We start from the raw sequence: 56464 nt of genomic DNA on the forward strand, positions 1-56464 counted from the left end.
GGCTACATGACCTGGGCCTCCACTGAGCCGCCTATGGGATTCGAACCCATGACCTACGCATTACGAGCCCGAGAGTGATCATGCTGGCTGCTGCCAGCATCGACCACTTGGCGATGAACCCGCAGGTCAGGACGTTGCGCCGTGACCCGCAATCCCGCCCGAACCGGCACGTGCTGCCCCGTCCGCTCACGCATCGCTCACGCAGAGAACGCTCACGCGAAAGGGCATCTGCAGAGCGTTAGCTGGGGGTCTCTGCTGTCTCGTCACCCTCGGCAAGTTCGTCTGGATCCGCGCCCAGGGCCTCGGCGATGGCAACGAACTCGGCCAGAGCAGCCTTCAAGTCCTCGACGATCTCCTGGGCAATCACACCCGGCGGCAGCTCGCTGTCAGCATCCTCCAGGGCTGGATCCTTCATCCAAGCAATGTCGAGGTTGATCTTGTCGCGCGCCATCAGCTCGTCGTAGCTGAAAGGCTTGAAGCGTCCCGACTCTAGCTCGACGCGCTCGCTATGGGGCTTACCGGGCAGGTAAGCGTCCACGAACTCCTGAAGGTCCGCCTGGCGGAGGGGACGTGTCTTAAGAGTGAAGTGCTTCGCCGTACGCAGGTCGTACACCCAGGTCGTGGACGTGTGCGGCCTTCCATCAGCCCGCGGAGCCTTCTTGTCGAAGAACAAGACGTTGGCCTTTACGCCGCCAGCGTAGAAGATGCCGGTGGGCAACCTCAGGATGGTGTGGAGGTCGAAATCCTGTAGCAGGCGACGTCGAACCTTCTCGCCAGCCCCGCCTTCGAAGAGGACGTTGTCCGGCAAGACGACAGCAGCACGGCCGTTGATCGCCATCAGCGACATGATGTGCTGAAGAAAGTTCAGCTGCTTGTTGGTGGTGCTCGCACGGAAGTCGTCGCGATCGTACGAGATGTCTTCTCGCTCGGACTTCCCGTCAGTACCGATCACGGTGATCGCGGACTTCTTGCCGAACGGCGGGTTCGCCAGGACCAACGAGGCGTGGCGGGACGGCTTCTTTGCGAGGGCATCCTCCACCTTGATGAGGGAAGGGCCGTCGCTTCGGCCGATGCCGTGAAGCAGCATGTTCATCGCGGCCAGGCGGGCAGTTCCGGGCACCAGCTCAGTGCCAAAGATGTTCGTCTCCAAGGCGAGCCGCTGCTCCCGGGACATGCTGCTGCCGTAGTGCTTGCGGATGTACTGCCGAGCTGCGATGAGGAAGCCACCGGTGCCACAAGCGGGATCGGTGATCGTGTCCTCCAGCGTGGGCTGGGTCACCTCAACCATGGCGTCGATCAGCACACGGGGCGTGAAGTACTGGCCGGCGCCAGTCTTGGTGTCCTCCGCTCCCTTGGCAAGGAGGCCCTCGTACGCGTCGCCCTTGAGGTCCGTCCCCGTGCCAGTCCAGTCTTGGGCGCCGATCAGGTCAACGGCGAGCTTCTGCAAAAGTGCGGGCTCGGTGATCCGGTTCTGCGCCTTGGCAAAGATCGTTCCGAGGGTGGTGCCGGGGTGCTTCGCGAGCTCCGTGAGGGTGTTGCGGTACTGCTCCTCCAGGGCAGTTCCGGTCTTGGAGACGAGGGTCCGCCAGTCGTAGTCAGCGGGGACGATCTTCGCAGCGGAGGGGTCATCCGCGAAGGGGTCGTTAGCGATCTCGTCGGCCATCTTGAGGAACAGCAGGTACGAGAGCTGCTCGACGTACTCGATGGTGGACAGGCCGTTGTCGCGCAGGACGTTGCAGTAGTTCCAGAGCTTGGCGACTAGAGCGCCGGTCTGAGGGGAAGCAGCGGTGGTCATACGTCAAGCTCCTGCTGGGCAGTAGTGGTGCGAGTGCGCTGTGTGGTGCGGCGACGGGCAGGCTTCGATACTGCCGCCCGGCGCTGAGCCTCGGCACGGGCGAACAGGGCGGAGGCAGGTTCGTCGTTGGGGTCTTGGGGAACGAGCTTGCCGGAGAAAGCCCGTTGCAAGAGAGCACGGCGGAGGGAAGCAGAGCGCAGTTGAGAACGAGCGATGATTTCCAGCGCATTCTCCATAACGGAAAGATCATCCTCCACACGCTCAACAATTAGCGACTGCTCGGCCGCGGGAGGGATCGGCAGAGGAAATTTCTTGATCTTCGAGAGGCTAATAGAGGCGAGATTCACACTCTGCTTACCGTTGCTCTCAAACCAGCGGCCACAGCTGTTGGCGTACCAGGACAGAAGCTTGGGATCGATCTCGCCATCGCGCACCCGCGCCCGAAAGACGTGGTTCTGGTGGATAGCTCCGGGGACCTGGCCCTCCCAGACCCAGCCGCGGCCAAGCTTGTCACGATCCCCACCTTCATTCATGAGCACGTCACCCGGCTGAAGAGCCAGCGCTGTAGCCTTGCCCTCCGGAACCCTGATCAGGGAAATCTCGTCCAGGTCAAGTCGTCCACGTTGAACGTTAGCGACCCGCAGGTAGGGAACCTCGCGCAGATCAGGGTCGCTCTGCTTCTTGCTATCTTTGGTGACGCCACCGGCGACGTCAGCCACATCCTCAAGGCGACGCCACCGCCATCCGCGCGGAACTCGCGGAAGCTCACCGTCAATGGTGCCCGCAGGTACGGGAAGAGAAGCTGCTTCCGAGTCGGAGTTCACGGCATATCCGAAGGTCGGATTCGACACCTCATCGCGGAGCCTAAGGAGACGGGCAAGGCACCGCCTGACCAGTGCCTGAGCAGCGTCGAGGCGAGAGATGTAATCCTCAAGGGAATCAACAATTCGCCCCTGCTCCGCAAGTGGAGGGATGGGAATCTCCCAGGCCTTCAGAATTCCCTGACTGATGTTTTGCTGCGCCCCCCCCTTCCCCGCAGAAATCAGAGCGCTTCGCTGCGACCACAGGTACCAAAACAGGTATCGCGCACTAACAATTTCAATGTTTGGCTGCGCAAAAGCGATGGCTTGATTTGTGGCCATGGGAACCGAGCTGAGACCAAGTTTGCCAATAGACCCGTACATGGCAATGAGTACGGAACCGGCGGGGATGACCTTGGCCGAACTATTCGCCAGACCTTCTTCAGTAATGAACCGCCCAGTGCGGGAAACCCTCCCGTCCGTCAGGTCGCCGATTACAGCCCAAGGAATATCCCCACCGTAATACTGGGGAACCGATGCCTTTGGCGTTCCCCCACTTCCCCAGGTGGCGATCTCCGCGAGAGTCGACATCTGCCATCCCACTGGGAGGAGATTTTCATCTTTGGTCATGCCAGTTCCTGGTTCAGTTCCGTCAGAAGTTTCCGCGCTGCGCCGGCATCCCCGCCAAATGCAGCGATGAAGCCGCGGCTGCCACCGCGTTCAGTGAAGGGCTCTTCCCGGAGCGCCTCCACCTCAACGCCAATGTCGCTGGCGACCCGGTCACAGATCCGCTCCAGCCACCACAGCTGGTCACTACTGTAGGTGGCTCCAGCCTGCTGCTGCCGCAGGATCCACCCCGCGAAGCGCTCCTCGACCGAGGACCTGTAGGGCCGGAGCTCACCCTCTGCCCCGAGTTCGTAACGGATGAGCGAGATCAGGTCAGGGATTCCTGCCCTCTTGCCGTGCTGAGCCGTCGCGCGTCCTAGGTCCTCATACGCCTGCCACAGTATCTGTGGGGTCCAGTCGTACTGGGGTCGCTTGATGTAGGCCGCGAGCTCTCGTAGCGCTGCGTAAGCCGCGTTTGGTGCCACCCGCGTCTGTCCAAGGGCAATCTCGATGGCGGTGAGTTCATCGCGTCGAGTGTCCAGGAGGCTATGCCAATCCGTAATGTACTTCCGCGCCCGTTCCTCCCGCGGAACCTCACGGAAGGTGGTGATCGTGGCGACCGTCACTTCATCGATCGTGAGATCTTCGTCGCGCCGGATCCCGGTGATCACCTTCCGAAGCTCGGCATCCGCAAGCGGCACGACCGCATCACGGATCAGCTTGCGCGCGGCCTCAGGCCCCTCGGCTAGGGTGGTTTCCTCCTGCTTGAAGGGGTCACAGGCCTCGCTCAGCCACCGGGTGATCATCGCCAGAGTGACCCCGCCAGCCGCATGCGTAATGATCTCGTGCTGCTCGTTTGTTAGCTGCTTGCCAAGGCGGCCCAACTTCCTGGCGAGCACCTCTGTCTCTTCCGCCGTGATCGCTCCGGAACCTGCCCTGTCCAGCAGTTTCTGAAGAGACATCCCCGGTGTCGTCGGGAGAGGCGCCGCGTCGACCAACTGGGAGCGAGTAACGCCTGCGGCGTCGATCAGCAGGAAGCGGTCCTTGACCACCGGCGGTACCGACTCATCGGCCCCCGGGGTAACCTCTCTCAGCTCGGTCTCGTCGATAGACCGCGCCCCACGCCCCTTCATTTGCTCAAAAAGCACCGCGCTCTTAACTGAGCGCATGAAGATGACGCACTCGAGGGCACGTACGTCGGTTCCCGTGGCGATCATATCCACGGTCACCGCAATACGAAGCTGGGGCGAGTTACGGAGTTCGTTGATCAGCTCGTCGGGGTTCTGCCCGTTCTGCCGGCTCTTGTAGGTGATCTTCGCAGCGAAATCGTCGCCACGGCCGAAGACCTCCTTAGCTTGCTTGAGTACCTCCTCCGCATGTGCCTCGCTGACCGCGAAGATCAGGGTCTTCGGGACCTCTTTACGGCCCGGGAACCAGCGCTGCCAGTTGTCGCGATAGGTCTGCAAGACCGTACGGATGTCGTCTTCAGCGATGACGTTGCGGCCGAGCTGCTTGCCGGAGTAGGAGAAGTCGTCCTCCAGCTCCTCAAGCCGTCGACGCCGCGATGCCCGTTCGAGTATGGGAACCGTAGTCCCCGCCTCGATCGTGGCGCCCTCATCATGGATGTCCGTGAACAGCTCCACCACGTCGAAGTCGACGTTGACGCCATCGGCCACGGCCTTGGCGAAGGAGTAGCTGGAGACCAGATTCTGGCCGAAGAAGCCCTTGGTCTGCGGCGTGGGTGTGGCGGTGAGCCCAACTAGGTGCGCGTCGAAGTACTCAAGGACGCCACGCCACAACCCATAGATCGAGCGGTGGCACTCATCAACCACGATCAGGTCGAACGACTCGATCGGCACCGCCGGGTTGTAAGCGACCTCGACTGGACGCCCGCTCTCAAAGGCGTCGTCTACCGCGTCCTCAAGGTCGTCGGATACGTCGTCGTCGATCAACGGCTGCCCGCGCAGCAGCGAGTACATCTTCTGGATGGTGCAGATGACCACCGAGGAGGTCTCCTGCAGGCCGGCTGCACCCAGCCGATCGACTCCGTAGAGCTCGGAGAACTTTCGGCCGTCATCCGGCGTGGTGTAGTTGCGGAACTCAGCGAGAGCCTGCTTGGCCAGGTTGTTCCGATCCACAAGAAACAGCACGCGCTTGGCCTGCGCGTACTTCAGCAGCCGGTAGGTCTCCGTCACCGCTGTGACGGTCTTGCCGGCACCAGTGGCCATCTGGATCAGCGCCCGGGGGCGATCCTCTGCGAGCGAGCCCTCAAGTCCCTCGATCGCCTCGATTTGTGCCGGTCGCAGACCCCCGGTCTCCAGCGGCGGCAGGGAGCGCAAGCCAGCACGCAGCGTCGGTGTCTCCGGCAGGTCCTCCGCGCGACGCATCCAGGCTGCGACGGTCTCCGGTCGGTGGAAGGCGAAGACTTGCCTGGAGCGCGAGTCCGGATCAAGGCGGTTGACGAAGTACGTTTCCGAGCCGGTAGTCGCATATCGGAACGCAAACGGTTCGTCCTCGCGCCACACCGCGAGGCGGAACTCCTTGAGCACACCGCGGGCGTAGCGGTCATTCTGAGCCAGGGCCCGGCTCAGTACCTCGCCTTCGCGCTTGGCCTCGATCACGCCGACGATCGCGCCGTCGACGTACAACACGTAGTCAGCGCGGCCGGTAGCCAGTGTGAACTCTCGGACAGCCACGCCTCGGTCAGCTCGCGGATTGAGGTCTTCGCGGTCCTGGATCAGCCAGCCGGCCTCGACGAGCATCTGGTCGATGACCTCGCGGGCTTGGATCTCGCTCAGCGGCTTGGGCCGCTGAGCCCGCTCCACAATCGCCTCACGAGCGGCCCGAGCGACGGACGTCGGCTGGCGCCGCGCTCGATCGTAGTCCTGTCGCTGAGCCGCTCGGAGCGCGATGATCTCGGCTTCAAGCTGTTCAATCCGCGAGGCCATCTCGGCCTGGTGAGCAGCAGAGCTCGCAACAAGCTGGGCGGCCTCATCCTGTGCCCGCCGCCCAGCCTCGGCCTGTTGCTGACGGGTCTCTGCCAGTTTCGTCCGGGACAGTGCCAGGGCCTGTCGGTGGTGCTCCAGTGCTTCTCGAAGCTCGGCGATCTCTGCCGGATTCGAAACGCCTTGGCCGGCCACGGGCGGCGCCGGGGGCACGAAGGCCCGAACGGTGCGCTTGCCGGAGATCGCCAGGTGGAACCAGTTGCCCAACTCGTAAGAGGTCTCAACAGCTTTGAGGGCTCGGACGGTGTCGAACAAGTGCCGATGCGCGGCACTGTTCCGCGCTGTACGCAGAGCATCGAATGCAGCACGCACCTCGGGCGTCAGCGCCCCGACGCGGGTGAGTGCGTCCAGCCGATCTACTTGCCGATCACCGTCGACCCTCAGCCCCACCCGGGTGACGAGCTCCTCCGCCAACACCTCGCCGAATTGCCCGGCCTGGACCAGAGCTGCGTTCGGGTTGGTGAAGACGTTCGCCTCTGCCAGTGCTCCATAGAGTGCCAGCAGCGGCTGATACTGAAAGAGCACACCGAAGTTCGGGGACCGCCTGGCGAGGTCCCGAAGCCGCTCGTCCATATACCCCGCCCGTCCGTCGCACGCATGGGTGCGTGCGTGTCCAATGATCCGATCCAGGTGTAACGCCTTAGGTTACGCAATGCTCAGGCCGTCCCGGGCCCGAACGGACGGCAGCCCGGAAGCCCAGCCCCTTCCAAGCGCGGCAAGGGCGCGAGTCCTAAGGTGACGATCCAGTCACGCAAGGACGCGTCGCACAGCGCCCGCGCCGAACTCGGCCAGATACAGGTCGCCGGTGTCTGCGACCGCCAGCTGGCTCGGATTCTTGAGTCCTGAGGCAAGTGTCTCAAGTCGCTTGTCTCGAAGCAGAAGTAGTCTGCCGGACTCGAAGTCGCTGAGCACAATCCCTGAGGTCGTGGCGGCCACCCCGCTGAGGCCAGTAAGCACCTGGCCGGCCAGCAGGTCCAAGGGCGCGGACTCTGACTCGTCGAGCGGGACCTGCCACAGCCGATTCCGGCGTGGCCCATGTGGATCTCCGGCCTCTGGTGAGCAGAGCACATACAACGACGTCGGTGTGAGGGCAAGAGCAATGGGGCGTCCCGGGACGGACCCAAACGATGTGGCGGAGCCGTCCGTACTCACGCGCTGCAGTGCGCCGGTGTACGTGGCCACGATCAGGTCATCGTTAAGCCATGCGAAGGCCATGGGTGTTCCCGCAGGGCCGCCCTGAAGCTTAATCAGCTTGCTGCTGTGGTAGTCACTCGTATGGTGGAGCACCAGGATCCAGGGGCGATCCAGGAGTCGGACGGCCAGCTCACCATCGTCCCGGGAGGCCATTGAATCCGTACCCAGGCCGGGCAGCAGGCGGGTGGGCACCATGGCAAGTAGACGGTAGACGCCATCCGTGCCAGCCCTCCACAGTTGCTGACCTCGTGTGCTCACCACCAAGCCCTTGGGTGTCCAGGCGAGGCCCGCAACGGGCGGCAAGCCAGAAAGATAGGCGGTGATCGTGTCGCTCGGGTGGGCCGCGGTCTCCACGCTAGCCTCGGCAGTGCACCCGTCATGCAGGCACCGAAGCAGGCTGATGCCTGGGCCCTTGGCAATGACAGCACCACCCTTGAAGATCGCGACCTTCTCGTTGGCCGATGTCACTTGTGGGTCGTCGATCGGCGCAGTCCAGGTAGCAGTGCCATCCGTGTAGTGGCCCAGCACGCGGAGCGGGGCCTTGTTTCCGCCGCGCAGCAGTAGGTGTGACGGCTCGATGCTGATCTTCATGAGGCGATCGGGGTGGGCAGGGGCAACCGGCTGGCCATCGAACATGCCGCTGTCATCCCAGATTTTGCTCAGCTGGTCGCCCGGGCGATTGCGCACCCAGGCCGCTCCTATGCCGGAGCCAGATGCATCCCAGTGCCAGGCGACGTAATGGCCAACCTGGTAGGTCTCGCTGGTCGGCACGATCCGCTCCCCTGGCACTCCTGCTTCAAGGGTCGCCAAGCGCACCCCGGGCACGTCGAGTTGCCGCTGGCCGTCGGAGTCTGCGAAGAGGGGGATATTAACCTCGACGACCCGGTACCAGTTCGTCTGACCCGGCGCGAGCGTGAGCCAAACGACGTGGGCCGGCCCCTGGCGAGTTCCGTCCACCAAATGAATGCGGTGCTCGCCTGGGGGGACGCCACCCACATCGACGGTCAGGGTACCCGTCTGGTAGCTGATCTTGTCGAGCTTGTGCTTCTCGTCAAGCCACACCTCGACCTGGCTCCCGGACCGCTCAACCCAGAGAGTCAGCGCTGTGCCTTGATCATGGCGGAATCCGCGCACGGCGGGGGCCCGGTCGATGTCGCGGTCTAGCAGGTCAAGCAGCGAACTGGCATGTGCAAGGAGGCGCAGGCACTCTCGGCGTGACCGGCAGGGCAACAACGGTCGATCCTTGTGTGAGCGGTCCCCCTTGAACAGCCCGATCGCCCCGGCGAACAGCTCGACCATGCGGTCAGCGTCTTGATTCCTGTCGGAGATGCGGATCAGATTACCCGTCCCCTTGAATGCCGACGTGATCAACCCATTGCCGATGGCGACGCTGCCAACACGTTGCTGCACCTCGTGCTCGAGTCGTCGGAACGCCGCAAAGATGGCGTCGTCGAATCGGTCAGCCCGTAGCAAACCCTCGCACGCATCAACGACCTCCGGACGCAGAAGCGTCATGTGGACAGCCAGCTCCCCATCCACAGCGGGAGAAACTGGACGATCGTCCGTGGCGATCTCCAGGCTCACCTGGGGTGCAGACGCCGAAGGTGCCTGGGTCCGACGTAGGTTCTGTTCATCGACGAGGTCGAGCAGGTCCTCGACGCCGTGAACTCGACGGTATGGGCGCGTGCCGCGCCGATCAACGTTGAACTGCCACTGCCACGGACTATTCGTCTGGCGACCACTACCTCTCCACAGCCGGGGGAGCTGATCCGCTAGGGCGAACAGCCGGTTCATCAAGTCGCGAGCGTGAAGGACATCCTCCGCTGGTTCGACTGATTCGCCGCCAGGCGAGCTCAAGGACAGGCCCAGGTGCGCCGCGAAGTCCAAACTCGATGCGACCAGTTCCTTCTCTGGATCATCAGACCCCTGCTGTTCCAGCGCCACCGTCCACTCGACGAAGTCACTCAAACGGGAGAGGTCAGACAGCCCTCCGTCGCAGACAGCCACACCCCGGAGGGTGATCCGCACCTCGTCGTTGTCGGAGTACCCATGCGCGTGCCATGGCTTTGCGATATATCGCGAGCTGATCGCAACCAAGGCGGCCTGGGCGTCTTCGATGCCAAGCTCGCGATCCGCCCTCAGGTCGACAGCGGTGAAGGTCGGCCAGGAACCTCGCTGACTCATCAGCCCGTAGACAGTCTGCAGGAGGAGCCGATCCTGAGAATCCAGCGCTTCGTCGTTCACAGAGTGATTCTTGCGTCTACCCCGGGGTCAGCGCAGGGAGATTACGTGCAAGTCATAAGAGTCACAGGCGAACTCAACGGTTCGACATAGCACCCACAGCCATCACGTTGGCCAGCGCTCTCCTGTCTGTGATCCACTCCGTGTCACCGACCGCGACCGAGCACCGCACGGCCTCGATGACGGCTTCGTCGGCTCTTGCCGGGCGGGCCAGATGCGCCCGCATGTAGTGCTTGAAGACCGCGGGAAGCTGGTCAGACCGAGTCGCACTCTTGGTCTTCAGGGAGAAGAGCGGGAGAAACCACTGCTCGAAGTCGTCCTTGAGCACCTGGGTGGCTCGGTACGCCTCGTGCAGCGGCTGGAGGCTTGCCACGTGATCGTACGGGAGGTGCCCATGGAGGGCGTACTGGAGGCGGGTTCCGTCGTGTTCGCGGAAGTGCTGGCCGTGGGCGGCGATGTGGTTGGCCGCGTTCTCGGTGATGGTCATGACGGCCGTGTCCGCTTCGTGCCGGTGCGCTGCGGCGAGGACGGTGGCGTGGATACCGACGCGTGGGTCGAGGACGAGGCCGCTGAGCCCGAGAGGCGAGAGGCCGATGCCATGGTCGCGGGTTCGGGAGAGGATCAGCCGCTCGGCAACGTTGCCGGCGGTGTGCTGGAGGTGCTTGGGCTGCTGGCGGTGGCTGGCGTGGATGTCGGAGCGGTTGAGGACGGGGCGGTCCTTCGCGAGTTCGGCGACGAGGTGAAGGCCAGTGCGTTCTCGGGTGTCGGTGCTGCCGCAGGCGTTGCAGGGGTGGCCGCCGGTGCCGGTCATGTGACCGCAGGCCCGGCATGTGGGGACCGTCTCGCGGCTGATGGTGAAGGTGCGGGCGCGGAGGTTGTTCTCGATCATCTCCAGCGCGAGGCTGGCGACCTCAGCGTCGGTGTCGGTCATGATGCCGCCCGCCGGGGACTGTCCGGGCGGGTACTTGTCGGCTATCAGGTCGACCTCAAAGCGCTGGCGGGGGATCGTCGGGCCGGCGGCCTCGCGGTGGCGGAGGTCTCCGGCGAGGGTGACGGTGTTCCACAGGTGCGGAGCGGGCGGTAAGCAGAGGATGGCGTTGAGGGCGGCGGCAAGGCGGATGCCGACGGCCTTGCCGGGCCGGGTGGCGAAGGTGAAGGGCCCGTTCTGGACGGGCCCGTTGAGGAACAGACATCGCACGGGCTTCTCCTAGATCGGCGGGGTGGTGGTTCCCGTCCGGGTGAACCGGCCGTCGTGCAGCTCGTAGTGGAGGATCGCGGCGTTGGGCATCTTGCCCTTCCGCTCCTCGGCGAGGATCTCGGGCAGGGTTCGGAGTTCGAGCAGGGATCGCAGCGCCACCGCGGCGGTCTGGTGGGTGAGGGCGACGACGGTGCGCGCTCCCTGGAGTTCGGCCTGAGCGAGGGCGGCGAACTCAGCGGCCCGGTTGAGCACGCCCTCGGCGAGCGACTCGCCGCCGCCTGGCGCGGTCCAGACGTGCTTGCGCAGGCGGCGGTCCTCGGCGAGTTCGGGGTAGCTGTCGTACAGCTCGCGCTTGGTCATGTAGGTGGCGTCGCCGTAGTGCTGCTCGTCCAGGAGCGTCGTCTGCTGGGGCCAGCCGTCGGGGAGGGCGGGCAGGGCGATCGCAGCGGTGTCGATCGCCCTGCGGTAGGTCGAGGTATAGACGTGCGGCTCGGGGCCCGCGAGTTGCGGGAGGATCTCCGCGAGCCACTGGGCCTGCTGGAAGCCGCGCGGGGTCAGGCCGACGATGGTGCGGGAGATGGCGTACGCGGCGTGTCCGCTGTAAGGGCGGGGGTCCTGGTAGAAGCCGTTGTACTTGTCGGCGTTCTCGACGGACTCGGCGTGTCGGATGACGAGCAGGGGCAAGACAGGGCTCCTACCCGGCGAGGTTGGCGACGTAGGAGCCGCTGACGGTCCAGGGGGTGAGTTCGATGCCGAAGCCGCTGTGTTCGCCGTCCTGGGTGTGGACGAGCTTGCCGGAAAGGTGCACGGTGTCGCCGGACCTGAAGGCGCCCGTGTAGGCGCCGAGGTACGAGCGCATGTGGGTGATCCGGCGGGCGAAGGAGTCGGCCTCGTCGATGGTCGAGTTGAGGATGGTCTTGACCTTGATCCCGTAGACGGCCGGGGTGGTGAGGCCCTCGGCGTGGTCGGTGATCTTGGCGAGGAGGGAGATCTCGCCGATCTCCTTGGAGGAGATCCGGGCGAAGGTCTTGTCGCGGTCGGAGCGGATGGGTTCGCAGTTGATGTGCGCACCGGCGTTGGCGGTGAGTCCTTGGAGTTTGCGGCGTTCCTGCTTGATGAGGGCGTCGAATGAGCTGCCCTCCATGTACTTGGCCCGGCGGATGTACAGCCGAGTGAGGTCGTCTCCGTCGTACGGCCGGATCAGGTCGGTCTGCTGGAAGAGCTCTTGTGCGGCCTGGTAGCCCTCTGGCCCGTAGCAGACGAGGTCGATGTCGGAGCGTTCGTTGAAGCAGCCGACGAGGAAGGAGCCGGTGACGCCGATCAGGCCCTGGGCGTCGTTCGCGGTGATCCACTCGGTGATCGCCAGGAGGTCCTTGCCTGCCGGGTTGTCGGCGACCGCGCCGGGGTCCTCGTGGATGGCGGCGAGGGCTTGGCGGCAGGAGTAGTGGACGGCGACGTCCTCGCGCGGGATGCCGGTGATGACGCAGCCGAGGGTGTCGGAGTAGACGTAGCACTCCGGCCTGCCGGCGAGGATGCCGAAAGACTTCGACACGACGCTGTTCTGCCGGTAGGTCCGGTCGAAGAGCCGCCGGTCGCCTTTCTCGTCGGGGTGGTACTTGACGTAGCCGAGGTAGTGGCTGCCGGGGTGGCTGTCGCCGATGACCTTGAAGACGACGCCGTGGTGGTCCATCAGGTAGTCGCGGTCGCGGACGGTGGGGACCGGCCTACCGGTGTTCAGCGGTGAACCGTTCCAGAGTGGGGAAGGTGCCGGTGTCGATCGTGTTGGACGACTCATACTGATCAAGTCCCATCGTGAAGAGGGTGCGGCGGTACTGCCACTTGATGTGCTTGTCGTGCCGTGTGGGGTCGGTGGGCCGCATGAGGGCGAGGAAGAAGAAGCACTTGACGAGCAGGAAGTCGCCCAGGTGCTCGCTCACCCGCTGCCCGATCAGGGATGCGGTGGTCTCGTCGAGTGCGCCGGTGTAGGCGGTGCGCTGTTCCGGGGTGATGCTGTAGCCCTTGCCGCCGCCCTTGAAGGCCACGATGTCGAGCGCAGGGTAGACGTCGTAGCCGAGCGGGACCGGTCCATGGTGCTGCCAGTCGATGACGCCGGCCTGGAGGACGTTGGGCAGGCCGTAGTCCAGGTGCCCGTGCACCATCGGGAGCTGGGCCAGCCGGTCGAGAGCGTGCTTGACCACCTCGTGGACGCGCGGGGTATCGAAGTCCGGGTTCTCCTCGAAGACCTCGGCCGCAAAGGCCGCCTTCTCGAACCACGGCGTGGCGGGGAGGGGGTGTCTTGCCTGAGCTCGCAGGAGCTTCGACGCAACGGTGGCAGCCGTACTGATGACCTGGTAGCTGACTTGGCCGTCCCGGCCGGCGTCGGCCAGGGCCTCCTCGTGCAGCGAGGTGTCACCGATGGCACGCTCGACGACGAAGTAGCGGCCGTCCTCCGAGCCGCTGTCGACGATCTGCGGCACCGGGTAGCCCAGGCCGGCAACCAGTTGCTGGAACTCGCCCTCCGCCTGCAGATCTTCGCCACCGGTCCGCTTGTAGAGCAAGCCATCGGTCGACCTCCACACCGCGCCTTCGGTAGCGGTCCTGTTCTTCACGAACTCCCAGTCACTCATCCATCCATCCTTTCGTAGCGCCGAGTTGACCTGGGGCAAACGCGACTGTGGGCGGGTTGCGCGGGATCGGGCCAGCCGTTCCTGAGGGGGCCACCAGTGCTGTCGCGGCCCGGTCGGTGTACCTGCATCGGTACGGCCAAGATCAGACGGACAATGCTGCATTCGACCTCTTGTGCGCCCGGCCGTGCCCGGTCGCGGAAGTCGGGTCTTCGGAGAGGTGGACCTACTGGGGAGGGAATGATCAACCGCCACGACGGTGGCGCCCCAGTCGCCCGCCCAGCGGCTTGAAGCTCTGATCGGGCTGGGGAGGCAGCGCAAGCTGAGACGGCTCGTCGCTGAGCAGGATCGAGTGCCAGACCCGCTCCTGGAGTTCCCGGATGCACGGGCCGCAGGCGTACATGGGCGCCTGGGCTCCCGCCACGCTCACGGGACCGATCCACAGCACTCGGGTCCACTGCTGACCGCAGTAGAGCCAGCAGAAGCCGTCCACCCACTGGTTTCCATCGTCGGTGGCCGCTGGGGCAGGCCGACCGCCCCGGGCGAAGTCGGTGATTCCCGGGATCACCCGGTGTGGCACGGCCAGTTCCGTCAGCACAGCTCAACTCCCGACTCAGTGGCTCTCGGCCGCCGTGGGCACCGATCCGGTCTTGTCCGTGTCGGCGAACAGGAGGGTGGGCTCGGCGAGGATGTCGCGGCCGGCCTCGCTCTTGTAGATCTCGTCCACGCTGCCGAACCGGGCCTTGGAGTAGTCGAGCTCGAGCAGGGCCGCGGCCTGGCGGACCGACGCCTCGTCGGGTCCCTCGATCTCGACGAAGGTCGGCAGGTCGGGCCAGGTGTCGAAGTCGAAGACGACCTCGCCCAGACGCCACTCCTCGCGGTAGTTCTCCTGGTAGCGGACCTCACGCAGGCCGACGCGGCGGAGGATCTCGGCGGTGGCGTGGAGGTCGGCGACCTCGGTGTCGATCTCCGTGGTGCCGTCGATCGTGGTCGCGTCGGTGACCTGCTTGAGCGTGAGGGTCGAGCGGGTGCCCTCGTCGCGCAGCCGGACCCACTGGTTGCTGTCGAGGGCGTCGTTCTCGAAGATCTTGCGGGTGAGGAGGGTGCATGGGAACACCCGAACGGCACCCAGAGCCGTCAGTTTCGCCTGGAGGGCGGCGACATCGACGGACAGGAACTTGGCCTCGTACTCGTGCCTCATGATTCCCTTTCTCTGATTGCTGGTCGGCTACCTGGGAGTGCGGGCCGCCAGCAGGAGGCCCATGCGGTGGGTGTGGTCCTGAAGCCGGCCGACGTGGGCCCGCTCGGTGAACTCGCCGGTCCTCAGCGTCAGCAGGATGGTCCAGGCGCTGGTGAAGTGGCGGCTGAGCCTCTCCGGAGAGGTGTAGTGCTCGATGAGATGGTGGCGCTGGTCGACGGGCATCATGAACTCCGCACCGAACAGGCCGTTGGGACGTACGAGGAGCTGCATGCGGGCGATGAACTCGGCGAGCGGGCGATGGTGGTTGGCGCTGTAGTGCCACGAGCAGCTCGTCCAGACCGCGTCGCAGAGGGTGCCGAGGGGCTCGGCGTCGAGGAAGTCCTGGTCGACCACTCGCACCCGGTCGTAGAGCTCTTCGAGCTTGAGGCGGTCGATCAGCCCCATCGCGTGAGCGTCGACCCCACCCGGAAGTCGGACCTCGCCGCCGTGAAGGGCCTGCGGGTCGCGTTCGAAGGCGACGACCCGGTAGCCGGCGGCGGCCAGCGGCAGGACCAATCTGCCGTCGGCGGCCCCGATGACCGCGACCGTGCCCTCAGGTGCGACCCGTTCCTTGAGCGCGGCGAGGAACTGGGGGAAGAACGTGAGCGTGTGCTCCCACAGGCTCTGTGTCTGCACGGTTCTGGGCTCCTTGAGGGGCGGTGGCGAGAATGGCTCGGACGACCTGCTCGGGTTCGAGCCCGGTGGTGTCGACCTGGTGCATCGGGAACCGGGCGTAGGCGGCGGTGATTCGTTCGGCGACGTCCTCGCTGAGCGTGTCCCAGGGAGACACGGGCTTCTGCCGGCCGGCCAGGCGGCGTTGACGTTCGTTCTCGGCGCAGACCAACTGGTAGGTGACCGGCTGAGGCAGGTCGGGCGGCAGGGCGATGCCCAGGCGGGCTCCGAATGCCTGGTGATTGGCCAGGCATCGGGCGAAGTAGCTCTCCACCACGACGGGGATGCCCGCGTCCAGGCAGCTCTGGATCTCGTCGATGGCCGTGAACAGTGCGGAGAGGTAGAAGCACAGCCGGGCCTCGGTGTTCTCCCGGCGGTCGATCTCCGGTCGGAGCTGCTGGTAGAGGAGCGGGACGGTAGGGACCAGGACGGCACCCCGGGCTGCGGCAAGCAGTGGTGCGATGGTCGACTTGCCGGTGCCGCGCAGCCCTTCGAGGCATTCGAAGAGGGGACCGTCAGGCACGGCCGTACACCACGTCGGGTACGGCGAGCGTGAGTTCGTCCGTGGTGGACGGCCGATGGTGGATGCGGTCCGTGAGCTTGTCGTACCAGAAGGCGTGGAAGTCCTTGCCGACCGCCTTGCAGGACATGGTGAGTGCTCCGCGCGGGTCGACCTCGATCCGCTCGATCTCACGCGGGCCGGCGGCGGGAGCGCAGGTCTCCGGGGCACCGTCTGCGGACAGGTCTTCGTCGAGGACGATCTCGATGGCCAGGTCGGCGGCCTGGAGCTGTTCGCGCAGGCGGGTGTAGGCCGTGGGGTCGGTGACGAGGAGCTCGGGGTGGTCAGCGGCATTGCCGACCGACCGCAGGCAGTGCAGCTTCAACTGCCGTGCGCCGAAGTCCTGGAGGGTGCGGGCCAGCGGCAGCACCTCGTGGATGTTGCGGGAGGTGACCGTCAGGGTGGCTCCGGTATGGACCCCGAGTTCCCGCGCCCGGCTGAGCGCGCTGAGCGCGCCCTGGTAACTGCCGACCTTGCGGATCTGGTCGTTGGTCGCGCCGATCCCCTCCAGCGAAACCCGCAGGAAGTCGAGGTACGGAGTGATCTCGGTGAGGCGGCGCTCGATGCGGTAGCCGTTGGTGCAGATCTCGACCTGCAGGCCCAGCTGCTGCTTGGCGTAGCGGACCGCCTGCGGCAGGTCCTTGTGGAGGAACGGCTCCCCACCGAGCAGGGTGACCGCCTCGGTGCCGTAGCGGTGGTGCATGAGGGTGAGGAGGTTGATCACCTCCTGGAGGCTGAACGCATCGGCGCGTTGCAGCCGCTCACCGTGGAAACAGTGCAGGCAGGTGAAGTTGCAGCGGTACAGCAGCTGTAGGTACAGCATCCGGATCCTGCGGACGCCGGTGACTTCCTCGATCACGTGGACCCCCTCGGCCGATTGGCTGTTGGAGACCCGATGGTTGCGCAGTGCGCGAGGACCGCGTCACCGCGTACTTGGACGATTCAGGGACGTCCTGGGACGTTTTCCAGTAGTTCGAGGAGACCGGCCGTGTCCGACAGGTCCGGCAACACCACCGGAGCACCTGCCGCCTCCAGTTCGGTCCGGCTGTGGATGCCGGAGGCGACCGCGATGATCCCGGAGCCTGTGGTGAGGGCTGCCTCGACGTCCCGCGGCGTGTCACCCACCAGGACGACCGGAACGTCACCGGGCAGCCCGCGGTAGCGCTGGGCGCGCCGGCGGGCGACGGCGACCAGGTCGGGACGCTGTTCTGCGTCAGCGCCGTAGGCCCCGACAACAAGATCCAGCAGCGGATCGAGGCCGAAAGCCGACAGCTTCACGCGCGCGTTCGCCGCGATGTTGCCGGTCAGCACCGAGGAGACCCAACCGGCCCGGGACGAAGCGGCTTCGAGGGCATCGAGCACACCCGGGAGCGCTGTCCCGCGCTGGCGCAGTTCGCCCAGACGTTCCTCGCCGGATCGGGTGAGGGCGGCCTCGACGATCGACCAATCAGGTTCCGGGAGACCGTGTCGGTGGAACATGTCGCGCATGATCAGACGGTCGGTACGGCCCTCCGTTGACGCTCCCACGGTCGGTGGGATGCCGGACAGCGTGGTGAACGCGGCGGCGTAGATTTCCTTGCTCACCCCGGCGTTCTCGATGAGCGTGTGGTCGATGTCCCACAGGACGATGAGCTGCATGCCGCCAGCGTAGGCATTTTGTCGGTCCGGCAGCTCCGACAGAGCGCCTCCCACGTCCTTGCACGACCGCGCTCCACTCAGCTTGTATGGCCTCCGTGAACGAGCGACTTCACTCCGTACTCGCCCAGCGAGGCATCGAGCCCGAGGCGGTCGCCGAAGCTTGCGAAGTGGACCCCAAGACCGTCGGTCGCTGGCTCGGCGGGCGCGTGCCCCACCCGAGGCACCGCTTCCGCGTCGCTCGGTTCCTGCGGGTGGAGGAGACCTTCCTCTGGCCGGACCCGCAGCCCCGTACAGGCAGGCGGCCGGGCGGATCAGGCACTGAACTCGTCGGCACCTACCAGAACCGGGCCAGTGTGCCCCGCGAGACCTGGCTGACCCTGTTGCAGGAGGCTCGGCAGCAGATCGACGTACTCGTCTTCTCCGGGACGTTCTTCGCACAGTCCAACCCACACGTCGCCAAGATGCTCGTCGAGCGAGCTGCCGACGGCGTTCGGGTTCGGTTGTGCTTCGGCGACCCGAGCGGGCACACCGCTGCCGTCCGGGGCCGGGAGGAAGGCATCGGCGACACCCTCGCCGCCAAGATCCGCGCCTCCCTGACTTACTACCGCTCCCTGCTCCCGGAGGAGGGGTGCGAGGTGCGGCTCCACGACACCACGCTGTACAACTCCCTCTTCCGCTATGACGAGAACCTGCTGGTCAACCCCCACATCTACGGCCAGCCGGCCAGCGCCAACCCCCTGCTCCACCTCAAGCGGGTGGACACCACCGGCTGGTTCGACAACTACGTTCAGAGCTTCGAAGCAGTCTGGGCCCAAGCGCGGCCCTGGATGCCCGACCAGGAGGGGATTGCCACACATGGGCAGGACTGAGTACTACAACGACCCGAACGCGCCCAAGGCCAACACCCTCATCCCGGCCAGCAACCTGCTCGTCGTCGACGACTCCGGCGCCGTCCTGCTGCAGCGCCGCCGCGACACGGGCCAATGGGCACTGCCCGGCGGAGCCCAGGACATCGGGGAGACCGCCGCCCAGTGCGCGGTCCGCGAATGCCTGGAGGAGACCGGCATCGTCGCCGAGATCACCGGCTTCCTCGGCGTCTACACCAACCCCGACCACATCGTCGCCTACACCGACGGCGAGATCCGCCAGCAGTACGAGAACACCTACATCGGCCGCCCCGTCGGCGGCGAACCCACGATCAACGACGAGGCCGACGGCGTCCGCTTCGTCCGGCCCGCCGACCTCGACCAGTACGACATCCACCCCAGCATGCGCCAGCAGATCGGCGACTACCTCGCGGGCACCTACCCCTACCTGGGCTGAACCGCCACCGCCGCCTCCACCCGCGCCACGGCCGCGAAGATCTCCGACGACGCCCGGCGGATGAATCGCCCCACCACGCTCTCCGCCCCGTAGCGGCCGAGGATCTCCGCCACGCGCGCCTCGGCCGTGGTCGGGAGGCCGTCGGGCGTCGTCGTCATGTCGCACCACACCAGGGCGTCGACCAGGCGCTGGTCCTCCACCAACGGGAACTCGGCCTCCAGCACCTCCCGAAGGCCACGCTTCTCAGCTTCGAGCAGCGCGAACGAGTGGTTCGCCACCAGCCGCGTGAGCTGATCGTCCGCCCCATGGGCGTCACGCAGGAACCGTGCGCCGTCGAGCGGGTGGAACCCCGTGGCCGCCAGCCTCGGCGCGTAGCCGACATCGTGCAGCAGAGCCGCGCGGACGAGGAGCCCGGCTTGCTGGCCGAGAATCCCTTCGAGGCGGCCGGCTCGCTCTGCCACGCCTTGCGTGTGCGCCCAGCGGCGGGGCAGTGGCTCGGCGAGTTCGTTCCTCGCCACCGTCCTGGCCCAGGAAGTCGGTTCTTCGCTCATGCCTCGATGGCTTCCCCTACCGACCACCGCTACGCATGGGACCGGACGATCTACGGCCAACCTTGAGGAGGTGCTGCGCGAGCTCCGTACGGCAAGCCGGGCCAGTGACAACGTCGTTGAGCACGTACAGACGATGGGGATCCTCCGAAACTCGGCGAGCCGCTTCGCTCACGTCGCTACGATCCTCCTCACCCATCTGGCCACTTGAAGGAGCAGACGTGGCACAGCAGACTACGGAAGAACGCCCCGGCATTGCCGCCGCGATCGTGGTCCACGAAGGCCGGGTTCTGATGGTGAGACGGCGAGTGAGCGAGGGCCAGCTCTCCTGGCAGTTCCCGGCCGGTGAGATCGAGGCTGGGGAGTCGCCCGAGGAGGCGGCCGTGCGCGAGAGCGCGGAGGAGACCGGGCTCGATGTGACGGCGATCAAGCTGCTGGGTGAGCGCGTGCATCCGAAGACCGGCCGCCTGATGTCGTACACGGCCTGCGAAGTCGTCAACGGCACCGCTGACGTAGTAGATACGGACGAGTTGGACGCCCTCGCCTGGGTAACCCTCGCCCAGATCCCCGAGTACGTGCCATACGGGCTCTTCGAACCAGTGCAGGCTTACCTGGATGTCGTGCTTGACGCCTGAGCAAGGCTCTACGGGCAGCCGCTCAAGGGGGTGCCCTCCAGTAGGGCTCACGGTGGCGCGCTTGCATCGTGGTAGGGCTGTCGGCCACTGGTCGAGCATCGGAACCGATGGCCAGTGGTCATCGGCGTCGGGCCTGGGCCCCGGGCTGCTCGAGGGTGACTGCGGTGGCCGGGTTGATGGTCTGGTGGCGGACGGGCAGGACGGCAGGCGAACGCAGGAGGGCAGCCTCAACGGCTCGGTTGGATGCGGGGTTGTAGCTGGTGTGCTGGATACGGGAGATAAGGACCTTCGCAGGCAGGCGGGCGCTACCGAGTTCGCGGCGGGCGGCGGCCTCGGTAAGGAGTTGGTGGGGTACGTGGCCGCTGGCCTCGGCGTCGGCGAGCACGGTGGCGAGAGCGGGCCAGTTGGGGTCGGCGAGGATCCGTGTCGCGTGGTCGGGGATGGCGGCGCGGACATCGCTGGCAAGGGTGTTGCGGGTCTGCTCCTTGGGTTGGCGCTGGACGAGGAACGCGAGCTGGTCGGCGGCGGCCCGGTCGTAGGCGGCCTGGAGGTGCTGGACGGTTCGACGCGCGGCTTCGGCCTGCTGGGCATGACCCTTGGCGGTGTGCCAGCGCTGGGAGAGGACCGCGGCCCAGGTGAGAGCCGCGACGAAGACGGCGAGGGTGCTGCCGTCCTTGCCGCTGCTGGCGTGCACAAGGTCGCGGGCCGCCCGCCGCAGACCGGCTGCCGCCGTGTGATCGGCACGAATCTGGGAGCGCTGGGCGCGGGCGAAATTCTTTGCTGCTGCTCGGAGTTCGGCACGCAGGTCCTGGGGCGCAGTCTGGGCGGTGGCCTCGATCAGTTCACCGAGGGCGGTGATGTGCGCCTGCGCACGCGCATCACCACTGTCGTCGGTGGTGAATGTGTCGAGGGCATTGGTGGCGTGCTGCCAGCGGGTGGCGGGCTTGTTGCGGCGGGCGGTGGGGTGCTCCTCCGGCTTGCCGGCCGCAAGGAGCGCCTGGAGCTTGGGCAGGGACAGGTCGGGGGCGATCTTCCCGCCGGGGATGTAGTTCGGCTGCCCGTTGGCCTTCAGGTCGCCGGAGCGAGCGACGGAGTAGCCCCGAAGGTCGCCGGACGGGAAACGGAGGATCTTGACCTCGACACCATCGGCCTGGAGGTAGGCGAGAAGCTCCTCAGCGTTGCTCGCGTGGGGGATGGCGGCGCGGATGCGGTCCTGGAGCCACTCGCGGCTGGTCTGTTCCCAGCCGAGGCGCTTGGCCTTGTGCATCTCGGCCTGGGTGGGGCGGCGTTCGGCGGTCCGGTCGCCGGTTCCGAGCTGACGCAGGCCGTAGTCCTTCTCGATCTCGCGGCACTGGGCGCCGACGCGCTGGCCGCTGTTGTGGAGCTTGGGGCGGCGGCCGTCCTCGCGGACAGTGGTGGCGAGGATGTGAATGTGGTCATCCGCGTGGCGCACAGCGATCCAGCGGCAGGCGAGGTCGTCGTCCTTGGGGGCGATGCCGGCGGCCTGGACAATGCGTTCGGCGATCTCGCCCCATTCGGCGTCGGAGAGGTAGCGGTCCTCGGGTGCGGCGCGTACGGGGCAGTGCCAGACGTGGTCGGTGAGCTTCTTGCCGGGCTCGCTGTTGCGCAGGCGGACGGGCTCGTCGAGGTAGCGGGCGAGCTGGGTGAGGGTGGCGTTCTCGTCGCGGCTGGGGTCGGGCATGGCGATCATGGCGAAGCCAGCGACGATGTGCGGGTCGCGGTGCTCGTCGTGGCGGCCGGGTCCGTAGAGGTAGGCGAGCAGGCCGCGGGTGTTGGAGCCGGGGTTCTTGATGGGGGCGATCACGGCGGTGTTCAGTCTTCCTGGTTGGCGGGCTGGCGAAGGGCCTCCGCGATCTCGGTGAGCAGGCCATGCAGTTCGTCGAGGGTGCGGCGGATGTCGAACGGAGGCTCGTATCCGCCGTTGAGGGCTCGGGCGATCTGGTTGACGTTGCTGGCGATACCGCTGATCTGGCGAAGGACGCGGGCGCGGAACTCGTGGATGAGTCGGCGCTCTTCCGCCAGGGACAGGTCGATGAAGAACCGGCCGGCTATGAAGGCCAGGACCACGTCGGCGGCGAACCCGGACAGACCGCGGTAACCATTGGCGGTGGCAGCCGCACGCAGTCGAGGTTCTTCCTCGGGTTCGAACCGCAGAGGGCCGACGCGCTCTTCGCGCTTGGTGCCGGTGTAGCGGCGGTTCTTCGGCGCGGCATCATCGGCGGTGCTGTGGTCGGAGAACTCGTCGTCGGTCTCGATCGGGCGGACGTCGGCAAGGATCTGCTGCTGGACGGCAAGGAGCTTGTCCGAGTCGGGGCTACCCTCGGCCCCGACCTCCTGGCCTGGCGCGCCCTCGCGCTGGGCCGCCTCGGCCACCCCTGGGGCGGAGATCCCGCGAGTCCGGCCACGAGTCGGACTCGCGGTACTACTGGCTCCGCCAGGGGCCCGGTTGCCGAACGCCCACTGCCAAAGACCCTTTACGGTATGGGATTTACTCCTCTCCTTCGCGCTCTCGCCGGTGGTGCCGTCGGGGTGATGGGTGTCGGTCACGGGTTGATCTCCTGTAGCAGGGGGTCAAGGTGATGTGATGCGAGCAAGCTGCGAACGCGGCGCACGAACCTATTCGGGCGGCAAGCGGTTCGGCGGAAGAGCGATCCGGTTCATTGGCGGATTTCGCTGAACACCAGGTGGACATCCGCCAGACCCTTGGCGGTGACGTGGCCGCCCGCCAACGCCGTACGGATCATTGGCGGGCAGCCGCCCCGGATCGGTGGCGTGTCAGGCGGGCAGCGGATGCTCGAGTGCCTGCTCAGGCGTGCGTTCGACGTTCTTGAGCGGAGGCCCAGCTTGCTCGTCCCGCAGGAGCGCCATCAGCTCCGTCCGGCGCTTGCTGCTGATCGGAACCTTGGCGTCGCTGAGAGCCTGCTCGACCACGGCAACGCTGAGGCCGTGCTCGGCGACGATCGGCCGCATCATCTCCACGAGTTGGTCCATGGTCTTCGCCGGTGGACGTCCGGTGCGCCTGCGAAGGACGACTGGCTCTTCGTCTGGGGTCAGGTCGTCTTCCCTGCGCTCTGTGATCGGCACGGGGCTGGGCGGGGTGGGCTGGACCACCAGGGTGGGATTGGGGTTTTCGTGGAGCGGGAGTTCGTCCTCGACAGGCTTCGGTTCGGTGGCGCTGGTGCCGTGGGTGAGGAGGGTACCGCCGAGGAAGGCGAGGGCGGGCCATCCGGCGACCAGGATCCGCAGCCAGGCGGGAACGCGGTCGAGGTCGAGGAGCCCGGCGGTGGCGACGTTCGCGCCGAGGGAGGCGGTCAGGGCGATGGCGAACCAGGTCCAGGCGGTGCCGGCCGGGCGGCCGGTGGTGCGCAGGGTCCGCATCCGGTTCCAGGCGGCGACGAGCAGCAGGTCGACCGAGACGGGGTAGGCCCAGGCTTTCCAGCCGTGCTGCCCGGCGGCGTCGGCGATGTCGTGGAGGTGGGCGAAGGACAGGGCGCCCGCGATGGCGGCCTGAACGAGGACGGCGTCCGGGCGGAACGTGCGGCGTAGGCGGGTGACGGGCATGCGGAAGGTGGTCCTCGCAGGTGGGGTGGGTGGTGTGCGGAAGTGCCGTCTTTGCCGTCTTGCCGTCTCGGAGCCCCTCCCCGAGGCTGCTGGCGGGTGCGGCTTCGGGGAGGGATGTTCAGTTTCGGGACGGTCGCGTCATCCGTCTCGGGACGCTTATCCGTCCCGGGCGGATGGCCTTTGACCTGTGGTTTTACGGCAGGGACGGCTGGGACGGCACAAGACGGGTGTGGTTGCCGTCCCGGCCAGGGCCCGCCGCTCGCGCCCCGGATGGGGGCGGCGGCGGGCGGGGACGTCTGCCGTCCCAACAGCGGCTCGATCCGTCTCGGTACGGATGCCGGTGCCGTCTTGGCGTCGTGTTCCGTCTCGGCGGTAGGTGCGGTGACCTGCGCTGTTACGGCTGGGACGGCAGGGACGGCAATACGGGGGTGGTCAGCCTCTGCTGACCATGGCGCTGGTCGTGCTCGTGGCAGTGCTGCTGCCGGTGGTGGGGTGGACGGTGGGGCAGTAGCGGCGCCAGGCGTCGAGGAACTTGTTGTGCAGGTAGCCCTTGCGCTGGGTCCCGTCGGGCATGCGGACGTTGCCGGAGGAGATGCCGAACTCACGCAGCATCGCGCCGAGGCCGCGCGGGGTCAGCCCGCCCCGGCCCGTCTCGGCCCAGGGGGCCTCGGGGTCGCCGTTGAGGGTGAACAGCAGTTGGTCGGTGGCGATGCTCTCCGGCTCCTTGGCGGCGTGGAAGACGCGGCGGATGTCGGCGAGGATCCGCGCGCCGCCGGGGTTGTCCTCCTCGGTCTGCACCTCGGAGGCGACCATCCGCCGGCACGCCTGCCGTGCCAGGCGCGGCCAGGGACCTCCGGCGAGGTCCGCGACGATCACCAGGGGCTCCCAGGTGTCGGCCGCGCGGTCCTCCACCGGCATGCGCGGCTCCCAGTTCAGGGCCCGGTCGGCGAGCGGCGCGCTCCAGCGGGCGAGCCGGTCGCGCACGGCGTGCAGGGCGGGGCTGTCCCGCTTGGTGCGGTACGGCGCAACGGACTCGCCTTCGGCGCGGCGGCGCATGCGGACCACGATCGAGCGGTCCATGATCGTGTCGGGCAGGTCGCCGATCCCGGCGATGGCCGCCATGGCGAAGGTGTGGAACTTGCGCGGGGTGTGGTCGTTGCCGACCACCCGCAGCACGTAGCGGTCGCGCTGGTGACCGGCGTTCAGCAGGCCGCGCATCTCCTCGTTCTTCTCCGCCATCTTCGGACTGCCGAAGATCGTGTCCGCCTCGTCGACCAGCAGGGTCGGCGGCTCCTCGGTGATCGAGCGGAACACCGCCGCCGGGGTCGAGTTCACCGTCAGCACCGGCTGGTGGACCGTCTCGGTCAGCACGTCCAGCAGCCGCGACTTGCCGCACCGCTTCGCCGGGCCGACCACCGCCAGCCGCGGGGCGTGCTGCCACGAGCCCTGCAGGTGGGTCGCCGCCACCCACAGCGTCACGGCGTCCAGGGCCTGCTCGGACGGCAGGATCACGAACCTGGCGATCAGGCCCTTCAGTTGCCCGAGCACCTCCGAGCCCTCGCCGGCCTCGGCGTCCGGCATCGCGTCGACCCAGTCCCCGGCGGCGGGCACGACGCTCTCCGCCTCGGCGGAGTCCTGTCCACAGCCTGTGGACGGAGTAACGCGAGGGTCGTCGTGGTGGGCTCCGGGCTTGGCGACAGGCGGCCAGCCGGGCGTGGAAGGGGCTGCCCTGTCGGGCTGGGGAGACGTAGAGTTCATGCTGAAGCTCCAGACTGGGGCGCGGGACCTGATCCGTCGCGCGCCGCCGATGAAGGTCGTGGATAGGGACTTCGCCCGGCCCTCGGTGTTCGCAGCACCGGGGGCCTTCGTGCGTCCGGAGCAGGTGGGCGCAGAAGGCCGCTCCCACCCAACTCGAAGGATCTGCAAGCACGTTGGCGGTGGCACCCGGCGGCCTGTGTCGCCGGGGAAGCACGAACCTACGCAGACGCGCCGGGAAGATCCACTGCTGGCGGGCAAGTCCGCCCACGGCAGACAGGCTTGTCGAACGGGCTCTCGCCAAGTCAAGCTGCATCTGCCGCCACCCCCTCCCCCACCGCCGCGTCGATGCCGAGCAGGCGCAGGAGGTCCGCCGTGATCACGCGGTACTTCTTGCCCAGCCGGAGCACCCGGCAGGGGTAGTCGCCGAGGCGGGCCAGCTCGTAGCCCTTGCTCCGGCCCAGCCCGATGGCGCGGTTGGCGGTGTCGAGGTCGATGGCCGCCGGCAGCGCGAGCAGCTCGGCCCGACCCATCCCCCGAACCGCCACCGACGTCATGTCAGTTCGCACATGAACTCCAAATTCGAGACTTCCCCACCACTGTGGGGCGCGGCCCAATGCCGCAACGGAGAGAAGCTTTCCAGTGGCTAATGTGTCGATATGACACAACGCCGCGAGGAACACTGGTCCACCGACGACGAGGAAGCGCCCGAGTGGCACGAACGGATCACCAAGGACGTGATCCGAGCAATCACCCGCAGGAGGAAGGACCTTGGACTGTCCGCACAGGACGTGGCCGACGCAACGGACGAATTGGGCTGCGAGATCCCCCGGAACGTCATCGCCAACTGGGAGTCCGGCAGGCGAAAGACGATCACGATTCCCGAGCTGATCGTCGTGGCCGAGGCCCTGGACATCGCACCGGTCGAGCTGCTCTTCTCCCCCGCCCTGGGCGGCAGGTTCGACTACCTGCCGGAGATGCTCAGCGACCGCTGGTCGGCACTCACCCACTTCACCGGCGAGGCCCGCCACTCACTCGGAATGTATCGGCTCCACCTCTACCGGGAGCACGAACGGATCTGGCAGGAGCTCCGAGAGGAGCACCACGACGCGTTCCAGCTGGAATTCCAACCGTTCCGGGAGAACTGGCCTCCCGGCTCACAGGACAAACTCGACGCCTTCGTCGCGGCCATCCGCGAACGACTTCAACCCGTCAGGGCACACCTGCGCGAGATCGGCCTGGAAGTCCCGCACCTCGCGTCGCATCTCGACTTCCTCGACGCCGACCTCCCCCCGCTGAACACCGATACCGACCCGGAGGACGAATGAAGGGTTCCACCTACCACCGCTGCTACTGCCGCGACGCCGCCACCGGCAAGCCGCTCGGCAAATCCTGCCCGAAGCTCGGCAGCCGCAAGCACGGCGCATACTCCATCCGTCAGGAGCTGCCCAACGCCGAGGACGGAACCCGCCGTTCGTTCAACCGCTCCGGCTACGGAACGCTCAAGGAGGCCCAAGCCGACCTCGACCACGTCCGCGGTCTGCTCGCCCTCGGCAAGGACGACGCCGAAGACCTGTCCCTGGTCGCGGAGCTCCTGGTGAAGGTCGCCGACGAGAAGGCCCAGCTGCCCGATATCGAGGAGACCCGCAACCGCCTGAAGAGCGGTCAGGACCTCTCGACCCGCGTCACCGTGGGCGAGTGGCTCGACACCTGGCTGGCCAGCAAGAAGATCCGCAAGTCCGGTCTCACCCGGTACGAGTGCGACGTCCGGATCCACCTCAAGCCCCGCATCGGGCACATCCGCGTCGACCGGCTGCGGGTGAGCACACTCGCCGAGATGTTCACGGCCATCGCCGACGCCAACGAGGAGATCCTGGAGAACAACGCCCTGCGGCACGCGCTGAAGGCCGAGCTCGCCACGGTCCCGAACAAGGGCGCAGCGAACCGCGCCCGCCGCAAGGCCCTGCACGCCGAGCTCGCCGGAATGCCGCCCTTCCGGCGCACGACCGGCGCGGCCACCCGCCAGCGCATCCGGGCCACGCTCCGAACCGCCCTGAACGCCGCCATCCCCGAGGGCCTGATCACCCTCAACCCGGCCGCCCACGTCAAGCTCGACCCGGCCACCAAGCCGAAGGGCCTGGTGTGGACGCCCGAGCGGGTCGCGCAGTGGCGGGAGACCTGCATGAAGCCCTCTCCGGTGATGGTCTGGACGCCGCAGCAGACCGGCGCGTTCCTCGACTCCGTCGCCGACGACCGCCTGTACGCGATGTGGCACGTGATCGCCTTCCGCGGCCTTCGCCGGGGCGAGGCGTGCGGGCAGCTGTGGTCCGAGACCAACCTCGACGACAGCTCGCTGACCGTGACGACCCAGCTCGTGCAGGACGGCTGGGAGGTCGGGGAGTCCGCCCCGAAGACCGATGGCAGCTTCCGGACCGTGGCGCTCGACGACGACACGGTGGCCGTCCTGCGGCGCCACCGCGAGCAGCAGCGGAAGGAGCGGGCCGACTGGGGACCGGCCTGGAAGGACACCGGCCGGGTCTTCACCAACGAGGACGGCTCCTGGCTCCACCCCGGCAAGGTCACCGAGATGTTCGCGCGGCTGATCGCCGCGTCCGGGCTGCCGCCGATCCGCCTGCACGACCTCCGCCACGGCGCGGCCACGCTCGCCCTCGCCGGCGGGGTCGACATGAAAGTGGTGTCCGAGATGCTCGGCCACTCCTCCATCAAGATCACGTCGGACACCTACACCAGCGTCCTGCCCGAGATCGCCAAGGGCGCGGCCGAGGCCGCCGCGCGGCTCGTCCCCCTCCAACGGAAGACCGAGGCCGAGGCCCGCACCAAGGCTGCGGCCGAAGCCGAGAAGGCCGAGCGGAAGGCCGCGAAGAAGAAGGCGAAGACCAAGGCCAAGAAGACCAAGGTCTGACCGGAGATCGACACCGGCGCTCACGCATCGCTCACGCAGGCGGTTCCGTACCGCGTCGTCGACCCCTGCCTGCATGCCCGGAAACAACAAAAGGGCCAGGTCAGCGGCTATCTGACCTGGGCCTTCTCTGAGCCGCCTATGGGATTCGAACCCATGACCTACGCATTACGAGCGCACTCGGTCCCGTGCCCACCAGTCCCAACGGGCGGGCCTGAGTCCCAGTTTTGCCTGATCAGAGCACATGCACCCCTGACGGTTAGTCCCAGGCGGGGCGGTGCGTCCCATGGGTGCCCGAACGTCCCGGGCACTTCGCGGGCACCCCGGCGGCTGAGGAATGTCCTAGAGTCCAGCTTAGACGCACCGGCCTCGATCGTCACTCTCGGCAACACCAGCCTGTACGCCTGAAGGCCAGCGGCCAGCGATGCCGTCTCGGGATCCGACGCAGAGTCGGCGTTCGGCGGACGGCGGGCCCGTCCGCTCCGTAGGCTCCAGGGCATGGCCACCACGACCGAAGTGCTCGCTGCGGACTTCCTTCGGGCGCGCTGGACTCCCACCGAGGCTGAACAGGCCCTCGCCCAGGAGCTGTCGCTCGCCGCGTCGGCGGACGGCGGCCTCGACGGCCTGGCCGCTGGCGGCGTTCTGGCCCCGGAGGTGGTCCGGGAGGCCATCGCTCGCCGGCCAGACACCACTGGCCGGCTCACGCAAGCCCTGCTGGCGCCGACCCGGCTCGGGGGTGACCTGGACGGGCTGCTGACCACCCTGGTGGACCGGGTCGCCACCGGCACCGACCCGGCCGGCCGCTACGTCGAGGCTCCCGGCCAGGTGCCGAACCGCCCGCTGACGGTGTTCATCGGCGGCGGGATCACCGGCACCCCTGCCTGGTGGCAGGACTGGGCGGCGTTGCAACTGCTCATCCACCCCAAGGTGACCGTCGTCAACCCGCGCCGGGAGCACTTCCCGGCCGAGGACCGGACGGTGTCGGCCGAACAGATCGCCTGGGAGTACCACGCGCTGCGCGCCGTCGAGGGGGTGATGTTCTGGTTCCCGGCCTCCGTCGGCGACCAGCCGATCGCCATGTTCGAGCTCGGCGCCCACGCCGCTGGCACCACCCTGGCGGTCGGCGCTGCATCCACCTATCCGCGGCGCTTCGACGTGGTGGTGCAGCTCGCCCTGGTGCGCCCGGAGCTGACCGTCCACGACTCGCTGACCGCGACCGTGCAGCAGGCGCTGCAGGTGTTCGGCGGCTGACCGGCGAGCGAGACCTTCAGAAGGGGAACCGCTGTGGCAGAACTGCGGATCGCCACGTTCAACACGCTGTTCGGCGGCCGGGACGACGACGGGTACGGCGACGACCGCCGCTGGCAGCAGCAGGCCCAGTTCCTGCGCTCCCTGGAGGCCGATGCCTACGCCCTCCAGGAGTGCAACGTGTGGGACGCGCTCGGCGGCCGGCGCCTGCACCAGGCCCGCCGCCAGCTCGGCATGACCAGCGCGTTCCTCGCATTCGCCAACAAGACCACCACCGGGCACCGCTTCCACACGGCGCTGCTGTTCGGCCCGCGGATCAGCGTGCTGGCCGAGGACGGAGACCGCGCCCGCTACCACCACGTCCTGGGCTGGGCGAACGTGGAGATCGACGGCGACCCGACGCCCTGGGCCTTCCGCAACTTGCACCTGGACCCGTTCGACCCGGCCAACAGGGCCAGGGAGGTCCAGCCGCTTCAGACCCTCGCGGACCCCGGCCGCCGATCCGTGCTCCTCGGTGACGCCAACTCGCTCGGTTTCGGGCACCCGGAGCCAGACTGGGCGCCGCTGCCGGCGCACCTGCGCAACGCCCAGCTCGGTCTGGACGAGCCGCGCTCGGCGCAGCGGACGGCGATGGAGCTACTGCAGGCGGCCGGCTTCACCGACGTCGCCCACGCTCGCGGGGATGGCCGGTTCACCGGCGGCTTCGGCGCGGGTGACGTGCCGCGCCGCCAGGACCTGGTGCTGCTCTCACCCGTGCTCGTCCCGGCGGTGGTCGGCTACGAGGTACACGACGAGCCGGTCGCGGGCGGGTTCAGCGACCACGCCGCGGTGGTCGTGACCATCGACCTGGACGGGATCGCCTGACGTCAAGTCAGGCGGTGGTGCTGAGATAGTGCCGGGTCAGCAGGCTCTCGGCCCACTCGGCACCGGTGACCAGAAGCGTTCCGCCAGGCAGTTGCTCAAGGGAGGGCAACTCGGTGCCTGACGCCGTGCTCCTCACGGGCTCGTGGTCGTAGGTGAGCTCGGCGAACAGCGTGCCGATCGGGTTCCCGTCCACCACCTGGTTGTATCGGTCCAGCCCCGCCCGGATCCTGTCCGGCAGGTCGGTCCGGTCCGCGGCCTGCTCGATAATCCACTCCGCCGTTACCTCGTCGAGCGGCTTGGGCCAGTCAGCCTCCTCGCGGTCCTGATCGTGGTCCCGCGCGGTGTAGATGAGCAGCGCGACGGTCGGCAGCGCGTACGTCCACGGGCCGCTGCTGTAGCCCTCCGGGGTGCTGGTCGGTTGCAGCAGGGTGGCCGCCCGGCGTAGCGAGTCGTGCCATCGTTGCTCCAGCCACCCCGCAGCCGGCATGTTGTACGCCAGTTGGCCCGCCCGCCACCACAAGCTCTGAACGTCCATGCCACTAACCTAGGTCCCCTGAGATGGCCCTGGGGGCCGGAACGCGGAACATCAGGGCTCGACCGGGGATTCGCGGGCGCTCGCTGTATTCCCATCTGCGCAAAGTGCGATAAACGCAACAAGACCTAGATTGTCCTGCTTCTGGCATGTATGTTGTCCGGCTCATCCCCGGGTGGTCCGGTGGATGGTGTGCTGGGGGGTACGTGGGTCTGCAGGTGTTCCGCGTTTCGGATGGGGATGTTCGTCGTGTCGAGGGCGACACCGTGGAGCTGGAGCGTCACCTCCAGGCTCTCGTGGAGGCGAACATGGAGGAGATGCTGGGCGGCGTTCGCTTCCTGGCGAGCGAGTACTCCACTGGTCCGGTGCACCGGGGCCGGATCGACAGCCTCGGTCTGGACGAGGACGGCAGCCCGGTGCTGATCGAGTACAAGCGCCAGCGCAGCGAGTCGGTCCTCGCGCAGGGGCTGTTCTATCTCTCGTGGCTGGTGGAGAACCGCGCCGAGTTCGAGGCCCTCGTCGAGCAACGGCTCGGCGCCGAGGCCGCCGAGCAGGTGGACTGGAGCAACCCGCGGGTGGTGTGCATCGCGGCGGACTTCACCCGGTACGACCTGGTGGCGGCCGGGATGTCCCACCACCGGATCGACATGGTGGTTTACCGGCGTTACGGGGACGACTTGGTGACGCTGGAGCTGGCGGCGTCGGTCGCCGGCGGGTGCGGCGCCCTTCCGGGTCGGCGGACCGAGCTTGCCCGCCCGGTCGCGGCCAGCCGTCGGACGGTCACCGACGTCCTCGCGCAGGCCAGCAGTGATGTCCGCGGGCTGTACGAAGAACTCGACGCCCGCCTGCTCGACTTGGGCGAGGGCCACGCGGTGCCGCTGCAGCACTACGTTGCCTACCGCCGTCGGCGGAACTTCGCCTGCGTCCGGGTGCTGGCGCAGGCGCAGGCTCTGGTCGTCTTCCTGCGTGTCGACCCGACGACGGTGCAGCTGGTCCCGGGCTGGACTCGGGACGTCCGGAGAATCGGGCACCTCGGGACGGGCGAGCTGGAGGTCCGTATCGGGTCGGTGGAGGACCTCGATCGGTCAATGGAGCTGCTGCGCACGAGCTACGCCGCTGCCGCGTAGTTCGTCAACGGCGATGGGCCGCACCCCTTTCGAGGGGTGCGGCCCATCGCCGTTGACGGCCTGCTTGTCAAGGGCCGGGTTAGCCAGGGTGGCGGCTACCGTCGTCGGGACTGCGAAGGCGGAGGTGGTGCGGCGGCGGTCGGTTCGCTCGCCCGCGGGGTGGAGGCGGAGTTGATCGCCTGCTGGATGTGGGCGCGGCGGGCGGCCCAGCGGCTCAGGTCCCGCTGATAGGTCCGGCTTTCCTCCCCGCCGGCAAGGATCGGGTGCGGGGCGGCAGGCTGACGGTCCTGGGGGTTCGGCTGTTCGATGTGTCGGTCCTTTGCGTCAGGGGGTGGCGGCCCCGAGGTCGGGGCCGGGGCCGAGCGGGGTCAGTCTCCGCGGTGGGGCCGCGGGTCTCGGGCCATCGCAGTGATCAGCGCGCGTTCACGGACGAGGTCGGCGTGGACGTCGGGCTGGTTCGGGTCGAGGGCTTCGACGGCGCTGTGGATCGCGTCGAGGGCTTCGGATCGGCGGCCGAGGCTTCGCCAGGCGGCGGCGGTGCGGAAGAGCATGATCGGGTCCGCGTCGTCGAAGGTGGGCCAGGCGGCCAGCTCGAGGATCCGCTCGGCCTGGTCGGGCAGTCCGTCTCCGAGCCAGAGGCCGTGGAGCAGGGCGTGGCAGACCTGGGGGTTGTCGCCGGCCTCGGCGAGGCAGCGGTCGAGGGCTTCGAGGGCGCCGGGGGCGGAGCTTCCGAGGAGAGCGAACGCTGCGAGGGCGCGGGTGTACGGATCCCAGCGGGCTCGCTCGCCCACCGGGACTTGGTCGAGCAGGTGCTGGATGCTGCGGCACCGGAAGTCGAAGCGCAAGGTGCCGAGGTGGATGTGCCGGAGCGCTTGGGCGTGGACGCGGTCGGTGCCGGGCTGGGTGAGGTGGTCGGTGCCGGCGAGGTGGGCGAGGGCGCTGTTGCGTCGGCTGCGGGCGTACCAGGCGAGGTGGTTGGCCAGCGCCGCGCTCGTCTGCCAGTCCGCGTTGGCGCGACTGAGCCAGCGAGCGGCTTCGGAGGGCCAGGGCCGGCCCGCGTCGATGTCCTGTTCGATGAGGGAGCGGATGGCGGCCAGTGCGGTCGGGCGCAGGTCGTCGCGGTGGACGGCGGCGGCCAGGGCGGCGTACGAGCCGGGGGTGTCGAGCAGCCCGCGGATCATGATCCGCTGGGTCGGCGGGTAGGCGGCAGCGCGGGCGATCCGTTCGATGGTGCCGAGAGCGGTGGTGGTGGTCAGGCCGTGTCCCTTGTGGAGTCTGTTCCTTGGTGGCGGTGGTGGGTTCAGCGGGTTCGACGGGTGTCGGTTGAACGGGGCTGGGCGGGCGTCGGAGTCGCGCCCAGCGTGGTGTTCGGGAATTTCGAGAAGGTGCGGCGGGCGACCTCGACTCGGCGGGCGGAGCTGCTGCGTTCGGACGCCTGGGCGGTGGCGGCTGCGGGCGGCAGGGGCTGCCGGGGATCGCGGGTCCACTCATCGGCGGATTCGTAATCGGGGAAGGCGCCTTCGGTGAGGGTGTAGGTGCCGGCCGAGTAGTCGACGTCCTCGAACAGCACCCGGACGGGGCTGCCGGGCGGGGCCAGGGGATCGTCGAGGATCACCCAGGTGTACCAGTCGTGCACGAGGTAGTCGTCTCCTCGCCACGCTTCCCCCGGCTTCCAGCCCGGATCCCAGGTCCGGTTCCTGGTGTACGAGGCGTCACTCCTGAGCCCGTTGCCGCTGGAGCGGATCCGGTGCTCCAGCGCGATGGTCTCCGCGTTCGCCGGCACGCTGTGGTGGCCGGCCAGGGCGGCGATGGCGGTGATGTCGGCGCCGCGCTGGATGAGCCAGTGCTGGGCGAGGACGGGCAGCGGGTGGGGTGAGGTTTCGAAGTGGAAGAGCCCGGCGGTCCGGTCCCGCCGGATGTGGATGGCCATGTAGTGCGGGTCACCGGGCATTCCGATGGCGGCCGAGTCGTCGCGCACCACGAGGTAGCTGTTGCTCACGCTGGTGTCCGCCGGCTGCCCGTAGGCGTGGTGTTGGGAGATCACGGTGTAGCTGGCCGCGCTCAGCCCACTGCTGTACTCCGCTTCCGCGTCGTCCGCGGTGGCCGGGGTCAGGCCGTCGAGGTCGAGCAGCTCGTCGAAGCCGGTGTCGATGGGCACTCCTGTCGAGAGGGGCATGTGCAGTCCGCGGTGGTTAGCGGGCTGGCTGCCGAGGCTGGTCGGGTGGGTTCGTGGGGGTGGTCGAGCGGCTGGTGGCCAGTGCGGGCGGCGAGAGGACGACGCGGGTGCGGGCAGCCAGGGCCCGCGCGGACGGACCGGACGCTGCCGTGGGGGCGAGGGGGCGGACGTCGAGGTACAGCAGGTGTTCGGAGGTGAGATCACGGCCGAGGCGGGCCACCGGCGCCGGGTCGGCCATCGCGGCTGTGACGGCTTCCAGGAGCGGGGCTGGGATGTTCTCCGACATCTCGATGGTCCAGCCCTCGACTTCGCCCGGACCGAGTTTGCCGCCGCTGATCTGCCAGTCACGGCTCTCCCCCACGAACATCTGCCCGGCGGGGGCGGTACAGCGGTAGACGCTGGCCATCTCGGCGTCCGGTGCGTCCCACATCAGGTGTTCGCGGGTGCTGTTGTCGTGCCAGCCGGCGGCGATGATCGGTACGAGACCGTCCTCGGCGTTGCCGACGGGCCGGATCAGCTCGCCCGGGCTGGCAGCCAGCGCGGTGTGCAGGGCGGTCACGATCTCCGGTGGGGTGCGGCGGTCCGCGGTGACCCGCCAGACCTCCTCGCCGCTCGGCGGGTAGTTGAAGGAGGCGGTCCAGCTCGTCCCCGTGGCGTCGGCGGTCGACTCGGCGCGCAGCCGTCGGCACGGGCTGGTGTACACCGTGGTGTTGCCCTGCTTCTCGATGGTCCAGCCCCGGTCGGTCAGGGGCTTGGCCGTGGAGGTGCGATCGTGGCCGGGGCCGGCGAGGTAGACCGGGGCGACGAGAGCCAGCGGCGCCGGCCTGAAGTCCGGGGCGAAGAGCTCCGGGATGCGCTCGACGGCCCCGGCCAGCAGGCGGTCGATCCTCTGGAGCGCCTGCTGGTGCTGGGCTTCCGGCAGCGATCCCCAGGTCCACTTGGTGCCGTCGCCGACGGGAAGGTCGTGAAGCGCTTCGGCGATCCAGCCGCGATTCACCATCGCATTGATCTGAGACGCAGCGACGCATGCCGCCGCGTCCTTCAAGTCATCCATGGTGAAGGAGAGTTCATCGAGATCCATGGTGAGGGATGGTGTCCGCCTTCGGCTTGCGGTGCGCGGGTCGAGGTTGGCGCCCAGCTCCAGGTCGAGGAGCGCCGGCGCGCTCGCCGCCGCCGCGACGACCATGTCCTCCACCAGCAGACTCGCCAGGGCCCTCTGCTCAGGGGGAAGTCGGCCCCAGATCGTCGGGGTGCGACTCCGGCTGCTGGGGATGACCCGGGTCACGATGTACCAGTCGACGACGGGGCCGGAGTCTTCGATCTGCTCCAGGACCTGCTCGCACAGCTCGGCCGCGGCTTCGCGCAGGTCCGTCTCGGTGTACGGGTTGACGTTGGCGGGGCCGACCCGGTGGCCGAGGCGGGCGAGCAGTTCTTCGTCCATCCAGTCCCGGTCCCGCTGCAGGGGGGCGGGGTCGGTGAGGGCCTGGGCGAGGGCGTCGACGACGACCGTGGGGGCGTTGGTGGTGGCCATGGCCTGCCAGTAGGGCGGGTAGCCGCCGGAGCCTCGGGGACCGATCTCTACGTACAGGTGGGGGTGGGCCATGAGGTCGTCCGGATGGCCGGGCGGGTCCAGGCGGACTTGGACGCGGGCGAGTTCGTCGGGAGCTTCGAGGTCCAGCACGCCCGCGCGGTAGGTGCTGCGCCAGCCGGCGTCGGTGAGGGTGCGGATCAGGGTCCGCCGGTCGGTCGGCTGCTGGAGGGCGGGGTGCGACTCGCCCGTCCAGTCGATGGTGCCCCCGGTGCGGGTGAGTACGTCGGTGACGGCCATGACGATCTCGGGCGGCGTCTCGGTCGAGAAGCCCGCCATCCAGGTCGGCGTGCCGAGGGGCTCCGGGGCGGCCGTGATCCGCCAGGCGGCACCGGGGTCGAGCTGGCCGTCCGCGACGCGAAAGCGGTGGTTCGGGCTCCAGGCGAACTCCTGGCTCAGGTCGTCGTCGGTGCTGCGGCCCCAGCCTTGCTGGACGAGGCGGTCGAAGACCCGGTTGGCGTGGCGGGCCCCGGCGAGGTAGGCCGGGGTGACGTCGATCATGGGTTCGGGGATGGCGTTTCCTCGGGTGCTGTCAGCGGCTGCGGCCGTGGGTGACGGTGGCGGAGCGGGCGGCGGGTCCTGGATCGGTGGCGGGCCGCGGGCCCGCAGTTTCGTTCCGGTGTTCAGCGGGAGCGAGGCCCCGGCCCGGCTGCCGGCTGTGGGGAGGTCGCGGGTGCCGAGAAGGCGGCCCGGGTGGAGTCGGCGGCGGCGCGGGCCGGGGAGGTCGTGCGGGCGGCCTGGGCGCGGTGGACGTCCAGCGGCGTGGGGCTGGAGGGGATCTCGGTCAGTTCGGCGGCGCCGATGACCGCCGCGCCGACGGCCAGGTCGCCGAGGTCTCCGATGTCGCGGACGGCGGGGGCGAGCATCGCGCTGACCATGGTGTGCAGGATGGAGTCCGGCGTGGAGGTGCTGGCTGCGGCGGACCAGCCGTCGAAGTCGCTGGCGATGTCGACGCTCCAGAAAGCGTCCTGCCCAGCCTCCTCCCACTCCTCGGGGTCCGGGAAGGCCCGGGTGTTGAGGACGATCGTGTCCTGCGGGCTGTACTCCGAGCACGCCGTCTCGGTGCCCGTCGCGGCGTCCCAGGTGAGGGTCCACCCGTTGGCGTGGAGGGGGGTGCGCCACTCGGGGTCGGCGGCGGCCTCGGTCAGCCGTCCACCGGTGCGCAGCCGGTTGGCCAGGTCGGTGGTGATGGCCTCGACGACTTCGATCGGTGTGTTCTCGGTGAGGCTGACGGTCCACAGCGGAGGGAGGAAGGGGCGTTCGTGGACGGCGATCTTCCACACCACGCCATACTCCTGCGGCTCGTATCCGAGCCGGATTCGGCCGTCGGTGGAGATGATCAGCTGGTTGCCGCGGCCGTCGTCGAGGCGGACGGCTCCCGCCTCGGTCAGGGGGCGGATGGCGCGCTCGGTGTCCGGGGTGGGGCCGGCGTACAGGGCTGGGGAGATGCGGACCTGCTGCCAGGGCCGGTCGCGGGCCAGCTTGGCCCAGTGGGGATTGGCCGTGGTCAACTGCTGCTCCAAGTGGACGGTTTCATGCGGTGCGGGCGGTCAGCGGGACCTCGGCTGCGGGCCGTCGCGGTCCGGCGCCCCGGTGTGGCCGAGCGGGCCGGTGGCCGGAGGAAGGGCGGCCAGGGTGACCGGTGTGGTTCGGGTTCGGGCTGCTGCGGATCGCGGCGAGCAGTCGGTGCCGAGGCGGCCGACGGCGTGGTCGGCAGCCTCCCGGCCGGAGGCGACGATCTCGGCCGTCAGCCGGAGCGCTTCACCGGCGTCTCCGCCGACGCGGTGGTGGAGGGCCCAGCCGCCGGCCGCGCGCAGGGCCCGGGCACTGCGATCCAGCACGCCGCCCTCGCCGGTGATGACGCCGGCCACCCTGCGTGCCTCGGCCGGGTCGGTGGTGCGCAGCAGGTGGGTGGTGACCTCGTCGATGCGCTCGGCCAGCTGATCCGCGGCGTTGCTCGGTAGGCGATCTCCGGTGACCGCGTCCGGGTCGGCCCGGCCGGGACCGGCGGGTCCGGGCTCGGCCGGCGCCTCGCCCGGGCCTTCGCGGGCGGACTGCTGCCCAGTCCCACGTGGCAGGTTGCGGCGCGGGCGCGGCTCGAGATGGACCTGGGTGCGGTTGGCGGCGGGGATCTGGAGGCGCTGGCGGAGCGCCGGCAGAGGATTGACCACCTCGTCGAGCGCGGCACTGATGAGGGCGGAGGGGGTGTGGCCAGCGAAGACGGCGTGCCAGCGCTCGCTGGGGTAGCCGCGGGGTCCGCCCCAGACGGTGACGGTCGGACCGATCCCGCGGATGTCGCCGATGTTGTGGTTGACGGCGATGCCGGCGGTGGCGTCGGGTCGGGTGCAGCTGTAGACGCCGTGGATAGGGCTCGTCTCCCGCGACCACGGTTCGTCGGCGGCTTCCAGGTCGGCCGCGATGGTGTTGTCCAGCGACCGCCGCCCCCACAGCAGTTCGTCGCGCACCGTCTCGGTAGTCGCGGTCAGGGCATGGGAGAGGCGCGCGGCCACCGCGGCGACGACCTCGACCGGGGTGCGGGTGCAGAAGGTGGCATGCCAGGTCCGCTTGCCGACGGGCGAGGCGTACGCGGCGATGGTCCAGCGGGGCCCGTTGGTGGTGTCGTGGTCGAGTTCGATCGCGGCGAGGAGGGACTCGTGCAGGGCGACGGTGGTGTCCTGCCCCGGGCTGTAGCGGCCCCAGGTGGGGGACGTTTCGAGGAACTGGGCGAGGGCTGCCTCGGCGTCGCCCGGTCCGGCCAAGTGGCCTGGTGTGACCACCACTTCGAGGTCGGAGGCGGGGGTGCTCAGGAGGTCTCCTTCGTGCTGGGGCGGGGTCGGGCCGCCCCGGTGGGGGCGGCCCGGCTGCCGGTGATCAGGCTTCGGCCTGTTCCTCGTCCGCAGTCTCGGGGTCGGTCGTGCCCTCGGCGATCTGCCGCTCGGTCTCCGCGAGGCGCAGCTCGGCGATGCCGGCGTAGTGCGGGGTGGCCTCGACGCCGATGAAGTTTCGGCCCTCCAGCAGGGCGGCGACTCCGGTGCTGCCGCTGCCGGCGCAGAAGTCGAGGATGGTCCCCTCCGGGCGGCAGATCTTGACCAGCTCACGCATCACCGAGACCGGCTTCTGGGTGATGTGGACGCGGCCCGCCCGCGGCTGGGAGGCGGTGTAGAGGCCGGGGAGGTAGACAGGGTGGGCCTTGCCGTCGATCGGGCCCTTGCTGCCCCACAGCACGAATTCACAATGCTGCGTGAACCTTCCCATTTGCGGGCGGGCGGCGGGCTTGTACCAGGCGAGTGCGCCGCGCCATATCCAGCCGCCGGCCTGCAGCGCATCGCTCGTGGCGGCGAGCTGACGCCAATCGGTGAAAACGAGGGCGACGCCGCCGGTCTTGGTCGCTCGGTAGGACTCGGCGAGGAGCTGGGAAAGCCAGTAGGTGTAGCTCCTCTGGTCCTTGTTCTCACCGGGGAAATCGGCGAGGGAGTGGGCGGCGTCGTTCGAGGTGTACTTCGCGCGGGCCGTTCGTCCGGTCCGCTCCTGGGCGGTGCGTCCGCCCGAGTTGTAGGGCGGGTCGGTGATGACGGCGTCGATGGAGTTCGAGGGGATCGCGGCGAGCCGGATGAGGGCGTCGCCCTGGTGGATTTCGTAGGGCAAGGGGCGGGCTGACCTCCTGGTCGGGGATGGGGCAGCAACGGCAACCGGCGGTCTGGCCTGGTCTTTCGGCAGGCGGCGGGAGGCCGGCGGGGCGGCTCCGGAGTGCTCGGGCTGCGGCTGCGTCAGGAACCTAGCCCAGGCGCGGCTCGCAACCTAAAACGCACCCCGGACCGGCCTTGCGAAGATCGTTTTAGGTTGCGAGTCGCACTCCGCCTATCGTCTGCCGCACCCCCGGAGATCGCCCGGCCCGGAATGCCGTTTTAGGTTCCGAGCCGGTCCGGTTCTACGGTGGGCACCCCGAAGGAACGCCGCCTTCTTTCTGCACGCCGACCGGATTCCCGTTTTTGGTTGCGAGCCGAGAAGGGGTTAGCGTCCGCCGGGCAAGCCGTCGACACACCCTGAGTTGCAGGAATCGCACCGTTTTAGGTTGCGAGCCCTCGATTCGCTACCGTCGGCCGCCGCAAGCGAATTCCACCCAACCCTTTCCAGGGGATACCCATGCCTTTTTCGAGATTACGAGCGCGGCTTGCTGCCGCCCCCGCCGGCCCGCCCGCCTACCGGCTGGGCGGGCCACCCGCACCCCGCCGCACGATCCGACAGGAGCCCCCGCCTTGCTCGCCCTCACCGCACGGATGCGGATGCCCAAGCCCCGCCCGCCGGACCCCCGCGCCGCCGCGGCCGGAGGTGACGTTCGGAGGGCGCGATGAGCTGGCAGAAGTGGGTCGGCGGCGGTCTCGCCGGCCTGCTCCTGGCACCGTTCGCCATCGCCTTCCCCGCCCTGGCGGTCACCGCCAACGACTCGACCAAGTCCGGCACTTGCACACCGGGCCCCGGTCCACAGCCTGTGGACAGCGCGGCCGTCGCCGCCCAGGTCAAGAAGATCCTGGACGGCGCGACCGGGCAGGTCGGACCCGTCGCCGGCCTGGACAACCCGGCCGTGCAGATCCCCTTCGCGAAGACGATCGTGGCGACCGGCATCTCGATGAACGTGTCCGCCCGCGGGCAGGTCATCGCCCTGGCCACCTCGCTGCAGGAATCGACCTTGCGGAACCTGTCCTACGGGGACAGGGATTCGCTCGGCCTGTTCCAGCAGCGCCCGTCGCAGGGCTGGGGCACGGCCGAGCAGATCCAGGACCCGGTGTACGCCTCGACCCGGTTCTACAAGGCCCTGCTGGAGGTTCCCGGCTGGGAGCAGCTGCCGCTCACCGTGGCGGCCCAGAAGGTCCAGCGGTCTGGCTATCCGGATGCCTACGCCAAGTGGGAGCCGCTGGCCACCGCCTTGCAGCAGGCCATCTCCCAGGTGCTGTCCGGAGGTTCGACTCCCGGTCCCGCCCCTTCTCCGAGCACGACTCCGTCACCGAACCCGTCCGCGCCGGCCACGCCGAGCGGCTGCGGCACGGGAGGCGACGACGGAACGAACTGGGGCATCATCCCGCCCGGCGTCCTGCCGGCCGGCTACCAGATCCCCACCGACGTCCCGCTGCCGGTCCAGAACGCCATCAAGTTCGCGCTCGGCCAGCTGGGCACGCCCTACCAGTGGGGCGGCACCTGCACCGACGCACACGGCCAGGACCCGATGGGCCGCTGCGACTGCAGCTCGTTGACGCAGCAGGCGTACAAGGCCGGCGGCATCACCATCGAGCGCCGGACCTACGAGCAGGTCCACAACGGCACCGGTGTGAGCGTCGACGCCATCCGCCCGGGCGACCTGCTGTACACCCGGCCCGGCCCGGACGGGCCGGAGCACGTGGGCATGGCGATCGGCCAGGGCCTCGTGGTGCACGCCCCCAAGACGGGCGACGTGGTCAAGATCGCCACGCTCGCGTCGTGGAAGCCGGACATCATCGCCGCCCGGCGCATCGCCCCCTGACGGCAACGGCCGTCCCTCTCAGCGCACTTCGCGCACCTTCCCCCTCCCGCGCGGGCCGCCCGCGCATCTTCCTGCCCCTCTAGCCGTGGAGTGTGTTTGCTCACCTACTACCTCGCCGACGCCGCCACGCAGCTGGCGTACGACCCCGGCATCAAGCCGAGCGAAGGCGGCCTGCCCGGCCTGTCCGTCCTGAAGTCCACCGTGGGCTCGATCAACCTCTTCGCCATCATCGCGGTCGTCGGCGCGCTCTGCGTCAGCGGCATCGTCTGGGCCTGGGGCCACCACACCGGATCGCACGGCAGCGAGCAGAAGGGCAAGCAGGGCGCATTGGTCGCCGCGGGCTGCGCCCTCCTGCTGGGCGCCGCGAACGGCATCGTCAGCTTCTTCTCGACGGTGGGGACCAGCGTCCACTGATGCCGAAGTCCTCGCCGTTCACCGGCCAGTCCACCATGCTGCGCCGGCTGCTGATCGGCCTGGGCGTGCTCGTGGTCGTCGCCCTGCTGGCCGGGCTCACCGCCCGGCTGGCGGGCGGCGACCACCGCACCCCGAGCGCCGCCAACCCCCCTTCCTCTCCTCCCGTCTCCGCGACTTCGACCGCTTCGCCGCACGACTCCGGCTCCACCCCCTCGGCCGGAGCGACACCGGGCGTGTCCGTCGTCGCTGCCCCGCCGCGCACCAGCGACCCCCTCAAGTTCGCGACGGCGTTCGCCACCGCGCTGTGGAGCTACGACACCCGCACCGCCACCCAGCCCCAGCAGCTCGCCGGCCTCCGCAGCTGGCTCACCGGCGAGAGCAAGTACGCCGACCCGGACGCCCTCGCCGCCCAGCTGCCGAACCCGGTCCTGTGGAGCCGGATGCGCGACAACGGCCAGCACGCCACCGGCGAAGCCGCCGAGGCGCACCTGCCCGCCGCCTGGCAGCAGGCCATCGGCAAGGACCCCTCGCAGCTCACCATCGCCTACGTCTACGCCGTCACCGTCACCGGCAAGCAGACCGTCAGCTGGAACGACGGCGGCCGGGGCGCGGAGGACCGTGCCCTCACTCTGGCCGTCCAGTGCCGGCCGGGCCGCGACTGCGCGCTCGCCTCCATCGCCACCACCGTCTACCCCTGACCTACAACCACGGTCCTCACCAGAGGAGTTGATCGCCCATCGGTTTCTGTGATCTACCCGGATCCGGCCTGCTCTGTGACGTCATCGTCGGCGGCGTCAGCGACTCCGTCACCGACTCCATCGGCAACTGGGTCGCCAAGAGCGCCGGCGACCTCGCCAAGAGCGCGGTCGACCTCGCCTCCCGTGCCGTCGACAAGACGACCTCGGTCGACCTCGGCGCGGAGTGGTTCCGCACCAACTACGCGACGATCCTGCCGATCGCACTGGTGATGTTGGTGATGACGTTCATCTTCCAGCTGATCCGCGCCGCGTGGAGGCGGGATGGCCAGGCGCTCGGCCAGGCCGTGACCGGAACCGTCTCGGCGTCCCTGTTCGCGATGACGGCGATCACCTTCACCGGCGTCGCCCTCGTCATCGTCGACGCCCTCAGCCGGGGGCTGTTCCAGATCGCCAACTCGAGCATGGACGACGCGGTCAGGCGGTTGGTGAAGGTTTCGATGATCACCGTCACGACGCCGCTCGGCTGGGCGATCCCGGCGCTGGTGGCGCTCGGCTGCGCGGCCGGGGCGATCCTCTACTGGGGCGCGATGGTCCTGCGCAAGGTGACGATCCTGGTGCTCGTCGTGCTCGCCCCCTTCGCGGCGGCCGGCGGAGCGTGGGAGCCGACCCGCGACTGGCGCCGGAAGTGGATCGAGGCCACCGCCACGGTCGTGTTCAGCAAACTGATCATGACGATCATCATGCTCGTCGGCGTCTCCGCGCTCGGCCAGAGCGACACCAAGGACGGCATCCAGGCCCTGTCGGACATCATCGCCGGCCTCGTCGTCATGGCCCTGGTGCGGCTGAGCCCGATGGCGATCTACAAGTTCGTCCACTGGGCAGGCGATGGACAGGCCCACGACCTGCACCGCAGCACCGCCACCGGCCTGCAGGTCGGAGCCGCGACCGCCCAGAAGGGCGCCCGGATGGCCGCGACCGCGGGCGCCGGCGGAGCGGGCGGCGCAGCGATGGGCGGAGCCGCCCCGCAGGGCCCGGCACAGGTGCCCGGCCAGGACGCCCCGGCCGGCGGCAGCGGCGGAAACTCGGGCTCCGGCGAAGGCTCGTCCTCGTCGCAGAACACCTTCCGCTTCCCCGGTACCTCCTCCGGCGGCGACGCGGTCGGAAAGGCGCTGATCACCCGCCGCGCCCAGTCGGGAGGCGACCAGGGCCAGCCGCTGATCTCCCGGGCCCTGGCCTCCGGTCAGTCCTCCGGGGGCGGAGCGAGCGATGGAACACCCGCCAAGCCCACGAGCGCAGTTGCCGCCGCGGGCGGGGGCGGGGGTGCCGTGCCGCAGGTCGTCTTCAGCGCCGCACGTGGCGCGCGCGGCGCCGCTCAGGCGCCCGCTGGCCCGCCGGCGTCGGCCGCCGGGCCTGCCACCCCGTCGGTGGCCGCGACCGGTCCGGCCTCGGCACCGAGCAGCCCCGTCGGCCCCTCCACGCCGCCGACCTCCTGACCAGCACCGGCCGGGGCCACCGTCCGCCCCGGCCGGTGTCCCCGCCCCGACCGAAGGAGTTTGCCCCTGTCGGCCGACCTTCCCACACCGACCGTCCGCTTCCCCAGCCGATCCCGACGGGGAGTCCTGCTCGGGCTGACCGCCGCCCAGCTCACCGTCGTCGGCACCGCCGGCGCGATGCTCCTGGCCACCATGGTCGCCACCGGACTCGCCGGGGCTGCCCTCGCCACCCCGCTCTGGGCCCTGGCCGCCGCCCTCGTCCTCGTCCGCTTCCACAGCCGCTCCGTGGCAGATTGGGCCCCGATCCTCATCCGGTACTACCTCCGCCGCGCCAAGGGCCAGCTCGTCTGGCTCGCCCGGCCCGCCACCCGGCCCCGCCGCGACGGCCTGCTCCACCTGCCCGGCACCGAGGCGAGCCTGCGGGCCGTCACCGCCCCCGGCGGCACGCTCGGCGCGGTCCACGACCCCCAGAAGGGCACGCTCACCGCCGTCATCCGGGTCAGCTCCCGCGCGTTCGCCCTGCTGGACCCCGCCACCCAGGCTGGCAACGTGAGCGCCTGGGGCCGGTGCCTGGCCTCGCTCGCCCGCACCGGCTACATCACCACCGTCCAGGTGATCGAGCGCACCGTCCCCGACAGCGGCGACGCCCTCGCCCGGTACTGGGCGGAGAACGGCCGCCCCGAAGCTGCGGTCGCGGGCCCCGTTTACGAGGACCTCCTCGCCGCCGCCGGCCCGACCGCGGCCCCGCACGAGGCGTACATCGCCATCAGCCTCGACCTCAAGGGCGCCCGCCGCCTGATCGGCGAGGCCGGCGGCGGCCTGTCCGGCGCGTTCAGCGTCCTGGCCCAGCTGGTGCCCGGCTTCGAGCAGTCGCTGCGCAACGCCGGCCTCAACCCACGCGGCTGGCTCAGCACCGGCGAGATCGCCGCCGTGATCCGCTCGGCCTACGACCCGAGGGCCCTCGCCAACCTGGAGCAGTGGTCGGAATCGGGCGAGGCCACCGCTGACCCGGCCGCCGCCGGCCCGGTCGTGGTCGTCGAGGAGCCCGGCCGCCTGACCACCGACACCGCCTGCCACGCGGTGTACTGGATTGAGCAGTGGCCCCGCTCCGAGGTCACCCACGGGTTCCTCCACCCGCTGGTCTTCGCCGGCGGCGCCCGCCGGACCCTCTCCCTCACCTACGGCCCGCAGGCACTGGATGCCGCGCTCAAGGCGGTGCAGCGCACCAAGGCGTCGATCGTCGCGGACGCCGCCGAGCGGGTCCGTAAGGGCCAGGTCGACTCCGAGGCGGACTCGATGGAGTACGCCGATGCCAAGCAGCACGAACGCGAGCTGATCTCCGGCCACGCCGACGTCGACCTGACAGGCCTGGTGGTCGTCTCGGCCGACAACCCGGAAGAGCTGCGCCGCGCCTGCGCCTCGATCGAGACCGCCGCCGCCGGCACCGGTCTGGACCCGCGGCTCCTGCGCTGGCAGCAGGCCGAAGCCTTCGCCCAGGGCGCGCTCCCGCTCGCCCGCACCTGACGGGAGGCCAGCCGTGCACCACCCACCGACTGACCACCGCCTCCTGCGCTTCGCCACTGCCGGCGTCGACGTCCACCACCACACCGCCATACCTGAGCAAGAGCCTGTCTCCCGAGGCGAGTTGGACGCGCTTCACGCTCACTGCGTCGCCCTGTTCGCGCTGCTCGACACCCACACCGGCACCACCCGGCCGCTCGCCCCGGCCGAGGCCGGCCACCTCCACGCCGCCCGCATCCGGCTCTGGCAGACGTGCGACGCCCTCCACGACGCCTACCACCGCGCCCCGCGCGCCGACGGGCGCCGCCCCACCCGCGAGGCGTGCGCGCTGCGGCTGCCGGAGGGCGCCCCGGACATGGTGATCTGCCAGCGCCACAGCACCACCTCGGGCCGCGTCCGGGTGATCGCCACCCCCTCCGAGCTCCGCGGCACCCCGACCACAGCCCCTCGCATCTGACAGGAGAAACGTTCCTGCGCCCCCGCTCCGCCAGTGCCACCCCCCTGTTCACCCCGACCCGCTCGGACCGCTCCGCCCGCCGTCAGGCCAAGCGCGACCTCGCCGCCGCCCGCCGCGCCGCCCGCCAGGCCGGCCGCCCGCAGCGCCCGAAGAGCCGCCGCGAGGAGAACGCCGAACTCCTCCCCACCTACCCCGCCGCCGGCCGTCCCGGCCCCGCCTCCCTGCGCGGCGGCCGACTGCGGCTTCCAGCGCACCGCATGACCACCGCGACCGCCTCGGCCGCCTACCCCTTCCTCGCCGAGGGCGGCCTCGGGTCGGCGGGAGTCCTGATCGGCCGCGACGTCCACGCCGAGGCCAGCTTCGTCTTCGACCCGTTCGCCCTGTACGGGAAAGTTGAAAATTTTACAAACCCGAACACGCTGATCGCGGGCGTGATCGGCCAGGGGAAGTCGGCGCTGGCGAAGTCGATCGCCTTGCGCAGCACGGCATTTGGCTACCGCGTCTACGTTCCGTGCGACCCGAAGGGGGAGTGGACGTCGGTCGCGGAGGCGATCGGCGGGACCACGATCGCGCTGGGCCCGGGGCTTCCCGGGAGGCTGAACCCGCTCGACGCTCCGGCCCCTCCGGCAGGCGTCGACCTGGCGGACTGGGCGGGCGAGGTCCGCAAGCGCCGGCTCCTGCTGCTCGGCTCGCTGGCCCGCACCGTGCTGCGGCGCGACCTGGCGCCGATGGAGTACACGGCGATGGACATCGCCCTGGACGCGGTGGTCGACCGCTCCGCGCGCACGGGCCAGGTCCCGCTGCTGGGCGACGTCGCGGCCGTCCTCGGGCAGCCCGCCGTTCTGGACGCCGCGCTCGGCGACCCAACCCGGCGCGTCGGCGCCGCCGCACAGGACCTCGCCCACGCCCTGCGCCGATTGGTCAACGGCGACCTGGCGGGAATGTTCGACGCGCCGTCGACCGCCGAGTTCGACCCGAAGAGCCCGATGCTGACCATCGACCTCTCCCGGCTCGGCTCCTCCGGCGACGACACCGCGCTGACGCTCGCGATGACCTGCGCGTCCGCCTGGATGGAGGCGGCGCTCAGCGACCCCAACGGCGGTCGCCGGTGGGTGATCTACGACGAGGCGTGGCGCGTGATGCGGCACGCGGCGCTGCTGGAACGCATGCAGAGCCAGTGGAAGCTGAGCCGCGGTCTGGGCATCGCGAACATGCTGATCATCCACCGCCTGTCCGACCTGCTGTCGGCCGGTGACGCCGGCTCCCGGACCCGGGCGCTCGCCGAGGGCCTGCTGACCGACTGCGCGACCCGCGTGATCTACCGGCAGGAGAGCGACCAGCTGGCCGCCACCGCCGGCCTGCTCGGCCTCAGCGGCGTCGAGACCGCCGCCATCGCCGCCCTCGGCAAGGGCCGCGGCCTGTGGAAGGTGGCAGGGCGTTCGTTCGTTGTCCAACATCTGCTGCATCGTGCCGAGTTGGCCCTGTTCGACACGGACGCCCGGATGCATGCGGCCCCGGATTCGGCATGATCACGCCCGGCCGCCCGCGGCTGTCCCGCGTGGTGACCGGCTCCGATCCGGCCGACCCCTGCAACGTCATCGTCGCACAGCCCGGCCTCGCCGCGGGCGGACTCCTGCAGCACGCCGGACTGCGTCCCGGATCCGGTGGCCGAGCGGCCACCGCGCCCGTCGGCGCTCAGGTCACCGCTCCCGGCTCAGCAGTGCCTGCCCTGGCCGGCGCCACCCACCACCGCTGAACCGCCAGGAGTTGTCATCGCGCACGTCACCATTGCCCACTTGCCCGACCGGGACACCATCGTCGCCGACCCTCCCGACCGGCGCAGCGCGTACTGGCTGGAGCAGGCCGGATTCGTCCGAGACGACGCCCTGCGGCTGCACCGTATCCGCCGCGACACGAGCGCCTCCACCGCCGAGCGGCAGATCCGCGACGCCCGGCGGCTGCTCGCCTCCGCCGACTACGGGATCACCCGGGTGTACAGCGCGGACGAGCAGCGCCTACGCGCCGAGTCCCCACCGCCGCTGGGGACGTCGGCACCCCCGGGCCCGCCGCGGACGCTCGGCGACCGCACCGTCTGGGTGCACCTGGTGAGTGAGGACGTCGCCGCCGGCCACCTGGTGATCCACGCGCACCACCAGGACCCCGAGGGGTCGGTCGAGCTGCTCGTCGACTACCCCGGGGCCGGCGAGGCGGCGGTCCTCTACACCGAGCAGGGCAGCGGCCACTACGGCCCCAGCCGCCACGCCACCTTCGCCTCCGCGCGAGCCGAGTGGACCTCGTACGGGTACGCGGCCGAGGCTCCGGTGCCCGGCGCCCGGCGGGCCGCCGCCGCCCGCCGGACCTCCCCCGTGGTGCTCGGCCGTCCGGGAGCGCTCCCTGCGGGACCGCCGCCCCCGGTGATCGGTGCCGGACTCGCCGGCCGGGGCCCGGAACCCCCGTTCTGACCTTCACCTCCCGCCAACTCTGCTGCCATTCCTACCTCTTGGAGATGCATGTCGACCATGACGCTCACCCGCCAGGACGCCCGCCTGGAGGCCGCCCTCGGCCAGAGCATCACCGCCCTGATCGCCAACCAGGCGCGGGCCGACGCGAAAACCGCGCGGGTGCTCGACACGCACCGCGCGCTGGTGGCCGCCGAGACCGCGGTGTCCTTCCAGCGCGTGCGGCTGGTCAACGTCGCCACCGCCCAGCGGCGCGTGGACGACGCCGTCCTCGACGAGCTGGATGCGCAGTTCGAGAAGCTGGAGGAGGCGGCCGAGGAGCGCGATGCGCTGGAGGCCGACCTGGTGCGGCTGCTCCAGGCTCGCGAGGAGGAGGTGAAGCGGAAGGCGGCCGAGGCCACCCTGGCCACCGGCCCGGCGCCGGTTCCGGTGACGGTTTCTCCGGCCTCGGCACGGCGCCGCTGATCGGGAGCCTGATGCCCACGACGACGGATCCCGGCACCACCGGCGGCCTGGTGACCCTCGGCTGGGACTACGACCACGGCGAGTTCGTCGTGCTGAACGGCCAGGTGCCCCAGCCCGCCCGGGAAGCGATCTACCAGGCCGGGTTCTCGAGGCGCGGCGAAACGCTGGACTGCTGGCACCAACGCCGCAGCGTCGAACCGCACGAGCAGATCCGCAGGGCCGGACGGCTCGTCGACCAGCTGGTCGCGGCCCGGGTGCCGGTCGCCAACTGGCACCACCCCGAGCAGCGCAACGGCGACCTGTCCGAGCACTACCGGTGGCTGCAGGACGAGGGCCCCTTCCCCGACGCCGACCGCGTCGCCGAGACGGCCCGGGCGATCGTCTCCGCCGACCTGGCGGCCGGCCGCCTGATCCCCGCCGACCGCGCACTCGCCCGCGAGGTGGTGTCCGGCACCGTGGTCGTGGAGGCCATGCACGCCTGGGACGACGGCGTCGGGTGGTGGCTGGCCCGCACCCCCGAAGGCCCCGACGCCCACACCTACATGGTGCTGCGGCACGACCCCCAGCACCTCAACGTGACCGAGCACTACGCCGATTGGTACGGGCCGCAGGCCCGCCGCGACTTCCGGGCGACGCAGCTGCGGGACACCACCCACCCGCCCGCCGCCCGTGCCCAGGCCGCCCGTCCAACGCGGCGGGCACGGCTGGCAGCCGCCCCCTCCACCGTGCCACTGCCGCCCGGACCGCCTCCCCGCCGCACTGCCGCCCGCTGACCGAGCCCCCTTGGAGAACACCCGCTTGCCCCACCAGCAGCCCGCCGGCGTCACCTTCCGCCGCTTGGCCTCCGCCGGGATCACCGCCACCACCACCAGCCGCGACCCGGCCGTCCTCGCCGCCCTGGCCGACGCCGGGTTCCGCCTCGGCCTCCCGGACGCCCCGGAGCGCTACTCCCTGGCCGAGCGCGACCCGATCGCCCAGTCCAGGGCGGCAGCCCAACTCGCAGCCAACCTAAGGGAGATGGGAGTTCCGGTTGCCTCCCGGTCCGCCCAGCTGGCCGGCCTCGACGGCGCTGCCGTCACCGTCGCCCCCTCAGCGGCGGCACGGGCCGCCGCCGCCATCACCGCTACCGCGGCACAGGCCCCAGTCGTATCCGACCAGTCCCGCCCCGCCGTGCCCACGTCCCCGTCGCCGGCACCGGCCGCCCGCCGCTGACCGCGTCCGCCATCTGCCCCGAGGAGCAGCGCATCACCCCCGAGCACGTCTCCATCACCCGCGACCCGCAGTTCGGCGTCGTCGCCGAGGTCGGCCCCGACGCCTCACCGACCGCCCACACGCTGCTCGCCCGCGCCGGCTTCCGCCAGCTGGCCGACGGGCGGCACGCCCTCGACCGCAGCGAGCAGAACATCTTCCTGCACGCCCGGCAAACCACCGCCGCCCTGCGCCGGGCCGGAGTCCAGGTCTCCGCGGACCCCGCCTTCGACTACACCGACGCGACCCGTCCCGGTCCGGACAGCCCGGCCGCCCGCGCCGCCGGCCCGGACGCCGTCGTCCAGGTCAGCGCCCCGGCTCCGCCCCGCGGCTTCGACGTCCACATCGGCCGCCACCCGCAGCTGGGCATCGTCGCCACCAACCCGCACAGCAACCCGGCTGCCGCGTACGCGCTCGCCGAGGCCGGCTTCACCACCACCGGCGGACGCCACCCGGGCCTCTACGTCATGGACGAGCCCGAGTTCGAGGGCGACAAGCGGGCCGCCACCGCCGTCTCCACGCTTCGGAGCAAGGGGCTGCGGGTCGCCTCCGACCTCGCCTTCGAACCGCTCAGCGGCCCGTACGAGTCCACCGACCCGTTCGCCACCCGGCTGATCGAGGAGATGAACCGCACCCCTCCCTCGGCCGCCGCAGAACCGGCCCGGGCCGCGCAGAACGACGACCCGTTCGAGACCCGCGTGTTCAAGGCCCCCATCCTCGGACCCGTCACCCCCACCGCGCCGGACCCGTTCAACACGATCGTCCATCCGCCGACCGGACCGAGCCGGGACGACCAGCGCGCGGACGCCATGCTGCACGACCGGGCCGCGCTGAGCGCCGAGATCGCCTCCCGGCTCCGGGCCATCGAGGACCAGGTCCGCACCAACCCGGGCAGCGTCGACCTGACGCGGATCGAGGCCGTGGTCGCCGAAGCCACCACCGTGCTCGCCGGCGCGGGCAAGGACCTCGCCGCCGTCGCGGCCCGCCCCACCGCCACACCGGCCGCCCGCACGAGCAGCGCTGCCAGCCCCCGCGCCCGCGCCGCACTCGCCACCAGCGGCCGACTCCGCTCCTCCGCCGCCCTGCACGCCACCGCCGCCGCGACCACGGCCGCGTCCGCCCCGGCCGTCGACCCCCGCATCGCGTGGGCCGCCGGAAACACCAACTCCCGCTAACCACAAGGAGAATCGCCCTGGCCGTCAAGAAGAACTGGACCGTCGAGCACGACTGCGGACACGCGGTCGACCACGACCTGTCCTCCCGACCCGCCGACAAGCGCGCCGGCTACGCCCGCTGGCTCGCCACCCGCTCCTGCCGCGACTGCTGGCTCGCCGAGCGAAAGGAGGACACCGCCGAACGCGAGGCGTGGATCGCCGCCCGCCGCGCCGAAGAGCAGGAGGCCGCCACCACCTGGGCCGCCCAGTTCGGCATGCCGCCGCTGGAGGGCCCCGAGCGGGCCATCGCCTGGGGCGAGCGCTGCCGGCACCAGCTCGTGACCACCGCCTACCAGGCCCTGGTGGTCGAGGGCACGATCACCGAGGAGGCGTGGCTCGCCGTCGAGGAGCAGCTGCGCACGCTGGACAAGGCCAGCTGGTGGATCGACCAGCGCGAGTCCGAGCCGGCCGACCTCCCCGAGCTGGCCGCCGCCGCCACCAGCGCGGACCGCGTCACCGAGAACCCGAACTGAGCACCGGGCCCACCACTCCCACCCGGCGACCTGCCCTCCCACCTTTGGAGCCGACCCTGCCCACACCGGAAGCACCCGCCGACCACCGGCCCGAGCCGGTCGCGATCCGCCACGGTCTGTACGGCAGCATCGAGGCAGCGGGGCCGGCCGACGCGCTCGCGCTTCTCGCACCGCTGCAATTCCGAGCGCCGACGGCCGAGGGCGACCCCGCCCGGCGGTCCGTCCCGGAGGGCCCGCTCGACCGGCAGGCGGCTGCAGCCGAGGCCGCGACGCGGCTTCGGGACGGCCAGTGGAGCGTCGACCTCGACCCCGCGCTGCAGGGCTCTGCCCGCAGCACCGCCGTCCTGACAGCGCTGACCGACGTCTCCATCGCCCTCGCCGAAGTAGAGAACCTGGTAGGCGAGATGGAGGACGCGGGTGAGCTGGCCGACCTCCTCGGCCAGCTCACCATCGGCCCGGGCAACGCCATGAACGGCTTGGAACAGATCCTTCGGGCCTGCGCCGACCGGGTCCGCGCTACCACTGCCCCAGGTCACCACGACCTCGTCGACCGGATCCGCGCCGAGGCCGCCCGAACCAGCCTCGCCGCGGACAACCTCGCCCAGTGGTCCTCCGGCCTGGACGCCGTCCGCCGCTCCACTCGGGCCAATGCCGCGACCACCGGGTCGCCGGGAAGGCAGCCGGCAGGAGCTGCCCCCTCCGCCGCGACTGCGCTCCCGCGCCCCTCCCACCCCCCACGTTCCCGCTGACCCGACCCCCAGGAGACGCGCTGCCCCCCAACTCGGAACGCCTCTACCACTTCTACGTCGACGGCGCCGCACACGGGCCCTATCCAGGCATGGTCGACCCCCGCGACACCACTGGCCTCATCGGGCCCTACTGCAGCCCGGCCTTCTCCCGGCCGGTCGCCGAGCGGATCATCGTCGACCTGCACTCCGACAACTGCGGACTGACCGGCCGCTGGGACGGCGACGTGCTGGTCTTCGAGTGGTCGCCCGACTACGACGGGGACGGCGGCACGGAGACCGTCACCCCGGACGAGCAAGGCCGCTACCGGATCGGTGGCCGCTGGCCCTGGGACTACGACGGCCCACTCGACGCAGCCGAGCGCCACCAGGCCGCACTCGCCCGCTCCGCCGCCCGTCTGGGCAACAGCCCGCCTCTGGTCGAGGCGCCGGTGCTCGCCTCGGCCAGCCCCACGGTCGCACCGGCCCCGGGACGGTGACGTGCACCCCACGATCGCCCGCTACGCCTCCACCCGCGACCTGCTCGCCTCCGCCACGGCCGCCGCCGCCCAGCAGCGGCAGGACCTGCGTCTGATCGACGCCTGGCGCCCCGTCGCGGACCTGCCCGCGCTCCACCAGGCGGCGTTCGCCGCGGAACTGGCCGCGCACCTGCCACCGCCGGCCGGGCCCGCCGCCGCCCTGCGTACGAGGCTGGTGTGGCAGTGCACCCTGCGCACCGACCCCGACGCCGCAGGCCCTGCGGACCACCGCTTCCAGGAGACCGCCCGGCGCATCCTGGCCGCCACCGGGATCGCCACCGACGGAGACCCCGCCTCCTGCCGGTGGGCGCTACTGCGGCTCGGCGGCCACGAGGCCCGCCTCGTCGCGCCTCTCGCCCGGCCGGACGGCAGCGTCGTGGACACCGGCCGCGACCGTTCCCTCGCCCTGGCCGTCTGCCAGCTCGCCGAGAGCCGCAGCACCGGCACCGGTACCCGCCGCCCCCGCGCGGCGACGGCCGGCACCGCCGGCCACCGGCCCGGTCTCCTCTCCACCCCTTCTCCTGTCGTCTCCGCCGCGGCCCGAGCCGGTCGGCGCCCGTAGAAAGAGGACGACCGTTGTCCGATGCCCCCGCTGCCAGGCCCCTCGAAGTCGCCGAGCAGGCCATCGCCCGTGCCGGCCGCGCCTTCGCCGAGATCGTCGAAATCGCCCCGTCGCTGACGGCCCACGAGGCCGCCGAGGTGCTGCTGGGCCTCACCCTCATGCCCGGCGCGGTCCATCAACTCGCCGACGCCGTCACCGAGATCGGCCGTCAGGTCGCCCAGCAGTACGGCGACCGGCCACCGCTGTGGGAGCCGCTCCTCATGGAGGCCACCGCCATCGCCGCCGCCGGGTTCCGCACGGCCGCCACCGCCGACGCCATCGCCGAGGCCGCGGACGAGACCACCCGCAGCCGGGCCGCCACCACCCAGTCCCCGGCCCTGCGGGCCGCCGGCGCCACGGCCGCGGTCCACCTCGCCCCAGCCGTCGCCGTGCCGCCCCACCCCCGCATCGTCGAGCCTCCCCACCGCTGAAACCCCGAGGACCCCACCGTTGACCACCTCACCGACGGCCGCCGCCCAGGACGAGGTGCTCGTCCGGCCGCGCCACCTCGCCGGCCCCGGCCCTCTGCCGGTCCTGGCACCGCTGCTCCACCTCCACTCGTGGCCGTACAGGGTCGACGAATCCCTGGCCCAGCTCGTCGCTTTCAGCCCGGACCGGCGTGTCGAGATCGCGATGGAGCCGCACCGGGTCTTCCACCTCTACCGGGTCAGCGTCCGCAAGCACCCGACGGACGCAGTCCCGTACTGGCAGGCCACGTTCACCAAGGACACCCCAGGGGAGATCGTCGGCGCGTTCGTCCAGGCCATCGCCGCCGACGGCTACACGATGCCGGAGGAGATCGTCGCCGAGCCGACCGCCTCGCCGACGACCGCCTGGCGCCCCCTGTTGAAGGCCGGCTGGCAACTCCAGGACGACCCAGACTTCGTCCGCCTCACATCCCCGGATGGCACCACCGGCTTCACCTACTCACCCGCCTCCACCGACGACCGGTGCGGGGAGGGCGTGGGGGCCTGGATGGCACAAGCCACCTTCGGGCCCGCCTGGAGCGACCAGTGGACCATCGTTCTCGGCCACTCAACACCCGTGCGGTACTTGGCGATTCTGGCCTCCGCCATCACCGATCCCGCGCCCGTGGTCCGCCGCCGCAGCTCCCTGTCCGAGGCCGCGCTGCCGAAGCTGACCACGTGGCCCGCCCCGCCCGCCGATCCCATGCGCCAGTTCACCGCCGTCGAGTACGCGGGCGCCATGTTCAACCCCCGCCACCCCGGCCACGGCCACCCCCCACGCCGCTGACCAGGAAGGAGTCCCCGTGCCCGACCCCACCGAGATCGTCTTCGCCCGCTTCCCCAAGCGAGACGGCTCCACCACTACCGGCAGCGCCTGGGCCCAGGCCACCGACCTGGCCAGCCGGGCGCTCCTCGCCCGCGCCGGATTCGCCAACGACGGCCTCAGCGCGATCTTCACCGCCGAGGACGCCGGCCACGGCGACGTCAACCAGCGCATCCGCCTCGCCGAGCAGCTCCTCACCGACGCCGGGTATCCCACCAGGGTGGTGCCCCCACTCCCGATCCGCAGGATCGAGAACACCTTCGGCGAAAGGGACTTGGCCTACCTGCAGTCCCGACTGGTGCAGGCGACCGCCCAGGTCCACCGGGCCACCACAGCGGAGGACGTCACCACGGTGGCGCTCGCGGTGATGGACCCCGAGACCGGCCTGCTGGAGCGGCTCACCGCACTGCTGGACACCGCCTCCCAGCGGCTCGAGACCCTCACCGACCAGGATCTGCTGTCCGGCTCGCCCATGGCCGCCGCTCTGCAGGACGCCAGTGCCCAGCTCACCACCGCGGGCTACCGCGTCGCCGAGGCCCAGCTGGAACGCCTGGACAAGATCGACGAGCAGTTGCCGGCCCCGGCCACACCGCGGGCCGCTGCCGCCCGCGCCCGCACGGCACCGCCCTCGCTGCCCGCCGCCCTGACCGGTGCCGCCCCCGCACCGCTCGCCTCCCTCGCACCTACGTCGGCCAAGGCGTCCGCCTCCCGCTGACCACGCAGTTCCCCGCCGGCTGACCACCCGCCGGCCGCCGGGCCGATCACCCACGTCTCGGGCCTCTGTCCCGCCGTGATCGCCGCCCGTTCCCCGCCCGCTCCGGGCCCCTGCCGCCGCGCGCCCCTGCCCGGCAGGCCGACACCCCCGTCAAGGAACCCGCTCCTGCCCGCCTCGCCCAAATCCCCTTCTGCCAGCCCCGGTTCGGACGCCCTTCTCTACGCGCTCATTGGCGCGGGCGTCGCCGTCGCCGTCTTCGGCACCTTCGCCTGGCTCGGCGGCAACGCCGCCACCGCCGCGACCGCCGACCACGTCCCGTGGGCCCCGTTCCAACCGGTCGACGCCGCACTCCACCCCGACCGGGCCTTCCCGCACCTCAGCCCGCTCCTGCTGCTGATCAGCACCCGCGTCGCCCCGGCGCTGCTGTCGATCGCGCTCGCCGCCGCCGGCCTGCTGCTGTGGTCCAAGCACCGCCGCAAGCCCACCGGCCTCGCCGGCCGGAGCGACCTGGCGCCGCTGCTGCCCGCCGAGATCACCGCCAAGGCCCGGGACCTGCGCCCCAGCCTCTCCAAGGCCAAGCCGCGCGAGATCAGCCCGGACGACACCGGCATCCTGCTCGGCGACCTCGCCCCGAGTGGTCCCGAGGTCCGCTCCAACTGGGAGGACGTCGCGGTCGCGATCATGGCGCCGCGCTCCGGCAAGACGACCAGCATCGCCGTGCCGGCCATCCTGCGCGCCCCCGGCCCGGTTCTCCTCACCTCCAACAA

Annotated in this window: 58 protein-coding genes (1 of these 58 cut by a window edge); 29 read left to right on the top strand and 29 right to left on the bottom strand. The window is 70.0% G+C overall.

From position 1 onward, the window contains the following. Positions 1–238 precede the first annotated feature (238 nt). The 14 genes from IH44_RS0108755 to IH44_RS0108815 all read right to left on the bottom strand — a co-directional run bounded on the left by IH44_RS0108755 (position 239) and on the right by IH44_RS0108815 (position 17572). Complete coding sequence (locus IH44_RS0108755; RefSeq protein ID WP_030458866.1) at positions 239–1795, bottom strand: class I SAM-dependent DNA methyltransferase; 1557 nt, start codon at positions 1793–1795, stop codon at positions 239–241. Next, positions 1792–3225, bottom strand: a complete 1434-nt coding sequence (locus tag IH44_RS44045; protein ID WP_081966795.1) for a restriction endonuclease subunit S — start codon at positions 3223–3225, stop codon at positions 1792–1794. The genes IH44_RS0108755 and IH44_RS44045 overlap by 4 nt, the downstream gene beginning before the upstream one ends. Then, entirely contained in the window at positions 3222–6779 is a 3558-nt protein-coding gene (locus IH44_RS40745; RefSeq protein ID WP_030458867.1) for a DEAD/DEAH box helicase family protein, read from the bottom strand. Before IH44_RS40745 ends, IH44_RS44045 begins: the two co-directional genes overlap by 4 nt. A 174-nt stretch (positions 6780–6953) precedes the next feature. Beyond that, positions 6954–9644: a TIGR02391 family protein gene (locus IH44_RS0108765; RefSeq protein ID WP_030458868.1), complete on the bottom strand. Its 2691-nt coding sequence runs from the start codon at positions 9642–9644 to the stop codon at positions 6954–6956. 73 nt (positions 9645–9717) lie between these two features. Next, a complete protein-coding gene (locus tag IH44_RS0108770) occupies positions 9718–10839 on the bottom strand; it encodes a hypothetical protein (RefSeq protein WP_051816679.1) in 1122 nt (373 codons plus the stop codon). A 9-nt stretch (positions 10840–10848) separates the two neighbouring features. Then, the gene (locus IH44_RS0108775; protein WP_030458870.1) at positions 10849–11523 is read right to left on the bottom strand and encodes a histidine phosphatase family protein; all 675 of its coding nucleotides are present in this window, start codon (positions 11521–11523) and stop codon (positions 10849–10851) included. Between the two features lie 10 nt (positions 11524–11533). Then, complete coding sequence (locus IH44_RS0108780) at positions 11534–12529, bottom strand: nucleotidyltransferase domain-containing protein (protein WP_030458871.1); 996 nt, start codon at positions 12527–12529, stop codon at positions 11534–11536. 34 nt (positions 12530–12563) lie between these two features. After that, on the bottom strand, positions 12564–13466 hold the full coding sequence (locus tag IH44_RS0108785) for a phosphotransferase (protein WP_030458872.1): 903 nt from the start codon (positions 13464–13466) through the stop codon (positions 12564–12566). 241 nt (positions 13467–13707) lie between these two features. After that, positions 13708–14061 (bottom strand): hypothetical protein, encoded by a 354-nt coding sequence (locus tag IH44_RS0108790; RefSeq protein WP_030458873.1) that lies wholly within the window; start codon positions 14059–14061, stop codon positions 13708–13710. A gap of 15 nt (positions 14062–14076) precedes the next feature. Further along, entirely contained in the window at positions 14077–14664 is a 588-nt protein-coding gene (locus IH44_RS0108795) for a class IV adenylate cyclase (RefSeq protein ID WP_030458874.1), read from the bottom strand. Between the two features lie 27 nt (positions 14665–14691). Next, the gene (locus IH44_RS0108800; RefSeq protein ID WP_030458875.1) at positions 14692–15339 is read right to left on the bottom strand and encodes a bifunctional 2-polyprenyl-6-hydroxyphenol methylase/3-demethylubiquinol 3-O-methyltransferase UbiG; all 648 of its coding nucleotides are present in this window, start codon (positions 15337–15339) and stop codon (positions 14692–14694) included. After that, positions 15257–15898: a hypothetical protein gene (locus tag IH44_RS0108805; protein ID WP_030458876.1), complete on the bottom strand. Its 642-nt coding sequence runs from the start codon at positions 15896–15898 to the stop codon at positions 15257–15259. The genes IH44_RS0108800 and IH44_RS0108805 overlap by 83 nt, the downstream gene beginning before the upstream one ends. Next, positions 15891–16793 (bottom strand): radical SAM protein, encoded by a 903-nt coding sequence (locus IH44_RS0108810; protein ID WP_030458877.1) that lies wholly within the window; start codon positions 16791–16793, stop codon positions 15891–15893. The genes IH44_RS0108805 and IH44_RS0108810 overlap by 8 nt, the downstream gene beginning before the upstream one ends. Positions 16794–16876: 83 nt before the next feature. Next, positions 16877–17572, bottom strand: coding sequence for an HAD family hydrolase (locus IH44_RS0108815; RefSeq protein ID WP_030458878.1), 696 nt, complete (start codon positions 17570–17572; stop codon positions 16877–16879). A gap of 95 nt (positions 17573–17667) precedes the next feature. On the opposite strand from IH44_RS0108815, the gene IH44_RS0108820 reads away from it, so the two are divergent. Beyond that, positions 17668–18441 (top strand): helix-turn-helix domain-containing protein, encoded by a 774-nt coding sequence (locus tag IH44_RS0108820; protein WP_030458879.1) that lies wholly within the window; start codon positions 17668–17670, stop codon positions 18439–18441. Continuing rightward, positions 18428–18895 (top strand): NUDIX hydrolase, encoded by a 468-nt coding sequence (locus IH44_RS0108825; protein ID WP_030458880.1) that lies wholly within the window; start codon positions 18428–18430, stop codon positions 18893–18895. Before IH44_RS0108820 ends, IH44_RS0108825 begins: the two co-directional genes overlap by 14 nt. On the opposite strand, the gene IH44_RS0108830 is transcribed toward IH44_RS0108825, so the two are convergent. Beyond that, positions 18883–19446 carry an HD domain-containing protein gene (locus tag IH44_RS0108830; RefSeq protein ID WP_030458881.1) on the bottom strand — a complete coding sequence of 188 codons (564 nt, stop codon included), beginning with the start codon at positions 19444–19446 and terminating at the stop codon, positions 18883–18885. The two genes, IH44_RS0108825 and IH44_RS0108830, sit on opposite strands and share 13 nt — an antisense overlap. Positions 19447–19664: 218 nt before the next feature. On the opposite strand from IH44_RS0108830, the gene IH44_RS0108840 reads away from it, so the two are divergent. Continuing rightward, positions 19665–20078 (top strand): NUDIX hydrolase, encoded by a 414-nt coding sequence (locus tag IH44_RS0108840; protein ID WP_030458882.1) that lies wholly within the window; start codon positions 19665–19667, stop codon positions 20076–20078. A gap of 118 nt (positions 20079–20196) precedes the next feature. On the opposite strand, the gene IH44_RS0108845 is transcribed toward IH44_RS0108840, so the two are convergent. The 5 genes from IH44_RS0108845 to IH44_RS40755 all read right to left on the bottom strand — a co-directional run bounded on the left by IH44_RS0108845 (position 20197) and on the right by IH44_RS40755 (position 25972). Continuing rightward, the gene (locus tag IH44_RS0108845; RefSeq protein ID WP_030458883.1) at positions 20197–21903 is read right to left on the bottom strand and encodes a relaxase/mobilization nuclease domain-containing protein; all 1707 of its coding nucleotides are present in this window, start codon (positions 21901–21903) and stop codon (positions 20197–20199) included. Positions 21904–21911: 8 nt separating this feature from the next. Then, complete coding sequence (locus IH44_RS0108850) at positions 21912–22646, bottom strand: MobC family plasmid mobilization relaxosome protein (protein WP_232794869.1); 735 nt, start codon at positions 22644–22646, stop codon at positions 21912–21914. Between the two features lie 228 nt (positions 22647–22874). Continuing rightward, a complete protein-coding gene (locus IH44_RS47785) occupies positions 22875–23660 on the bottom strand; it encodes a DUF2637 domain-containing protein (protein WP_232794870.1) in 786 nt (261 codons plus the stop codon). Positions 23661–24092: 432 nt separating this feature from the next. After that, a complete protein-coding gene (locus IH44_RS0108860) occupies positions 24093–25418 on the bottom strand; it encodes a DUF3631 domain-containing protein (protein WP_051816680.1) in 1326 nt (441 codons plus the stop codon). Between the two features lie 302 nt (positions 25419–25720). After that, positions 25721–25972, bottom strand: coding sequence for a hypothetical protein (locus tag IH44_RS40755; RefSeq protein ID WP_081966796.1), 252 nt, complete (start codon positions 25970–25972; stop codon positions 25721–25723). A 102-nt stretch (positions 25973–26074) separates the two neighbouring features. Here IH44_RS40755 and IH44_RS42520 point away from each other — a divergent pair, with 102 nt between their 5' ends. The 4 genes from IH44_RS42520 (at position 26075) to IH44_RS0108885 (ending at position 30447) form a co-directional block, all read left to right on the top strand. Next, positions 26075–26743, top strand: coding sequence for a helix-turn-helix domain-containing protein (locus tag IH44_RS42520; protein WP_051816681.1), 669 nt, complete (start codon positions 26075–26077; stop codon positions 26741–26743). Further along, on the top strand, positions 26740–28338 hold the full coding sequence (locus tag IH44_RS0108875; RefSeq protein WP_030458889.1) for a site-specific integrase: 1599 nt from the start codon (positions 26740–26742) through the stop codon (positions 28336–28338). Before IH44_RS42520 ends, IH44_RS0108875 begins: the two co-directional genes overlap by 4 nt. 495 nt (positions 28339–28833) lie before the next feature. Continuing rightward, complete coding sequence (locus IH44_RS0108880) at positions 28834–29586, top strand: nucleoside 2-deoxyribosyltransferase domain-containing protein (protein ID WP_030458890.1); 753 nt, start codon at positions 28834–28836, stop codon at positions 29584–29586. 33 nt (positions 29587–29619) lie between these two features. Further along, entirely contained in the window at positions 29620–30447 is an 828-nt protein-coding gene (locus IH44_RS0108885) for an endonuclease/exonuclease/phosphatase family protein (protein ID WP_030458891.1), read from the top strand. A gap of 7 nt (positions 30448–30454) precedes the next feature. On the opposite strand, the gene IH44_RS0108890 is transcribed toward IH44_RS0108885, so the two are convergent. Beyond that, positions 30455–30982 (bottom strand): hypothetical protein, encoded by a 528-nt coding sequence (locus IH44_RS0108890; protein WP_030458892.1) that lies wholly within the window; start codon positions 30980–30982, stop codon positions 30455–30457. A 203-nt stretch (positions 30983–31185) separates the two neighbouring features. On the opposite strand from IH44_RS0108890, the gene IH44_RS0108895 reads away from it, so the two are divergent. Next, on the top strand, positions 31186–32106 hold the full coding sequence (locus IH44_RS0108895; protein WP_030458893.1) for a DUF5655 domain-containing protein: 921 nt from the start codon (positions 31186–31188) through the stop codon (positions 32104–32106). A gap of 368 nt (positions 32107–32474) precedes the next feature. Here the strand turns inward: IH44_RS0108895 and IH44_RS46335 are convergent, their stop codons facing one another. From IH44_RS46335 to IH44_RS0108925, 6 genes are all read right to left on the bottom strand, one after another. Continuing rightward, positions 32475–33287, bottom strand: coding sequence for a hypothetical protein (locus tag IH44_RS46335; RefSeq protein WP_051816683.1), 813 nt, complete (start codon positions 33285–33287; stop codon positions 32475–32477). A 119-nt stretch (positions 33288–33406) separates the two neighbouring features. Next, complete coding sequence (locus IH44_RS0108905; RefSeq protein ID WP_157852202.1) at positions 33407–34282, bottom strand: hypothetical protein; 876 nt, start codon at positions 34280–34282, stop codon at positions 33407–33409. A gap of 16 nt (positions 34283–34298) precedes the next feature. Next, on the bottom strand, positions 34299–36371 hold the full coding sequence (locus IH44_RS0108910) for a DUF317 domain-containing protein (protein ID WP_030458896.1): 2073 nt from the start codon (positions 36369–36371) through the stop codon (positions 34299–34301). Between the two features lie 122 nt (positions 36372–36493). Then, positions 36494–37381 (bottom strand): DUF317 domain-containing protein, encoded by an 888-nt coding sequence (locus IH44_RS0108915; protein ID WP_157852204.1) that lies wholly within the window; start codon positions 37379–37381, stop codon positions 36494–36496. A 39-nt stretch (positions 37382–37420) separates the two neighbouring features. Next, positions 37421–38629: a DUF317 domain-containing protein gene (locus IH44_RS0108920; RefSeq protein WP_030458898.1), complete on the bottom strand. Its 1209-nt coding sequence runs from the start codon at positions 38627–38629 to the stop codon at positions 37421–37423. 112 nt (positions 38630–38741) lie between these two features. Then, positions 38742–39515 carry a DNA methyltransferase gene (locus tag IH44_RS0108925; RefSeq protein WP_051816684.1) on the bottom strand — a complete coding sequence of 258 codons (774 nt, stop codon included), beginning with the start codon at positions 39513–39515 and terminating at the stop codon, positions 38742–38744. Positions 39516–40218: 703 nt separating this feature from the next. On the opposite strand from IH44_RS0108925, the gene IH44_RS0108930 reads away from it, so the two are divergent. The 3 genes from IH44_RS0108930 to IH44_RS0108940 all read left to right on the top strand — a co-directional run bounded on the left by IH44_RS0108930 (position 40219) and on the right by IH44_RS0108940 (position 42497). Then, a complete protein-coding gene (locus IH44_RS0108930) occupies positions 40219–41385 on the top strand; it encodes a C40 family peptidase (protein ID WP_051816685.1) in 1167 nt (388 codons plus the stop codon). A gap of 96 nt (positions 41386–41481) precedes the next feature. Next, complete coding sequence (locus tag IH44_RS0108935) at positions 41482–41799, top strand: DUF6112 family protein (protein ID WP_030458901.1); 318 nt, start codon at positions 41482–41484, stop codon at positions 41797–41799. Continuing rightward, on the top strand, positions 41799–42497 hold the full coding sequence (locus tag IH44_RS0108940; protein ID WP_030458902.1) for a hypothetical protein: 699 nt from the start codon (positions 41799–41801) through the stop codon (positions 42495–42497). The genes IH44_RS0108935 and IH44_RS0108940 overlap by 1 nt, the downstream gene beginning before the upstream one ends. 238 nt (positions 42498–42735) lie before the next feature. Here the strand turns inward: IH44_RS0108940 and IH44_RS47790 are convergent, their stop codons facing one another. After that, positions 42736–43002, bottom strand: a complete 267-nt coding sequence (locus IH44_RS47790) for a hypothetical protein (RefSeq protein WP_232794871.1) — start codon at positions 43000–43002, stop codon at positions 42736–42738. Here IH44_RS47790 and IH44_RS0108950 point away from each other — a divergent pair. The 9 genes from IH44_RS0108950 to IH44_RS0108990 all read left to right on the top strand — a co-directional run bounded on the left by IH44_RS0108950 (position 42959) and on the right by IH44_RS0108990 (position 50104). Continuing rightward, on the top strand, positions 42959–43990 hold the full coding sequence (locus IH44_RS0108950; protein ID WP_369794922.1) for a type IV secretion system protein: 1032 nt from the start codon (positions 42959–42961) through the stop codon (positions 43988–43990). The two genes, IH44_RS47790 and IH44_RS0108950, sit on opposite strands and share 44 nt — an antisense overlap. Positions 43991–44050: 60 nt before the next feature. Continuing rightward, positions 44051–45514 carry an SCO6880 family protein gene (locus tag IH44_RS0108955; RefSeq protein WP_232794872.1) on the top strand — a complete coding sequence of 488 codons (1464 nt, stop codon included), beginning with the start codon at positions 44051–44053 and terminating at the stop codon, positions 45512–45514. A gap of 13 nt (positions 45515–45527) precedes the next feature. Then, entirely contained in the window at positions 45528–45968 is a 441-nt protein-coding gene (locus IH44_RS0108960; protein WP_030458906.1) for a DUF6238 family protein, read from the top strand. Between the two features lie 257 nt (positions 45969–46225). Next, positions 46226–47497 (top strand): ATP-binding protein, encoded by a 1272-nt coding sequence (locus IH44_RS0108965; RefSeq protein ID WP_232794873.1) that lies wholly within the window; start codon positions 46226–46228, stop codon positions 47495–47497. Beyond that, a complete protein-coding gene (locus IH44_RS0108970; RefSeq protein ID WP_030458908.1) occupies positions 47494–47724 on the top strand; it encodes a hypothetical protein in 231 nt (76 codons plus the stop codon). The genes IH44_RS0108965 and IH44_RS0108970 overlap by 4 nt, the downstream gene beginning before the upstream one ends. A gap of 40 nt (positions 47725–47764) precedes the next feature. Beyond that, a complete protein-coding gene (locus IH44_RS0108975) occupies positions 47765–48430 on the top strand; it encodes a hypothetical protein (protein WP_030458909.1) in 666 nt (221 codons plus the stop codon). A gap of 48 nt (positions 48431–48478) precedes the next feature. After that, positions 48479–48892 carry a hypothetical protein gene (locus IH44_RS40760; protein WP_030458910.1) on the top strand — a complete coding sequence of 138 codons (414 nt, stop codon included), beginning with the start codon at positions 48479–48481 and terminating at the stop codon, positions 48890–48892. A gap of 11 nt (positions 48893–48903) precedes the next feature. Further along, positions 48904–49665: a hypothetical protein gene (locus IH44_RS0108985; protein WP_030458911.1), complete on the top strand. Its 762-nt coding sequence runs from the start codon at positions 48904–48906 to the stop codon at positions 49663–49665. A gap of 25 nt (positions 49666–49690) precedes the next feature. After that, entirely contained in the window at positions 49691–50104 is a 414-nt protein-coding gene (locus tag IH44_RS0108990) for a hypothetical protein (RefSeq protein WP_157852210.1), read from the top strand. A 104-nt stretch (positions 50105–50208) separates the two neighbouring features. On the opposite strand, the gene IH44_RS0108995 is transcribed toward IH44_RS0108990, so the two are convergent. Then, positions 50209–50592 (bottom strand): hypothetical protein, encoded by a 384-nt coding sequence (locus tag IH44_RS0108995; protein WP_157852212.1) that lies wholly within the window; start codon positions 50590–50592, stop codon positions 50209–50211. Between the two features lie 15 nt (positions 50593–50607). Between IH44_RS0108995 and IH44_RS0109000 the strand changes: the two genes are divergently transcribed. From IH44_RS0109000 to IH44_RS0109040, 9 genes are all read left to right on the top strand, one after another. Then, entirely contained in the window at positions 50608–51315 is a 708-nt protein-coding gene (locus IH44_RS0109000; RefSeq protein ID WP_030458914.1) for a hypothetical protein, read from the top strand. After that, entirely contained in the window at positions 51285–51827 is a 543-nt protein-coding gene (locus IH44_RS0109005; protein ID WP_369794919.1) for a hypothetical protein, read from the top strand. The genes IH44_RS0109000 and IH44_RS0109005 overlap by 31 nt, the downstream gene beginning before the upstream one ends. A gap of 44 nt (positions 51828–51871) precedes the next feature. Beyond that, entirely contained in the window at positions 51872–52576 is a 705-nt protein-coding gene (locus IH44_RS0109010; RefSeq protein ID WP_030458916.1) for a hypothetical protein, read from the top strand. 89 nt (positions 52577–52665) lie between these two features. Continuing rightward, positions 52666–53052, top strand: a complete 387-nt coding sequence (locus IH44_RS0109015) for a hypothetical protein (RefSeq protein WP_030458917.1) — start codon at positions 52666–52668, stop codon at positions 53050–53052. A gap of 1 nt (position 53053) precedes the next feature. After that, entirely contained in the window at positions 53054–53653 is a 600-nt protein-coding gene (locus IH44_RS45260; protein WP_030458918.1) for a hypothetical protein, read from the top strand. A 14-nt stretch (positions 53654–53667) separates the two neighbouring features. After that, positions 53668–54123, top strand: coding sequence for a hypothetical protein (locus IH44_RS45265; protein ID WP_030458919.1), 456 nt, complete (start codon positions 53668–53670; stop codon positions 54121–54123). A 19-nt stretch (positions 54124–54142) separates the two neighbouring features. Further along, entirely contained in the window at positions 54143–54946 is an 804-nt protein-coding gene (locus IH44_RS0109030; protein ID WP_030458920.1) for a DUF317 domain-containing protein, read from the top strand. Positions 54947–54962: 16 nt separating this feature from the next. Further along, positions 54963–55697, top strand: coding sequence for a hypothetical protein (locus IH44_RS0109035; RefSeq protein WP_030458921.1), 735 nt, complete (start codon positions 54963–54965; stop codon positions 55695–55697). Between the two features lie 165 nt (positions 55698–55862). Beyond that, on the top strand, positions 55863–56464 hold the beginning of the coding sequence (locus tag IH44_RS0109040; RefSeq protein ID WP_030458922.1) for a type IV secretory system conjugative DNA transfer family protein. It continues 1165 nt past the right edge of the window; the window shows 602 of its 1767 coding nt (coding positions 1–602); it begins with the start codon at positions 55863–55865; its stop codon lies beyond the right edge, outside the window.

Source organism: Kitasatospora sp. NRRL B-11411 (assembly GCF_000721345.1).
Taxonomy (GTDB): domain Bacteria; phylum Actinomycetota; class Actinomycetes; order Streptomycetales; family Streptomycetaceae; genus Kitasatospora; species Kitasatospora cineracea.

Excerpts from the sequence above, each read along its gene's own strand:
- IH44_RS0108755 (WP_030458866.1), bottom strand. The coding sequence starts at position 1,795 with ATGACCACCGCTGCTTCCCCTCAGACCGGCGCTCTAGTCGCCAAGCTC.
- IH44_RS44045 (WP_081966795.1), bottom strand. The coding sequence starts at position 3,225 with ATGACCAAAGATGAAAATCTCCTCCCAGTGGGATGGCAGATGTCGACT.
- IH44_RS40745 (WP_030458867.1), bottom strand. The coding sequence starts at position 6,779 with ATGGACGAGCGGCTTCGGGACCTCGCCAGGCGGTCCCCGAACTTCGGT.
- IH44_RS0108780 (WP_030458871.1), bottom strand. The coding sequence starts at position 12,529 with ATGGACCACCACGGCGTCGTCTTCAAGGTCATCGGCGACAGCCACCCC.
- IH44_RS0108785 (WP_030458872.1), bottom strand. The coding sequence starts at position 13,466 with ATGAGTGACTGGGAGTTCGTGAAGAACAGGACCGCTACCGAAGGCGCG.
- IH44_RS0108795 (WP_030458874.1), bottom strand. The coding sequence starts at position 14,664 with ATGAGGCACGAGTACGAGGCCAAGTTCCTGTCCGTCGATGTCGCCGCC.
- IH44_RS0108815 (WP_030458878.1), bottom strand. The coding sequence starts at position 17,572 with ATGCAGCTCATCGTCCTGTGGGACATCGACCACACGCTCATCGAGAAC.
- IH44_RS0108825 (WP_030458880.1), top strand. The coding sequence starts at position 18,428 with ATGGGCAGGACTGAGTACTACAACGACCCGAACGCGCCCAAGGCCAAC.
- IH44_RS0108830 (WP_030458881.1), bottom strand. The coding sequence starts at position 19,446 with ATGAGCGAAGAACCGACTTCCTGGGCCAGGACGGTGGCGAGGAACGAA.
- IH44_RS47785 (WP_232794870.1), bottom strand. The coding sequence starts at position 23,660 with ATGCCCGTCACCCGCCTACGCCGCACGTTCCGCCCGGACGCCGTCCTC.
- IH44_RS0108860 (WP_051816680.1), bottom strand. The coding sequence starts at position 25,418 with ATGAACTCTACGTCTCCCCAGCCCGACAGGGCAGCCCCTTCCACGCCC.
- IH44_RS40755 (WP_081966796.1), bottom strand. The coding sequence starts at position 25,972 with ATGACGTCGGTGGCGGTTCGGGGGATGGGTCGGGCCGAGCTGCTCGCG.
- IH44_RS42520 (WP_051816681.1), top strand. The coding sequence starts at position 26,075 with ATGACACAACGCCGCGAGGAACACTGGTCCACCGACGACGAGGAAGCG.
- IH44_RS0108875 (WP_030458889.1), top strand. The coding sequence starts at position 26,740 with ATGAAGGGTTCCACCTACCACCGCTGCTACTGCCGCGACGCCGCCACC.
- IH44_RS0108880 (WP_030458890.1), top strand. The coding sequence starts at position 28,834 with ATGGCCACCACGACCGAAGTGCTCGCTGCGGACTTCCTTCGGGCGCGC.
- IH44_RS0108890 (WP_030458892.1), bottom strand. The coding sequence starts at position 30,982 with ATGGACGTTCAGAGCTTGTGGTGGCGGGCGGGCCAACTGGCGTACAAC.
- IH44_RS46335 (WP_051816683.1), bottom strand. The coding sequence starts at position 33,287 with ATGATCCGCGGGCTGCTCGACACCCCCGGCTCGTACGCCGCCCTGGCC.
- IH44_RS0108905 (WP_157852202.1), bottom strand. The coding sequence starts at position 34,282 with ATGCCCCTCTCGACAGGAGTGCCCATCGACACCGGCTTCGACGAGCTG.
- IH44_RS0108910 (WP_030458896.1), bottom strand. The coding sequence starts at position 36,371 with ATGATCGACGTCACCCCGGCCTACCTCGCCGGGGCCCGCCACGCCAAC.
- IH44_RS0108930 (WP_051816685.1), top strand. The coding sequence starts at position 40,219 with ATGAGCTGGCAGAAGTGGGTCGGCGGCGGTCTCGCCGGCCTGCTCCTG.
- IH44_RS0108940 (WP_030458902.1), top strand. The coding sequence starts at position 41,799 with ATGCCGAAGTCCTCGCCGTTCACCGGCCAGTCCACCATGCTGCGCCGG.
- IH44_RS0108950 (WP_369794922.1), top strand. The coding sequence starts at position 42,959 with ATGGACGACGCGGTCAGGCGGTTGGTGAAGGTTTCGATGATCACCGTC.
- IH44_RS0108965 (WP_232794873.1), top strand. The coding sequence starts at position 46,226 with ATGACCACCGCGACCGCCTCGGCCGCCTACCCCTTCCTCGCCGAGGGC.
- IH44_RS0108970 (WP_030458908.1), top strand. The coding sequence starts at position 47,494 with ATGATCACGCCCGGCCGCCCGCGGCTGTCCCGCGTGGTGACCGGCTCC.
- IH44_RS40760 (WP_030458910.1), top strand. The coding sequence starts at position 48,479 with ATGTCGACCATGACGCTCACCCGCCAGGACGCCCGCCTGGAGGCCGCC.
- IH44_RS0108985 (WP_030458911.1), top strand. The coding sequence starts at position 48,904 with ATGCCCACGACGACGGATCCCGGCACCACCGGCGGCCTGGTGACCCTC.
- IH44_RS0109000 (WP_030458914.1), top strand. The coding sequence starts at position 50,608 with ATGGACGAGCCCGAGTTCGAGGGCGACAAGCGGGCCGCCACCGCCGTC.
- IH44_RS0109015 (WP_030458917.1), top strand. The coding sequence starts at position 52,666 with ATGGTCGACCCCCGCGACACCACTGGCCTCATCGGGCCCTACTGCAGC.